Origin of the sequence: Corallococcus sicarius (assembly GCF_003611735.1) — a bacterium.
In the GTDB taxonomy this organism is placed as follows: domain Bacteria; phylum Myxococcota; class Myxococcia; order Myxococcales; family Myxococcaceae; genus Corallococcus; species Corallococcus sicarius.
Map to the genome: position 1 here is coordinate 57,532 of NZ_RAWG01000002.1, position 40,416 is coordinate 97,947.

Consider the following 40,416-nt stretch of genomic DNA (forward strand, 5'->3'; position numbering starts at 1 on the left):
GCGAGGTGGGCACCGGCTACTTCGACCAGGTCGCCGAGGTCATCTCCGGCGGCAGCGCCAGCACCCTGGCCCTGCACGAGTCCACCGAGGCCCACCAGTTCTAGGCCGGGCCGCGGGTTCCTACCGCTGAGTTGAAGGAGGCCGCGCCAGTCCCTGGGGGAACATTCCCCAGGGATTGCGCGGCCTTCGCCGTTCCTGGCGCCGGAATCAGCAACTTTCCGGGGGGTCGGGCGATAATGGGGAGAACTTGAAGCCCCACAGGCGCGCCCCCGGGCGTGACTGCGACCGGGGCCTTTGACGGGAGCCGCCATGAACCGCATCACGTCCCTCTCCGGTCCTCGGGTGCAGCCGGCCACGACGAACACGGCCACGTCGGTGTCGGCCAGCCGCTTCGGCTCGCTGATGCAGGGTGTGTCCGCGCAGACGCCCAAGGCAGGCCCGCAGGTGTCGGGCGGCTCCGTGGTGGCGTCAGCGCTGGCGCAGGCCGGGGCCACGCCGCACGGCTCCTTCGTGGGCACCTATACGGGCGCCTCGGCCCAGGGCGCCACGGGCCAGCAGGCCGGCACCCAGACGGGCGCCGCCCAGCCCCAGAGCGAAGAGGCCCGCGCCCTGGAGGAGCTGGCAATCGGCTCCGCCGTCACCCTGTCCCAGTCCATCCTCCACATGGGCGGGATGAAGCTGGACATGGAGAAGACGTAGGCCCGAAACCCTGGCGGGGCTCCGGAGCCCGTCCCCGCCGGCTCAGGGCTTCTTCTTGTCGCTGTCGGCGTTGTACTTGTCGCGGATGCCGTCATGCCGGTTCCGCGTGTCCTTCCACGGCGTGTCGGCGTCGGTGCGCTGGCCGCCGTTCTGGCCGGTGACGTCGTTGAGCTCCTCGGCGCGCCCTTCGGCGGGCACCCGGTCGCCGTCCTCCTCGGGGTCCTTCTGCTTGGAGGGATCCAGCGGGATGCCGGCGCCGCGCTTCATGTATTCGTCCTTGGGGTCCATTCCGTCGCTCCTCCCTTGAATCCCCAAGGTGGTGACGGTGTCCCGCGCCGGGAGCGGCCGGGCGGACGAGCCCCGCCTCCCTCAGTTGAGGTACTTCGGCTTGGACGGCGCGGCGGGCGCCTGGGCCTTCATCAGCTCCAGCCCCTGGCGCGTGAGCATGAAGCGCACCGTGCCGGAGCCGCGCTCGGTTTCGATCTCCGCCTCGAAGGCGGGCCCGGCGATGCCGCCCAGGGACATGTCCTTGCGCAGGTTGGTGACGCGGCCGGAGAGCAGATCGCCGGCGACCTCGCGGGAGCCCTCGCCCCGCGAGTACAGCTCATAGGCGGCCTCGTGCAGCGTCATCGCCAGCGCGGGCGTGAGGGGCTGGGAGCTGAAGAGCACGGAGATGAGGAGCCAGTAGGGCGGCGTCTGTTCAGCCATCGTCCGCCATCCTAACGGTGCGGACCGGCCGTGTCTGCCGCACTTCAGGGCTCGCGCTCGGTGCAGCAGGTCCATGGCGCCAGTTCGAAGCGCTCGACGAGCACGTCCACCATGGCGCGCATCGCGGGGGAGACGTTGCGCGCGCTCGGATAGAGGGCGAACGCCTGACGCGTCACTGCGTACGGACGCAAGAGCTCGCGCAGCCCCCGCCGGGCGGCCGAGCGCAACACATGCATCTCCGGCAGCCTCGCGACGCCGACGCCGGCCACGGTGAGCTCGCAGAGCACCTCGAAGCTGTTGACGGCCATGTGCGGCTCGAGCGTCACCCCTTCCGTCTTGCGCCCGGCCTGGAAGGTCCACGTCGTGGGCGTCCGCGAGCCCGTCATCACCAGGCAGCGGTGGCCGGTGAGGTCGCGCGGCCGCTTCGGCGCCCCGGCGCTTCGCACGTAGGCGTCGCTCGCGTAGACGCGCAGGTGCTGCGGCGGGCCCAGGCGGCGGGCGACGAGCCGCGAGTCGGTGAGCGGCCCCACGCGCACCGCCAGGTCATAGCCCTCCTCCACCAGGGCCACCTGCCGGTCCGTCAGGTCGACCTCCACCTTCACCTCGGGGAAGCGCGCGGCGTAGTGGGCGAGCACGTCCCCGAGCACGGCCTGGCCCAGTTCCACGGGCGCGGTCATGCGCAGGCGTCCGGTGGGATGCGCTTGCAGTTCTCCGACGAGCGCCTCGGCGGCGTTGAGCGCGGCGATCGCGGGCGCGACCTCGCGGTGGTAGCTCGCGCCGATGTCGGTCAGCGTCACCGAGCGCGTGGTGCGCGACAGGAGCCGCGCGCCGAGGTGCTCCTCCAGCAGCGCGACGCGTTGGCTGAGGGTCGACTTGGGAATGCCGAGCGCCCGCGCCGCGCCGCGGAAGCTCGAGTGCTCCACCACCGCGACGAAGGCGACGACGGCGCCGGGGTCCACCTGGGGCATTGTCCGCATGGACGGACAGGATGTCCGCTGGAAGCCCCATTGTCCAAGGCCTGGGAAGGGCGGAGATTGGTGCCTCCCCTGCTCCAGGAGCACGTCGATGGACCTCTTCTCTTCCTATCGTCTGGGCAAGCTCGCCCTCCCCAACCGCGTCGTCATGGCGCCGATGACGCGAAGCCGGGCGCTGGGCGGCGTGCCCAACGACTTGATGCGCGCGTACTACACGCAGCGGGCCTCGGCGGGCCTCATCGTCACCGAGGGCATCGCGCCGTCCGCGAACGGGCTCGGCTACGCGCGCATCCCCGGCCTCTTCTCCGACGAGCAGACCCAGGCCTGGCGCTCCATCACCGACAGCGTCCACGCCGCGGGGGGGCGCATCGTCGCCCAGCTCATGCACGTGGGCCGCATCGCGCACGTGAACAACCTGCCCGCCGGGGGCCGCGTGGTGGGGCCGAGCGCGGTGGCCGCGAACAGCCAGATGTGGACCGACCAGGGGGGCATGCAGCCGATGTCCGCGCCCGAGGAGATGAGCGCGGCGGACATCGACGAGGCCCGCGAGGAGTTCGTGCGCGCCTCGCGCAACGCCATCGCGGCGGGCTTCGACGGCGTGGAGCTGCACGGGGCCAACGGCTACCTGCTCGAGCAGTTCCTGCACCCGCACGCCAACCGGCGCACGGATGGATACGGCGGCAGCGTGGAGAAGCGCGCCCGCTTCGTCCTGGAGGTCGTGAAGGCGACGGCCGACGCCATTGGCCCGGAGCGCCTGGGCATCCGGCTGTCGCCGCACAACACGTTCAACGACCTGCCGGCGCACGACGAGGTCCAGGCGCAGTACGCGACGCTCGCGCGGGGGTTGCGAGGGCTCCTGTACGTGCACGTGGTCGCCAATCCGCACGCAGGCTTCGCGGCGACGCTGCAGGCCGTGCGCGCGAACTTCGAGGGGCCGCTCATGTTGAACGGGGGTTTTGACCGCACCCGCGCCCAGGCCGCGCTGGAGGCAGGGCAGGCCGACCTCATCTCCTTCGGCCGGCCCTACATCGCCAATCCGGACCTCGTGCAGCGCATGCAGCGCGACGCGGCCCTCGCGGTGGCAGCCCAGGACAAGTTCTACACGCCCGGGCCCGAGGGCTACGTGGACTACCCCGCGCTGGCGGGGTGAGCGTCAGAGGAAGCGGCGCTCCCAGCGGCGGACTTCCTCCTTCGAGAAGCCGCCCCAGTCGTAGGGGTGCGCGTAGAGCCAGGGCTCCAGCACGCGGGCCAGCTCGCGGTAGTGCGGCAGCGTGTCGCCGGCTTCCAGGTCGCCGGCTTCAGGCACGGGCCCCAGGGACACCACCACGCGGTCCTCGGAGAGCGCCTGGACCGTCGTCGTCGGTGACGTCAGCCGGGAGCGCAGTCCTTCCGCGCCGCCCAGCTCCGCCAACACGGGCGGGCCCAGGAAGGTGAGCCACGCAGGGGGCCGCACCTGTGAGCCCAGGTACAGGGCCAGCTTCTTCATTCGCGGCAGGTCGAAACCCGGGTGACGCAGGGTCTTCTCTCGCAGGAGCGGAGTGAGGGATTGAATCCAGGCGCCGACTTCGAGCGACAGTCCGGCATGACCTGACGACCAGGGCAGCTCGCGTCCCAGATCGAGTGCCAGAGCGCGGATCCATTCCGCGCCCGGGTCCTTCAGGCACTCGATGGGCAACCAGAACTCCACGGCGCAGATGGTGTGGGGAAAGTCCTTGCGGAAATCAAGGAGCGCACTGCCCTGCCCGCGATAGTGGAAAGCGATTCCCGTGACGGAGTCGGGCCGCGCCCTCACCTCCAAGAAGGCAGAGGAACCCAACAAGCGGGTGCGAAGAAACGCTTCGCCCTCCGCATCCAGCGGCTGCCAGTCTCCCGAGTAATTCACGTACCAACCCAGCTGTCTCGGTTGGATGGCTTGACGGTAGCGCTCCAGGGCACGCCACAAGGCAGGAGCAATCTCTTCGTGAGGAGCCCGGATGTAGAAGGCAATGCTCACGCCCTCTCGCAGGAGGACCACCGACTCGCCCTCGATATCGATGGTTTCACGAACCTCGGGCACTCGCGGGGTCATCATTGGACTCCAAGGTTGGGAGATACCAGTTGGGGAGCCCGGTTCGTGTCCAGGAGCAGTTGGTAGACCTCTTCCTGGCTCTTGTCGGAGAAGGGATGTCCGGGAGCATAGCTGTCCCAGCTTGGCGGGTTGGACACCGGGCACGGGAACTTGAAGTCGTAGACCCGCTGGACCTTGAGCGGGTTCCCGAGCGCATGCAGCACCACGTCCGGGACGATGCTCGCTGTCAGCAGGTAGAACTGCCCGTCCCGCAGCCACTGGGCCACCTCCTCCGGGTCCAGCCACCGTGTCCGCCCCGTCGTCGCGTCCTTCAAGTAGCGCGGCTCCACGCTGAACCGCCCCGCGTCCGTGGCCCCCAGCACCCGCTGCACGCACTCCAGCGCCGCCGCGTGCTTCGCCTCTCCCAACTGCATCGCCCGCGTCACCTCGCGCCCCTTCGCGTCCAGCACCTTCTCCTCGCACAGCTCACGGCTGGTCCGCCGTCCCGGGCCCAGGAGCCGGTCGTTCACGTCGGAGTTCGCCTGCTTCGCGCACTCCACCAGCACCCGCTCCACGTGGGCCACCTCCGCGGCTTCCCACACGCGCAGCATCGCGGCGGCCTGGCCCGCCCGCGCGGCCGCCCTGGTCAGCCAGGGCAGGACCGCGTCCTCGCCCACCTGCGTCGCGCACGCCGGGTTGCGCAGACAGGCGTTCGTCGCCGAGTCCACCGTCTGCCCATAGTGCTGGGGCGCACTGCCTCGCGGACCCGCGCACGCGCTCAGCAGGAGGCCACACAGGGGAAGCAACCACCACGGTCGAGGAGGAGTTCTCACCCGCGCCTCCTCGCATGGAAGCGCTGACCCCTACAACCCGCCCCGTAAAACACCTCCCGCCCCGGCATGCCGGAGCAGGAGGGCCCTTCCACATCTCAGCTCCGGCGGCGACGCGACAGCATCAGCCCCATCAGCCCCAGCAGCGAGAACGCCGCCAGCGAACCACCGCTCGCCGAGCACCCACCCTGGTAGCGCTCGTCGCCCTCGTCCAGCGGCAACGGCTTCACCGCGGAGTCCGGCTTCGTCCCGCCCTGCGTCGGGTCCGGGTCCACCGGGCTGCCCGGGTCCAACGGCTCCGGGTCCACGGGGCTGCCCGCATCCACCACCGGCACCGGGTCCACCGGGGTGCCCGCGTCCACCACCGGCACCGGATCCACCGGAGTGCCCGCGTCCACCGGCGCCGGGTCCGGATCAGGCTGCACCACCGGCGGGAACACGTCCTCGCGGCTCGTCGCCTGGATGAACCCGTCGTGGTAGACGACGCCCACCGGCTTGATGGAGTCGTCCCGGTACAGGCCCATCTTCAGGTAGCTGCTCTGGCCGGCGTACATCGTCATGGCCTTCTTCTTGGCCAGCGCCTGCTTGCCGTTGTGCCACAGCTCCACGAAGCCCACCGCCGGGTCCGGCGACCACTTCACGTGGAAGATGAACTCGTGCCACACGCCGCGCTTCAGCGGCGTGCTCCACACCGTGCCGCTGTCGTTCACCGTCATGCGGATGACCTCGCCCTTGACGAAGAACTCCACCGGAGGCGACCCGCAGCACCCGTCGTGGTGCCACTGCGTGAAGAGCTGCCACGCGTCCACGCTGGGGAAGTCGTTCGGGAACATCACCTTCCAGCGGTACCAGTACTCCGAACCCACCTTCTCGCGGCTCAGATAGACGAGCTCGTTGCGGTTGCCGCTGGAGTTGATGGGATCATCGCCCTGCTTCACCGTGGCCTTCAGCGCGTACTTGCCTTCTGCCACCGGGCTCGTCACGAGCTGGAGCCGGTCCGAACTCACCATCTGGGTCGTGCTGAATTGCGAGCGGTCTCCCGTTTCAAAGTCACCCCGCCAGACGATTTCCGCCGCGGCGAGGCTCGGGAGCAAACACATCGCAAGCCAGAGGCTCAGTGCTTTCAATGATGAATCCTTGAGTAGGGGGCCTGGGGGGGGGGGAGCTGCGAAGCTTTGACGGCAAAGCTTCTACAGACAGTACCTCAAGTCATTCCCCCACTTCATTCCCTCTCAAGTTCATTCCAACATGCCTGACAACAGGGCATGCGGGCAGCCGAGCCCCGGCCTGTTCAATACATGTTTCACGTCGGGCGTCGCTCGCCCGTACCCACCGAGCGGGGGAGAGAGCGGTGTCCTGAACGCAACGCGTCATTGACAAGGGAGCATGCAGGAGGCTGACGGCCCGGGGGCGTGGTGTATGGTCGCGGGCCCTTCCGGCGCTCCCTTTCCAGGGCGCCCTCCGCGTGCCCCATGCTCGTGCTGCGAGACGTCCAGAAAACCGATTTGCCCGGCCTGAAGCGTCTTGCCGCGGTGCTGAACACGGTCAACCTGCCGAACAACGAGGAGACGCTCGAGGCCATCATCGACAAGTCGGTGAAGAGCTTCGCCGGCAAGGTGAAGGACCCGTTCGAGCGCGAGTACCTCTTCGTGCTGGAGGACGTGCGCAACAGCCTCATCATCGGCACGTCGATGATCATCGCCCAGCACGGCACGTACGAGGCGCCGCACATCTACTACGAGGTGAGCGAGCGGGAGCACTACTCGGCCTCGCTGGAGCGGCACCTGCGGCACAAGGTGCTGTCCATCGCGTACAACTACGAGGGCCCCACGGAGATTGGGGGGCTCGTGGTGGACCCGCCCTACCGGGCGACGCCGGACAAGCCCGGCAAGCAGCTGTCCTTCGTGCGCTTCCTCTTCATCTCCATGCACCGCCGCCTGTTCCGGCCGCGCGTGCTGGCGGAGCTCCTGCCGCCGCTGCTCCCGGACGGGCGCAGCCTCCTGTGGGAGGCGTGCGGGAAGAAGTTCACCGGCCTGACCTACCTGGAGGCCGACCGGCTGAGCCGCCAGAACAAGGAGTTCATCAAGGAGCTGTTCCCCTCCTCGGACATCTACGCGTCGCTGTTCCCGGACCGCGTGCAGAAGGTGCTGGGGGAGGTGGGCCCGGCCACGCGCGGCGTGCAGCGGATGCTGGAGCGGGTGGGCTTCCGGTACGTGGAGCGCATCGACCCGTTCGACGGCGGCCCCCACTTCGAGGCGGACACGGCGGACATCTCCCTGGTGCGCCGCTACCGCACGGTGAAGCTGTCGGACGAGGACTTCGAGCTGCAGGGAGATGACGTGCTCGTCGCCGTCGAGCGCGAGTCCGGCCGCAACCGCTTCCGCTCCGTGCGCTGCCAGGCCCGGCTGGACAACCAGGTCATCTACCTGCCGGCCCGCGCCAAGGAGATATTGGAAGTGAAGGCCGGCGCGAAGCTGTCCATCATTCCCTTCGAGTAGCGCGCACCACCCGCCACTCCCCGCGCAGCAGTGACAGCCAGCGCTCCCCGGCCTCCAGGCCGGGACCGTCCGGGGGGACCAGCGCCAGCGGCAGGTGCGTGTCCGGGCGCACTGCATCCAACGAGGTCGGATCCAGGTCCAGCGTCCCGCCCCCGCGCAGCGCCACCCGCACCCAGGCGTGCGGCCGGGCAGGGCCGCCGTCCACCACGAGCAGGCCGTGCACCAGCCCCACCCGCTGGCCCTGGGAGCGGGCCCGGGACGCGAAGCGCAGCGCGTGGGCCAGACACCCGCCGGCCTCGCCCTCCCCTCCCGCCCGCCAGTCCGCGGCCGTGGGGCCCTTGTCCGGGAAGGCCTGGTGCACCGACTCGGACAGCGCCCGGGCCGCGCGCGGCGTCCACTCCGTCATGCCCGGCAGCCGGGACGGAACGGGGGGGAACGCCCCGACCTCGCCGGGCTGTGGGACCGGCGCCGGCCGTGACTGCCCGCCCGGCACGAGCCTCAGCGCCCCTTCGGTGCCGCCCTCCACGGGCACGCCGTCCGCGAAGAGCTCCGGCGGCGCGCGCAGCCTGGTTCCCGGTGCCGCCGCCGTGAAGCGGGACTCGCCCACCTCCAGCGCCTGGAGCCTTCCCTGGCCGTCGTAGGTCGCGTGGAAGCGGGCGCCCAGCATCGTGCCGTCGGCGCTCGCGGGGCTCCGGGCCGTGACGCAGTGGGGGCCCTCCTCACCGGACAGCTCCTCGCGGCCCTTCACGCAGCCTTCGGGCGGCGGGCCCCGCCACAGCCACAGCGCCTGCGGCACCGCTTCGCGGCCCTCCACGCGCCCCGCGCCGTCGACCCGCAGCGTCACCTCGCGCACGCGCTCCCCGGCCCGACCTTCGCGCACATGGAGGTGCCGGCTGGTGTACGTGAAGCGCCCCGCGTCCAGGTCCAGCGCCAGGGTGACCGTCCCCACCGGCACGCCCCGCCACGCGAAGACGAAGCGGGCAGCCGTCCCCGCCGTGGAGCCCGTGCTCACGGGGTTTACCGGGAGCGCCAGCAGTGCGAGGGCAAACAGGGCCTTCATGGACGTCCCAGCATGCGTCGAATTGAGGACCGGCGCGAGAAGGCGGGATAGCGTGCCTGCCGTCCATGGGCGCCAAACGGTATCTGTTCTCGTTCGGGTTGGCGGCGGCGCTGGTCTCCGCACTCATCCTGGGCCTGCTGCTGCGGTGGGTGACGGGTGCGCCCGACGACGCGGCCGGGTGGGCGGTGCTGCTGCTCGGCATGCCCCTGCTGTGGCTGACGGGCAGCTACCTGTCGTGGTTCCGCTGGGCCGCGATGCGAAGGCGCGAGCGCCGCGACCTGATGGCCCGGCTGGCCGAGGGCGACCTCACCACGCCCATCCACCAGGGCTTCGAGGGGCAGGAGGACCTGCGCCGGCTGGTGCTCTCCCTGCGCCGCGCCATGTCCCAGGTGCAGCGCGTGACGAGCAACCTGCACCGCACCGGCAACGGCGTGAGTGACCAGGCCCGCGTGCTGCTGGAGGCCGCGCGCCGGCAGGGCGGCGCGGTGGAGCGCACGCTCAGCGCCGTCGCGGGCAACGGCACCAGCCTCCAGACGGCCGTCAAGCGCGTGCAGCACATCGAGACCTTCGCGCACGAGACGACGGGCGCGCTCCTGGAGATGACGGAGCGGCTGCACCAGGTGGTGGACGGCCTCACCACCGTCAACGACTTCAGCCAGCGCACCAGCGGCCTCATCCAGGCGATGACGGAGCGGCTGGGACAGATCGCCACGTCGGGTGACGAGCTGGGTCACTTCGCCAGCGAGGCGACGGACTTCGTCGCGCTGGTGGAGGGCGGCATCGACGCCGTGCGCCGCCGCGCCACGGACACCAACAGCATGGCGCTCGCGGTGACGGCCACCGCCCAGCGCGGTGAGGCGCTGGTGGGCGACAGCGTGCAGGGCATGTACCGGGTGGAGGAGACGGTGCGCAAGGCGGCCGAGCTGATGGAGATGCTCGGCACGCGGTCGATGGAGATTGGCCGCATCGTGGACGTCATCCAGGAGATCGCCGACCAGACAAACCTCCTGGCCCTCAACGCCGCCATCATCGCCGCGCAGGCGGGTGAGCACGGCCGCCCCTTCGGCGTGGTGGCCAACGAAATCCGCAGCCTCGCCGAGCGCACCACGCGCTCCACGCGCGAGATTGGCACCATGGTGACGGGCATCCGCGACGCGGTGGAGACCGCCGTGGCGCTGGTGCAGGAGGGCCGCGAGCAGGCCACCGCGGGCGTGGCCCTGGGCGACCGCGCCGCCGAGGCCCTGGGGGAGATCCGCACCATCACCCAGCGCACCTTCGCCGCCGTGGAGGCCACCGTCGCGGAGACGCAGCGGCTGGAGGCGCAGGGCGCCACCGTGGTGGAGGCGAGCCAGCGCGTGGCCCGCCGCGTGGAAGACATCACGCGCATGGCCATCGAACAGTCCGCCAACGCTCGCGACCTCGTGCGCCAGATGCAGGAGATGGGGCGCGTGGGTCAGGGCGCCGCGCAGAAGGCGGAGGCCCAGGCGCGCACCGGCCGCGACCTGTCCGAGGCCGTGATGCGCCTGAGCGCCGCGCTGGAAGAGCTGCGGCAGGCCCACCTGGTGCTCACCCGGGGCGACGCGTCCATCCGCGAGGAGGTGGCGCAGGTGCGCGAGGACGCGCGCCGGGTCATCCGCATTGGCGACGGGTTGGACCGCACGGTGGATCAGCTCAGCCACGAGACGGCGAGCCTGGAGGCGGAGGTGTTCCGCTTCCAGTTGCCGCAGGCCCGGCCGGGCGGCGCGCTGCGCGTGGGGCTCCACCAGGCGGCGTCGCTGCGCAACCGGCAGGCGGTGGATCCGCTGTTCAGCGTGGAGAACCAGCTGGCGGAGCTGTCCGCCTGCATCTTCTCCGGCCTCGTGCGGCTGGAGGACGGCGTGCTGGTGCCCGACATGGCCGAGCGCTGGGACGCGGATCCGTCCGCGCGCCGCTACCGCTTCTACCTGCGCCGGGGCGTCACCTTCCACGACGGCACGATGCTCACCGCCGTGGACGTGAAGCACCACCTGGAGCGGTTGATGGACCCCGCGGTGCGCTCGCCGGACCGCAGCCTGCTGGAGGACGTGGAGGGCGCGCCCGAGTACTCCAGCGGCCTCGCGCGCGAGGTGACGGGCATCGAGGTGCTGGACGAGAGCACGCTGGAGATCCGCCTGCGCGAGCCCAAGGCGTTCTTCCTCCAGCTGATGGCGCTCACGGCCACCGCGGTGGCGAAGGTGGACGGCGCGGGGAAGCTGGTGGGCACGGGCCCCTTCCGCCTTGTCGGGCTGGAGCCGGACCGCGTGGTGATGGAGCGCAACCCGGCCTACTGGCGCGGCGGGATTCCGCTCCTGGACCGGCTGGAGTTCCACCTGCTGGAGTCGCGCGACCAGGCGGTGCGCCGGCTGTTGGACGGACAGCTGGACCTGGTGTCCTTCCTGCCCACCGTGCAGACGGAGGCCAAGGGCCTGGAGGTGCACCAGCTGGTGGCCAGCACCACGCCCTCCACGGCCTTCGTGGGCCTCAACCTGAACGAGGCGCCGTACAACGACGTGCGCGTGCGCCGGGCCCTGCGCGCGGGCATGGACATCACCGGCATGGTGAAGCAGTTCCATCCAGGCGCCCGGGTGGCGCGCACCTTCACGCCGCCGGAGCTGCTGGACGGCGCGGCGGAGCTGGGCCCGCTTCCCGCGACGGACCTCGCCCTGGCGGAGCGCCTGCTGCGCGAGGCGGGCGTGCGTCGGTTGCAGCTCACGCTGCACCACTCGGTGGGCCGCGACACGTCCGCCGAGGACGCGGTGCTCTTCCGGCCGTTGATCCAGGCGGGGTTGCTGGAGCTGCGGCACGTGCAGATGACGGCGGAGGAGTACCTGCCGCGGCTGCGCGAGGGGAAGATTCCAGCGTTCCGCACGCAGTGGCTGGCGGACTTCCCGGATCCGGACGTGTTCCTGCACTTCCTGCTCAACTCCAACGCGCAGACGGTGTACCCGCTGGGCTACCGCAACCCGGAGCTGGACCGGCTCACCGCCGAGGCGCGCGTGTCCATTGATCCGGAGCTGCGCTCGCAGCTGTACCGGCGCGCGGAGATGCTGGCGCGCGAGGACTGCCCGCTCATCCCGCTGTACCACGACCGCACGCACGCGGCGGCGGTGGCGGCGGTGCAGAACCTGCGGCTGCACCAGACGCCGCCCCAGGTGCGCTTCGAGGACCTCTGGGTGGATCCGTCCGCGAGCGGCTGAAAGCCGCCGCTACCGCACCGTCCGGCGCGCGCCCGACGGACTGGCGTGGCGCTGGGGCCAGCCCCGGCCCTCCACGGTCTGGCCCACGGCGTAGGACTCCAGGAGCCACACCCCGTTGCGGCGCAGCACGACGTGCATCACCTCGCCGGAGAACACCGCGCCCGCGACCTGGACGCTGCCCTCCAGCGAGCACATGCCGACCTTCTGGCCGGAGATGAACCACTCCAGCCAGGCCTGCCGGTCACCGTTGGGAAGCTGCGCGTCGGCCAGCACGCCCACGGCGCCCCGCTCCAGCAGCGCGGCGTCGTGGAAGGTGCCGGGCAGCGTGGGCGACGGCAGCACGTCCACTTCGTAGAGGACGTGGCCGTCGTCGGAGCTGAACGAGCGGAGCACGGTGCGCAGCTCTTCGACGGGACAAGCGGTGCCGTCCGTGCGGTCGCACACGAGCGCGAAGGCGTGACCGACGGAGCCGCCCGGTGTCACCAGCACGGGCTCGGCGAGGGGCGACAGGGTGCGCGCGCCGCCATCCCAGTCCAGCGCAACGGGTACGCCCCCATCCGTGTCCACGAAGGCCCGTGCGCCCGCGAGCAACCGCCCCGAAGCGAGCGCCAGTGACGGCGCGCCTCCCGGCACAGCAGCCCCGAGCGGTTCGAGGACCAGCGAGGCGACACCACCATCCGCGAGCGCGGTGGGACCGAACGCGGGTCCGGATGCGAAGCCGGAGTGCGAGGTGAACGCATTGCCCTCCATCTCGTAGCCAGAGCGCGAGACGCGCCCAACATCCGGAGTCGTGCCCACGCGCTCCATCGCGACGCCGAAGCGCGCCGTGAGCGCATCGCGCTGCATCGCTGTTCCAGCGTCGGCAGGCGCTGCCGTCCAGGACGTGAAGGCCAGCCGTCCATCCCACGGCGTGTAGAGGTACGCGCCGCGTGCGTCGTCCACCGCGAGCCTCGCCACACCGCCACCGTCCTCCTCCGCGCTCACAGCCAGCAGCGCCCCCTCGTCCGCGCTCAGCAACACGAGCCTGGAGCGCAGGGGCTGCCTCGCCGTGCCCGCGTCCGGATCCGCTTCGCTCCACCACGTGACGTGCGTGAGCACGTCCCCTTCTGTCGTCAGCGCCACGCGCCCTACTCCCGTACCGGGCACGCCCTCCGTAATCCCCCCATCCACCGTCGCATCACCGAGCGCCAGCGACGTGCGCCACCGCAGCTCGCCCGTGCCTCGGGGCGCGTACGCCTCCAGGGCCTCCGGCGCGAGCACCACCACCCCCGCATCCGAAGCCGTGAGCAGCGTCCGCACGCCCCCGTCCTCGTAGGGCGACTCGTAGCGCAGCAGCCCGCTCTCCGTGTACGCGGCGAGCCGGCAGCCCGCATCCCCTCCGCACACCGACGCGTAGACCGTGCCGTCGTCCGCCAGCACCACCGGCCCCACCTCCTCCGCCACGGGCTCGCCTCCCAGCTCCGCCCTGAAGAGGGGCACCAGGTCACCCGCGTCCGGCCGCATGCACTCCCCCGCGCTGCACGTGCCCTCGCCCTGGCACGGCGTCGCGGGTGCGCAGACGAAGCCTTCCGGCGGTGTCACCGTCCGGCACGTGCCGCTGAGGCAGACCTTCGCCTCCTTGCAGTCCACCGCGCCGCACGAGGTGAAGTTGGCCGCGTCCACCACCTTGCACCCCTCGTTGCGGTCGCACACGCCCACCTTGCACGGGTCGCGCGACTCGGGGCACACGACGTCCGCCTTCACGCAGCCCTGCGTCGGTGAGCAGCTGTCCACCGTGCACGGGTTGTCGTCATCGCACGTGCGCGGCTGCCCCACGCAGGCGCCCGCCTGGCAGCGGCCGTCCTGCTGACACCGGCTGCTCGGGATGCACGCGGCGCCGTCACCCTGTGGCGACTCGATGCACTGGCCCGACTCCAGGTCGAAGCGCGACTCGCGGCACTCGCCTTGCGGCACGCACGCCAGGGGGCGCACGCCCACGCCGGTGAGCTTCACGGTGGCGGTGGTGCGGCCCGCGGTGAGCACCAGCTCGCCCGTCACCGGCTCGTTGCCCGCGCTGAACAGGATGTCCACCGTGCCCGTGCCGCTGCCCGGAACCACGATCTGCGACACCACCACGAAGAAGGGGCTCTGCGTCACCGCCTCCACCTGGACGCCCGCGCGGCCCGTGGCCACCAGCGTCAGCGAGCGGCGCACCTGGGTGCCCTCCAGCACCCGGCCGAACTCCACCACCGTCTCCTGCGGCCGGAAGCTGGCGGTCGCGTTGCCCACGTTGGGGTCGCCACACTGGCACCCACTGAAGACGAGCAGCACCAGGAGCCACCAGGGAGTACGCGCACGGAGCATCCCCCGACTCAACCGCGCCCCCCGGGCCCGCGCAACGTGCGCCGCGCCCCACCCGGCCGACCCCTTACACTTCCCCAGGGACCGCTACGGCTCTATGGCCCTACTGGGGACTCACGCCGGCGCGTCAGCGCCCGCACGCCCAGCCCCAGCGCCGCCACCACCAGCAACCCGATGACCCCGTACTGGTAGCGCGACACCAGCAGCGTCAGCCGCTCCAGGTTGCCGCCCACCGCCATGCCCAGCCCCAGCACCAGCCCGCTGTGCGCCAGCGCGGACACCGCCCCCAGCGCCAGCGCGTTGACGCGGGGCACGTGCGCCGCCCCCGCCGCGATGAAGATGACGCCCCGGATGCCGGGCAGGAACCGGTTCACCAACAGCAGCCACGGCCCCGCGCGCCGCATCCGCGCCTGCACCGCCTCCAGCTTCGCGTGCGTGAGCCCGAAGAACGAGCGCCCCGGGTTCGCCTCGAAGCGCCGCGCCAGCCACCGGCCCACCGCGTAGTTGATGGCCGCGCCCAGCACGCTGCCCACCGTCACCACGCCCAGCACCAGCCACCAGGGCTTCTCCCCCCGCACGGCATAGATGCCGCCCATCAACACCACCGTGTCCCCGGGAAACGGCGGCACCACGTACTCCAGCAGCGCCGCCACGCCGAGCACCAGGAACCCGAACGGCCCCAGCGCTCCAATCAGCTTGTCGACGTGCTCGATGAACACCATCCGCGGGACACCCTTGCCTGGAGGACTCCGCGCGAGACTTAAGTCGCATCCCCGCCCGGGGAAACCCTGGAGGCCCACCCCGCACGCGGCGGTGAACACGCCGGGCCTGAAGCGGAACTACCGGGCCGCTGGCCCGGGCGACGGCAGCACCGTGCCGCCGTACTGGCTGGCCGCCAGCGTGCCGCACGCGGCGCCAATCTCCTTGCCGCCCGAATAGCGCCGCGCGATGGGCGCCTTCAGAATCTGGAGGTGGTCGCGAAACGCGCTCAACTCCTCCGCCGTGGGCGGCAGGTACTTGCCCGTCGGGTCCGTCACGTCGATGAGGTCCACCTTGATGGGGATGCCCTCGAACGCGACCTTCAGCGCCTCCGCGTCCTCGCGCCCCAGGTTGAAGCCCTGGATGGCCACGTAGGCGATCATCGCCCGCTCGCGCCGGACCTCGCTGTACTCGCGGATGGCCTCGATGAGCTCCGGCAACGGGTGCGTCTTCTCGATGGGGAGCACCTTCGCGCGCTTCTCCGGGATGGCGCTCGTCACGGAGAACGCCAGCCGGAACGGATGCCCCTCGCGCGTGTAGCGCCGGATGGCCGGCACGTGCCCCGCCGTGGAGAAGGTGATGGCCGTGCCGGAGATGGAGAAGCCCGCCGGGTGCGAGAGGATCTGCGCCGCGCGCAGCGTCTCCTTGTAGTTGAGCAGCGGCTCGCCCATCCCCATGAAGACCACGCCGCCCACCCGGCGGTCCGCCTCCGCCCGCACCTGCATCACCTGGTCCAGAATCTCCCAGGTCTGGAGGTTGCGCTGGAAGCCCAGCTTTCCCGTCATGCAGAAGTCGCACGCCAGCGCACAGCCCACCTGGCTGGACACGCAGACGACGTACTTCTCTTCGAAGATGGGGATGCGCACCGCTTCGATGCGGCCGCCCAGCGGGGACTCGAAGAGGTACTTCACGAAGCCGTCTTCAGCCTGCCGCCGCTCCACCACCGTCAGGGACGGCATCTGGGCCTGGGCCCGGAGCAGGTCGCCCACCCGGCGCGGCACCTGGGGCGCCTGCGCGACAGCTTCCACGGTGGGACGGGCGTGGGCGAAGACGCCCGCGAACACCTTGCGCACCGCGACAGGAGAGGGTTGCGCCGGCGCGAGCGCCGCTTCCAGCTCCGGCAGCGAAAGGGATTTCAGGTTCACGAGCAGGACTTGATCTTCGAGCGGAGGAACTCGGTCAGCTTCGCCGAGACCTCCTTGGGCATCTGCCGCGCCATGGCGCGCTTGCACAGCCCGGGGGTGGCCCGATAGGTGCTCATGAACTCCTCGCAGGGCTTGCAGCCCGACAGGTGCTCCTGGAGATGACGTGCCTCGTCAGCAGGCATCTCACCCTCGAGGAATTCCAGCAGGAGGTTGATGGAATCTTTGCACGTATACATCCGAACCTCGGCTGGCTGCGGCTCCCCTCGCTACTGTTCGAAGATGCCGAGGCGCCCTGGGGGTTTCACGCCCCGCGATTGTCCCGGTTGTAGAACAGGTCGATGGCTTCTCGCAGCGCGAGCCGCGCCCGATGCAGGCGGCTCTTGATGGCGGGGATGGAATCCCCCGTCACTTCTGCGATCTGTTCGTAGCTGAGCCCGTCCACGTCTTTCAAGAGGAAGACCTCCCGGTAGCCTTCGGGCAGCCGGTCGGCCGCCTGCTGGATGGCCTGCCCCAGCTCCGCGTCCAACGCCTTCTCCTCCGCGTCCCGGCTCCAGTCCGTGACGGGGTAGTCCGCCAGGGTGCCCCGCTCGGTGAACTCAGGGGCCTGGAGCTCCGCCTCCGCCGCCTGGGCCACCCGCCGGTGCCGCAGGCGCATGAGCGCGTGGTTCGCCGCGATGCGGTGCACCCAGGAGCCGAAGGCCGCCTCGCCCCGGAAGTCCTTGAGGTGCTGGTAGGCGGACAGGAAGGTGTCCTGGGTGATTTCGGCCGCGTCCGCTTCCGAGCGCGTCATCCGCAGCGCCAGTCCGTACACCCGGTCCTGGTGCAACCCCACCAGGGCCTCGAACGCGGACACGTCCCCTTCCTGGGCCCGCCCCAGCAGGAGCCGGTCTTCTTCCTGCCGGTCTTCTTCCTGGGAAGCCTCTTGGGACATGACGCCTTCCACCCAACCAGCCGGAACGTTCCGCGTCAAGGCCGACGGCGAGGCCGCCGGGAGACGAAGCGGCTGACGTGTCCACTGCCCCGGACCCACAACCTGAAGGGTTCAGCGGCCCACGCCCCCGCGTACTCCACGCCAATTCGTGGCCCCCGCTCCACAAGCGCCTCCGGCACCGGCGCCCCGGACAACAGGTGCAACCCATCTGAGTCCAGCCGCTGCCGGTTGTGATTCAGGTTCAGCCCCAGCACCCGGCACAGCCGGCCCGGCCCGTCCGTGCGCTCGCCCGGGGACAGCCCCTCCACCGGCTCCAGCGCGCGCACCAGCACCGCGGCCCCCACCCCTTCGGCGTCCGTCACCACGTTGAAGCAATGGTGCATGCCGTAGATGAGGTAGACGTACGCGCGCCCGGCCGGTCCGAACATCACCTCCGTGCGCGCGGTGAGCCCCTTGGACGAGTGGCTCGCCAGGTCCTGCTCGCCCAGGTAGGCCTCCACCTCCACGATGCGGCCCACGCGCCGACCGTTCACGCCCTCCACCACCAGCAGCGTGCCCAGCAGGTCGCGCGCCACCTCCAGCGCGGGGCGGGCGTAGAAGGCCAGGGGGAGCGGACTCATGGGGCGGGAGCGTGGCTGAACCGGGCCCGGTCGACCAGCGCTTGGGGGAGCTTGCCCTGGGTCGGGGGATGATGGCAGAGGGGCACATGCACCACACCCGCCACGTCCCGCTCGCCCTGATGCTGTTGCTCGCCGCCCCGGGGCTCGGGTGCGGAGATGAGCCCGCCGTCGTCGGCAGCATGCGGGTGCGGTACGGCGAGACCTGGAAGGACGCCAACGTCTTTCACTACGCCATGTTCCGGTCCAATGCGGACACGCACCCTGACTTCGACTTCTTCCCGGTCTTCACCATCTGCAATGCGGACACGCATGTCGATGAGCCGTGGGTGGGCGTGACGGGCCTCTGCGTCAACGTGGACTTCGAGTCCTTCGACCGGGGCAACGGGCCCGCGACCTTCTCCATCGACGGCACGGTCCAGGTGCCACCGCTGGGGGCCAGGGGCGACATCAACAACAACGTCGACTTCGAAGCCGGCCCTGGCCATTCGCCGGGGCTGAAGGAGGCCTGGGTGCGGACGAACTGTTCGGCGGATCTCGAGCCGGAGGACCTCCCGCGGAAGATGGCGACCCAGCAGGTTTCCGGCCAGTTCGTGCTGAAGGAGAACTCCAAGAACAAGCTCAAGGGACATCTGGCGCTGACGGTCAACGGCGAGACGGGCGGCAACTGCCCTGGGGACGCCGCCGAGGTCGACCTCCATTTCGACCTCTCCCGCTGACGACGTCACGCCCCGCCGAACGTCCATCCACGAACACCCGTGGGACGGCTCCACCCGTCCCTGGCACGCAGGGTGGGCCCACGGGCGCTCAGGCCCCGGGTGCGGTCATTCCTGCCTCCCGGGGTCGTTCGTCAACCGGTGAGCGCTTCCCATGTCCCCAGGTCCAATATTGGAGGGTCTCCGCGCCCGGCAGGCAGGCGCTCGCGTCACTCCCTGCGACAGCAGTTCACACCGGCTCCGGGCTGGGGCAGATTGCGCCGCATGTCCACTCCCGGCCGGCTCTCCGGTCTCCTGCTGCCCCTCTTCTCCCTGCGCTCCAAGACGGACTTCGGCATTGGCGACTTCGGCGCGATGGAAGGCCTCTTCGGTTGGATGAAGGCCGCGCGCCAGCGGCTGCTGATGCTACTGCCCCTGCTGCCCACCGCGCCGGGCGACCCCAGCCCCTACGCCACGCGCTCCGCGTTCGGTCTGAACCCGCTCTTCATCGACCTGAACCAGGTGCCGGAGTTCCAGGCCACCGGCGGCGAGGCCGCGCTCGACGAAGGTCAGCGCCAGAAGCTGGGCGAGGCCCGCGCCGCGCCGCGCGTGAGATACGACCTGGTGTTCCCGCTGAAGGACGCCGCGTTCGCGCGCGCCTTCGACCACTTCGAGAAGCACGAGTGGACCCCGCGCACGAAGCGCGCCCAGGAGTTCCAGAAGTGGCGCGAGGCGCAAGGTGAATGGCTGGAGAGCTACGCCCTCTTCACCACCCTGAGCGAGCGGGAGGACCGCCGCCCCTGGTGGCTGTGGCCCGAAGGCCTGAGCACGCGCAAGCCGGAGGCGCTCAAGGCCGCGCAGACGCCCGAGGTGGAGCGCCGCGTGCGCTACCACGCGTGGCTCCAGTGGCTGGCCGAGGTGCAGTGGAACCAGGTGCGAGCGCAGGCGAAGGCGAAGGACGTGCTGCTGTGCGGCGACGAGCCCTTCATCATCGGGCAGGACAGCTCCGACTGCTGGGCCCACCCGGACATCCTGCGCCGAGACGCGCGCCTGGGCGTGCCGCCGGACGACTTCTCCGCCACGGGCCAGGACTGGGGCCTGCCCTACTTCGACTTCGCGGCGATGGAGAAGGACGACTACGCGTGGCTGAAGAAGCGCGCGGCCAAGGCGGCCAGCTACTACGACCTGCGCCGGGTGGACCACGCGGTGGGCTACTTCCGCCAGTGGATCCGCGACGACAAGAACCCCACCGGCTACTTCGTCCCGCCGGACGAGGCCACGTGGCGCCGCCAGGGTGAGAAGCACTTCCGCCTCCTGTCGGAGGGCGCGGGCATCGTCGCGGAGGACCTGGGCGTCATCCCGCCCTTCGTGCGCCAGATCCTCGCGGAGCTGAAGCTGCCCGGCTACCGCGTGCTGCGCTGGGAGCGCGACGACAACACCTACCGCGACCCGCACGGCTTCCCCGCCGTGTCGCTGGTCACCACGGGCACCCACGACACGGAGCCCCAGGCGGAGTGGTGGGAGCAGGCGCGCGAGGACGAGCGCCAGAACGCCGCCCGCGTGTGGCCGGAGTTCCAGGGCGTGGCGGTGACGCGCGAGTTCACCCCGGAGATCCACCGCGCCACGCTGGCCGCCACGCTCAACGCGGGCTCGGACGTGTGCGTGCTGCCGTGGCAGGACGTGCTGGGCACCCGCGACCGCATCAACCTGCCGGGCACCATGGGCGACGCCAACTGGGCCTACCGCATCGCCCAGAACACGGACGCGCTGATGACGGAGCCCCAGACGAAGGACGCCGCGGAGCGCGTGGCGTGGCTCACCGCGTCCGCGCGCCGCTGAGCTGAAGGCCGCTGCCCGGAGCCGCTGGAGCTCCAGCCGCTCCGGCAGCCGCCGCCCTCAGTCGATGCACTTCACCTGGCCGGGGAAGCCCTCGAACACCGCGCAGCGGCGGTTGGTGTTCGCGCACTCCAGCCGGTCGCAGATGTTCTCCACGACGCACAGCGGAGGCGAGCGTCCGAAGTCCAGGAACAGCTCCGCGCAGTAGCGGTAGGGATCCAGGCACCCGGCCCCGCCGCAGTACGGCGTGTCAGAGAGATTCTCCCCCTCCTTGAGCTTGACCACCTCGTCCTTGTCCACGCCGCAGCCGGTGACGAGCACCAGCGTGGCCGACAACAACACCGCGATTCGCCGGACCATAGACCCCCGAATCTGGCGCACCCCGGGCCCGGTTGCACGCGCCGCGACCACGGCCGGGGCCTAAAGGACATTGCCCCCGGACTGGAGGTCGCGGAATGCGACACTCCTGCCACAAAGAAACATTGGGAAACGCGTCCACCACGGGTGTTCCGCTAAGAAACAGGGCGTGGCCGACGTCCGACTCCTCCGACTCCTCCGACTCCGTTCCGCCGTGCCCCTCGCGCTGGTCGTGCTGCTGACGGCCTGTGCCACCACGTCTTCCGGCCCGCCTTCGGGGCCGAAGGTGAAGTCCCTGGACATCGAGGGGACGGAGCAGGTGGACGACGGGGACATCAAGGACCGCATCCTCACCTCCGCCACGCCCTGGTACGCGTTCTGGCCGTTCGGCAAGGCGCACTACTTCGACACCAACGCGTGGCAGGCGGACCTGCGCCGCATCGAGCGGTTCTACCAGGCGCAGGGCTTCTACCAGGCGCAGGTGGAGTCCAACGAGGTGGTGCCCGACGGCGACAAGGCCGTGCGGCTGAAGGTGGTCGTCAACGAGGGCGCCCCCACCGTCATCGAACGCATCGAACCGCACGGCCTGGAGCCGCTGGGCCAGGGGCCGGACGCGCCGTCGCAGCGGCAGCGCGAGCGCATCCTGGAGGACCTGCCCATGAGCGTGGGCGACGTGTTCCGCGAGGACACGTGGCTCGTCACCAAGGACCTGGTGCAGCAGCGGCTCAAGGACCTGGGGTACGCGGAGGCGGAGGTCGGCGGCGAGGTGCGGGTGGACGTGGCCACGCAGAAGGCCGTCGTGGACCTGCGGATCAACCCGGGCCTGCGCTACCGCTTCGGCAACATCTTCATCGCCACGGACGCCAACCCACAGGTGCCGCCCCGCCGCATCATCGAACAGACGCAGGGCGCCGTGCACAAGGGCGACTACTTCAGCGAGACGGCGCTCGCGGAGGCGCAGGCGCGCGTCTTCCGCATGGGCGTCTTCGGCGCGGTGAAGGTGAACCGGGGCGCGCCGGACCGGCAGAACGCCACGGTGCCGGTGGTGGTGGACGTGCGCGAGTCGCCCTTCCACTCCATCCGGCTGGGCGGCGGTATCGGCGTGGACGCCGCGCGCCAGGAAGGCCGCATCCTGGGCGAGTGGAGCAACCGCAACTTCCGCGGAGGCCTGCGGCGCCTCACGCTGCGCGGACGCCTGGGCTACGCGTTCATCCCCAACGTGCTGTCCAGCCTGCGCAACGACGAGGGCTCCCAGGACGGCCCGGTGTTCGAGTTCACCACCGAGTTCGAACAGCCGCGCTTCCTCTTCCGCGACGTGCGCCTGCAGGCCTCCGTCACCGCGGAGAAGGGCCTCGAGCAGGCGTACTCGTTCTACGGCGGCTATCTCAAGACGGGCGTCATCTGGCAGCCCCACGAGTCCTTCTCCGTCTTCCCCTCGTACAACCTCCAGCTCTACCGGCTGAAGGGACAGGTGACGGCGGATGAGAGCGTCCCGCCCATCATCCTGGGCTGCAACAACCCGGAGGGAAAGTGCGACGTGGCGCTGAGCTTCCTGGAGGTGGCGTTCGCCTGGGACCGGCGCGACGACCGCACCGAGCCGCGCGACGGCTACTACGTGGGGCTGTCCCTGCAGAAGGGCGGCGGGCCGTTCTTCGGCAACTACGACTACGTCCGGGTGCTGCCGGACCTGCGCTACTACCACTCCATCGGGGAGAACAAGGACCTGACGCTGGCGGTGAAGCTGCGCATGGGCACGCTGGATCCGGCGGGCGGCGGCCAGAGCTCCATCGTCACCCGCTTCTTCTCCGGCGGCGCCACCTCCATGCGCGGCTTCAACGGCCAGCGCCTGTCGCCCATGACGCCCCTGGCGCCCACCTACAAGGAGGACGACGACGGCAACCGGCTGCTGGACGCGAACGGCAACCCCATCCTGGAGGACTGGGACACCGTGCCCGTGGGCGGCAACAGCCTGTTCGAGAGCGCCGTGGAGCTGCGCTACATGCTGACGAAGAGCCTGATGCTCGCCGTCTTCTACGATTCCGGCCTCGTGGGCGTGCAGAACTTCCTGGGCAAGAACTCGCCCAAGCTGTTTGGTCCCGAGCACTACCACGCCCTGGGCGCCGGCCTGCGCTACCTCACCGTGGTGGGCCCCCTCCGACTGGACATCGCCCGGCGGTTGAACATCGGGCGGGGATTGCCCGTCAGCGATCCCGGATACATCTATCCGTCCTCCGGTGGATGTCTGGGCTTCGGACGCAAGTTCGACAAGGCCTCGACTTCTCCGGAAGCCGCGTTCGCGGGTGCCCCTGAAGGGCTGTGCGCGGTCCATATCTCCATTGGAGAGGCGTTTTGACCAGGCGCGCGCGTTGGGGTCGGAGGGTGCTGTGGGGCCTGCTGGGCCTCATCGGCCTCGTCGTCCTGCTCGTGGTGGGCGCGCTCGTCTACGCCACCAGCGGGGCGGGTTCGGCGCGCATCGCGCGCTTCGGCGTCGACCTGGCGAACAAGCAGCTGGCCGGCCGGCTGGAGCTGGGCGGGTTCAACCTGGACCTCGACGGCGCGGTCCTCACCGGCATCAAGATCTACACGCCCGAAGGTGACCTCGCGGCGGAGATCGCCCGCGTGGAGGCGCGGCTGCGCCTGTCCCCGCTGCTGGGCCAGGAGGTGGACCTGACGAAGGTGCGCATCGAGACGCCGCGCCTGTACCTCGTGCAGGACGAGCGCGGCCTCAACCTGATGCGCGCGCTGGCGCCCCGGGAGCCCAAGCCGGAGGAGCCTCCGACAGAGGGCCAGAGCCAGCTGCGCATCAACCTGAAGGACTTCGTGCTGAGCCACGGCTACGTGGACTTCCAGCAGGAGCTGCCCGACGGCGGCGAGCGCCAGGTGCGCCTGGAGGAGCTCGGCGCCCAGGGTGAAGGCCACTACGTGCTGGCGACGCAGGACTTCGCGGCGAACCTGGAGGCCACGGGCGGCCTCACCCGTCCGCTCACGGGCCCGGTGCGGATTGCGCTGAAGGGCTCCGGGCAGGAGCTGGCGCGCACCGTGGATGTCCAGTTGGGCCTCGCGGGCGTGGAGGCGGACCTGGGCGCGAAGCAGACGGGCGAGACCGCGGCGTCGGTGGAGCTGCGGCGGCTGTTCGTGCCGCCGGACCCCGTGAAGGCGTTCGTGCCCGCGTACCCGCTGGTGGTGCCCCTTGAAGCGAAGGGCACCGCGTCCCTGGACGGAGACCTCGCGCGGGCGAAGCTGGGCGCGTCCGCGGGCAAGGCGACGCTGGACGTGGAGGGCGACGCGAACCTCAAGACGCTCCGCACGAAGGAGACCACCGTGAAGGCGCGCGGGGTGAACCTGGCGGAGCTGATGGAGGACGGCATCCCCACGAACATCGCCGCGGACCTCGTCGCGCACGGCGGTGGCGACAGCGTGGAGACGCTGGACGGCGACGTGTTCCTCACCGTGTCCCCGTCCGAGTACCGGGGCCAGTCGGTGGGCCCCATCGAGCTGAAGGCCAGCGCGAAGGACGGCCGCTACCAGGTGGGCAACCTGCGCGTGATGATGCCGGGCGCGGCGTTCATCGCGTCCGGTGAAGGCACCGCGAAGACGCTGGACGCGCGCGGCAGCCTGTCCGCGGGCGACCTCCAGCTCCTGTCGCAGGCGCTGGACAAGCTGCTGCCCGGAGGCACGGTGCCGCCCCTGTCCGGCAGCGGTTCGCTGGAGCTTCAAGTCCAGGGTCCGCCGAGCACGCCGGGCGTGAAGGTGGACGGCAACTTCGTCACGCTGGGCTATGGCGACATCGCCATCAAGGACCTCTCCCTCAAGGCGAGCGTCCCGGACGTCACCCGCCCGCTCACCACCGACGCCACCGTGCTCGTGAGCGAGCTGAAGACAGGGGGCCGCACCTTCCGCGACCTGTCCGTCGCGCTCACCACCGCCGCGAACCGGGAGCTGACGGCGAGCGTGCGCGTGGAGGGCGACGCGCAGCTCGCGCTGGGCGTGGAGGGCACGGTGGACGCGGACAACGAGGGGCTCGCCATGCGCGGCTTCACGCTGTCGTGGCCGGAGGCCACCTGGACGCTCCAGCAGCCCACGCACCTGACCTTCGGCGGGGGGCGCATCGCGCTGTCTCCGCCGCTGCAATTGGCGTCCGGGCCGCAGACGCTGAAGGTGGCGGCGGTGAAGGACGGCGAGCGCGTGGACGCGCGCATCGACCTGGGCGCGTTCGACCTGTCGAAGCTGCCGCGCATCGCGGTGCCGGAGTCGCTGGGCCTGGGCGGCACGCTGTCCGGCCACGTCGCGGCGAAGGGGCGCATGGCCCGGCCGGACGCGGACGTGGACCTCACCTGGGCGGACGGTCGCGCGCGGGGCTACGAGGGGCTGGGGCTCGCGCTGAAGGCGACGTACGTGAGGGACCGCGTCAACGGCACGCTGTCCGCGGGCCTCAACGCGGCCCGGGTGAACTCCGAGTTCGACGTGCCAGTGCAGGGCGTGCTGCGCCGCCGCAACGAGCCGCTGTCGCTCACGGTGAACCTGGAGAAGTTCGACGTCGCGGAGGTGCTGAAGCTCGCCGGGCAGGCCCCGGGCCCCACCGGCCAGATGACGGGCACGCTGGTGGTGAAGGGCTCCGGGAAGGACCCTCGGCTGGACCTGAAGCTGAACGGCAGCGACCTGCGCTACCCGGGCCGCCCGGAGGCCCTCTTCGCGCAGGCGTTCGGCTTCGACTTCCGCGCGAACTCCCAGGAGGACGACGCCACGCTGGAAGCGCGGCTGGACGTGAAGAAGGGGCTGGGCCCGCAGGCGTACGTCTCGCTGAAGACGCCCTTCACGCTGGCCAGCGTCATCGCGAAGCCGCCCACGCCCGCGCAGGTGATGCAGGCGCCGCTGCACCTGGAGGCGCTGGTGGCGGAGCTGCCACTGACGCTGCTGCAGGGCATGGAGGGCGTGGACAAGCCGAATGGCACGGTGACGCTGAAGGCGGACGTGACGGGCAACGCGCTGGAGCCGCTGGGACGGGTGGAGCTGCTGGCGCGCGCGGTCACCGTCAACGGCGTGCCGCCGCTCAATGGCTCCGCGCTGGCGCTGGCGGGCGACAAGGACGTGAAGGTGACGCTGGACGTGCAGCGCCCCAACGGACCGCTGGCGACGCTGGAGGCGCGCATCCTGGCGCCGCTGGCCGCGCTCCAGGACCGCGAGGTGGTGAGCCGGGTGCCCTTCCGCCTGAAGGGCCGCGTGGGGCCGGTGCCCCTGAGCGAAATCCCCGGCATGGTGCAGCCGGGCCAGGGCAACCGCGGGCCGCAGGGCGTGCTGTCCATGGAGCTGGCCGCGCGCGGCACGCCGGAGGCGCCGGAGATTGAAATGAGCGCGGGCATGCAGCACCTGGGCGTGGCGCAGACGGCGCTGGGCCAGGCGCGCCTGGACTACGCGTACTCCAATGCGAAGTCCCTCTTCGACGCGATGCTCACCGCGCCCGGGGGCGGCTCGCTGGTGCTGGGCGGCACGCTGGGGCTGGACCTGTCCCTGCCCGCGTTCCAGGCCGCGCAGGGCCCGGCGAAGAAGGTGGACCGGGCGCCGGTGGAGCTGATGCTCCGGGCGCGCGCCTTCGACCCGTCGTTCCTGTCCGGCATCTCCCCGTACGTGCGCACGCTGGGCGGCATCATGCAGGCGGACGCGAGCCTGGGCGGCACCGTGGGCGCGCCCACCTTCAAGGGCGACCTGGCGTGGAAGGACGGCAAGCTGGGGCTGATGGGGTACGGCGAGTACTTCGACATCCAGCTCGCGCTGAACGCGTCGCAGGAGCGGATCGACCTCAAGCAGCTCACCGCGAAGTCGGGCGGCGGGTCGCTGGAGCTGACGGCCTCCGCGAACCGCCAGGGCACGAGCGGCGAGTTCATCCTGGAGGGCAAGGGCCGCACGAAGAACCTGCCCATCGTCGTGGAGGACCAGCTCATGGCCCTCCTGTCGATGAACCTGACCATGAAGGGCAGCCTCACGGACCGGCTCGTCAACATCAACGACCTGAGCATCCCGGAGGCCCACGTCGAACTGCCGGAGGCCAAGCGCAAGGACCTGCAGCCGCTGGAGCGCCCCGTGGACGTGGTGATGGTGCGCAACGGCGTGCCGGTGGACAAGCGCAAGAAGCCCAAGCAGCAGGCGCCCACGCAGGTGGCCACCGGCGGCGACCCTCGCAAGGAGCCGGACGCGGCCCCGGGCACGCGCGGCAATCCACCTCCTGAGCCGGGCGAGCCGGGCACCGCCGTGGGCGGCGCGGGCGGCCCCACGTCCCAGGCCGAGGCGGAGGCGCAGGAGGAGGACGGGGAGGACGAAGGCCCGCCGCAGCGCCAGTTCTGGGTGAACATCAACGCGCCCCGCAACCTGTGGGTGCGCGGCTCCGACCTCAACATGCAGCTGGGCCTGTCCGAGGGCTTCCGCGTCGAGTACGCCAACGAGGCGCGCATGTTCGGCGAGGTGATGGTGCTGCTCGGCCGCGTGGACGTGCTGGGCCGCCGCTTCGACGTGCAGCGCGACAGCCAGGTGCGCTTCACCGGCCCGGTCCTCACCCCGTACATCAACGTCACCGCCGAGCACCGCAACGACAACGCGGCCGTCACCGTCTTCGTCACCGTGCGCGGCCAGGGCAAGGAGGTCACCCTCAAGACGAGCAGCGAGCCGTCCCTGCCGGAGTCCGAAATCTACACGCTGCTCGCCACCGGCCGGCGCACGCTGGAGCGCGGCTCCGGCGCGTCCATGAACGCGGGAGCACAGGCGGCGTCGGTGGTGGGCTCGTTCGTCGCCAACGAGGCGCGCAAGGCCATTGCCGCGAAGCTGCCGCTGGACGTGCTCTCCATCGAAGCGGGCGACAGCGGCATCGCCGGCACCAAGCTGGAGGTGGGCACCTACGTGACGGATAAAATCTACGTGGGCTACACCGGCCGCGTGGGCGCGAACCTCCAGAAGGGGGAGAACGCCAACGCCGTGCGCTTCCAGTACCTGTTCAGCCCGCGCTGGAGCCTGGAAGGCCAGTACGGCGACGCGCGCTCCGGCGGCCTGGACCTCATCTGGTCCAAGGAATACTGACCGCGCACCCGGGCGAAGGACTCCCGCCCGGGCGGCGTCAGGCCCACGCTGCTACAGCGCGTACACCTGGTAGCACGCGCCCAGGGGCCCCACGCCGGTGGTGCCCGCGCCGGGCGCGTCCCGCCACACGCCCTCCGCGCCGCACTGCTGCCAGAGCGTGCTGGAGGCCTGCACGCAGGTGCGCGTGGGCACGCCCCGGCCCAGGCGCGTGGACTGGCAGTAGGGGAAGGACACGTTGCAGTTGGACGGCTTCACCGTGCTGCCCGCGGTGAAGGTGCCCGACAGGCACTGGCGCCACAGCGCGTCCGACGAGCTCTGCACGCACGACGCCTCCGGCACCGTGGCCTCCACCGTGCCCGAGTAGCAGCCTTCGGCGGTGCTCGTCGTCCACGGGTAGGCCGTGGCGTAGCGGTTGTAGATGGAGGCCATCAGCGACGAGCCGCCCACCGTGGTGCGGCCACACTGGATGGCGTACGCGCCCACCCAGGGCGTGTACGTGTAGAGCGCCGCGGTGGCCTTGTTGACGGGCTTCACCGAGCACGGATCCGACGTGGCCTTCGTCACCCCCACCCTCCAACCGGAGATGGTGGAGCCCGTCGTCTCCAGGGAGGTGAAGTAGCCGCGCATCTTCTTCGCGGCGCACTCCACCTGCTTGCCGAAGCCCACGTATTGCGCGTCACAGCCGCTGGTGTCCGGACAGCCACAGCCCGTGGCCTTGCTCAGGTTGGTGGAGGTGCCGCTCTGGATGAGGCTGGACTCGCCCTGGATGCGCGCCAGCATGTACAGCGGGCTGATGTTGGACGCGCGCGAGCGCTCCACGATGAGCGTCGCCGCCGTCTTGCCGTAGGCGGGGTCCGTGTAGCCCGCCAGGTACGAGCCCTGCTGCTGCAGGAACTGCTGCACCTGCGCCGGCGTGATGGCCTGTCCGCCCGTGACGTCCGAGTCCTCCAGCAGCCGGTGCATGTCGTACTTCGTCGTCGCCTCCTGCAGCACCTGCCCCGTCAGCTCGTCCACGACGGGCGCCGGCTCCTCCTCCAGGGGACCACAGCCGGCCGCCAGCAGCGCGGGCACCAACAGCACGCACAATCGGAGCTTCATCTCTCTCACACCTCGGGAATGGGCCTCGGGAGGAAGGCGCCCCCGGCTGTAGCCGGTGGGGCGAGGCCGACTCAAGGATATTCCTGGGATTTGAGAATATCCCTTGTGCCCGGGGTAGGGACGTCCTGGGGGGCAGGGCACGGGCCCGTGGGAGCGGGGTAAAGTTTCGGACATGTGGACCTCTCCCCTGAGTCGTCGGAAGTGTTGGTCGTTCCTCGCCGCGGGCGTGCTCGCGCTGGCGGGCTGTTCGGACTCGAGCAAGCCGGGGGATGAGCCCGGCCCGGGCACGGATGGGCCCGGGGTGGTGCCGGGCAACGGCTCCGAGTGCCTGGGCGCGAAGTTCCTGAGCTCGCTCGGCAAGGACAAGCTGCTGGTGGGCGCGCAGATGGAGGACGCCACCGCGAAGAGCGCGCCCTTCGACGTGCGCTACCTGTACATCGCCGCGGGCCTGTTCGATTCGAACGACGCCTGCACGTCGTGCGCTTCCGGGTGCACGTCCGGCGGCGTGTCGTGTTCCAACAGCGGCGCGGGCTGCGGGTGGTGGGGCTGCTGGCAGTACGACCAGGAGCCGCCCGGCGCCTACGTGCGCGACTTCATCCTGGCGGCGAAGGAGCAGGGGCAGATTCCGTTCATCACCTACTACGAGGAGTTCCAGGCGAGCGGCTACTCCGAAGGCGAGCAGCAGCTGGCGGCGCTCAACGACGCGAGCTTCCTGCGGCGCTACCTCGCGGACTGGCGCTTCCTCCTGAAGCAGGTGGGCCAGGAGAAGGTGCTGCTCCAGATTGAGCCGGACCTGTGGGCCTACCTCCAATTCTTCCCGGCGGACGGCAAGCCGCAGTCCACGCCGGTGGCGGTGAAGACCGCGAACCCGACCGACTGCGCCACGCAGGAGAACAACGCGGCGGGCCTGGGCAAGTGCATGATCGCCATGGCGCGCAAGTACGCGCCCAACGCGAAGGTGGGCCTGCACGCGAGCGCGTGGGCGACGAAGACGGACGTGTCGGGGAACACGGATCCGTCGTTCAACGTGGCGGCGGAGGCGAACAAGGTGGCGGACTTCCTCCTGCAGGTGGGCGCCGCGGACACCGACTTCGTCACCGTGGAGGCGTCCGACCGCGACGCGGGCTGGTACGAGCAGACGCAGGGCAAGGCCACGTGGTGGGACCCGGAGAACAAGCGGCTGCCGCACTTCCAGCAGGCCTTCAGCTGGGCGAAGGCCATCTCCGCGCGGCTGAACAAGCCGCACCTGTGGTGGCAGCTCCCGCTGGGCAACATGAGCCTGTCCAACAAGGACAAGCAGTGGCGCGACAACCGCGTGGACTACTACCTCACCCACCCCGCGGAGGTGGCCGCGGCGGGCGGCGTGGGCTTCCTCTTCGGCGCCGGCAACTACGAGCAGACGACGCCGGAGACGGACGGGGGCAACCTCGTCAAGCGCGTGAAGGCGTACAAGGACGCGGGCGGGCAGGCCGCGTGCGTGCCCTGAGCCGGTGACACGCGGCTAGGCGCGGGGCCGCGTGCGCGAGGGGGCCGGGCGTTTCGTCCCGGGCTTCCTGGCCGCGGCCTTCGTCCCGGGCTTCCTGGCCGCGGCCTTCGTCGCGGCCTTCCGGGCCTGGATCTTTTTGATGTACTGGGTGGCATCTGGCGTTTCGCACGCCGTGTCGCCGTGATCCACCTCCACCCGGCCCAGGTGCTTCGCCGTCTGGAGCGCCGCCTTCTGGAGCGCTCCGCCCGTGGAGCCCAGCGCGATGAGCGCGCTGTTCATCGCCTCGCGGACGCGGTTCTTCGCGGTCGGCAGCTCCTGCTCGATGCGCGCAAGCCACGGCGACAGGTCCTCTCCCGCGAGCACCGTCGTCTTCACGAGCAGGGAGGCGAGCAACTGCCAGCCCGCGCGCCCCACCCATTCGGAGGACGAGCGCGTCCATTCCAAGGCGCGCCGCGCGTGCGGTGAGCGCAGCACCACGTTCGTCACGAAGACGTCCGTCAGCGTGTGCCAGTCCAGCGACTTCGCCCATGCCTCCAGCTGCGCCCAGGAGAGCGCGGGGGCGTCCGCGACCATCGTCGCCAGCAGCCGCGCCTCGGCGTGCCCTGAGGCCCACAGCGCACGGGCGAGCGCCGGCTCCGCGCCGATGCGCTTCTTCAGCGTCGTCAGCGCGCCGAAGTTCACGCCGGAAAGGGGTTCAGGAGCGCCGTGCCGGAGGTAGGTCTTCCGTGTCTGCTCCGTGCCCAGCCGCTCCAGCTCCCGCATCGTCTCTTCAAGGGTCATGGCGGGCACAGTCTGGCATGCGCGGCGGGCCTCAGTAGCTCAAACGAGTGACTGCCACCCGCCCTCCCCCCTCTCCAACTTGGCGCTCTGGAAGGTCTGTGGCCCAAGCGCCATGCGAGGGGGAAATCGATGATCAGCGCCGACTTCATGGAAGAAGAGTCCCTCGAGGGCATGGACCTCATGGAGGGAGCGGATGCCCTCCAGGAGCTGGAGGAGCTCGCGGACGCGTTCGGCGAGTTCGACGGCTTCGAGGACGCCTTCGAGGGCGAGGGCTTCGAGGAGGGCTTCGAGGGCGAGGGCTTCGAGGAGATGTTCGCCGGGGAGGACGACGCCTTCGAGGAGGACGACGGCTTCGAGGGCTTCGAGCAGGACCTGGCCAGCGGGCTGTACCTGCCGTCCCCGGGTCCACGCCTCATGTCCGGCCCCGCCGCCGTCGCGCTCGCCCGGACGCTCAACCCCATGGTCCTGGAGTCGATGGACGCGGATGACGCCGAGGCGTTCCTGCGCCGCGTCGCCCGGCGTGCCCGGGCCGCCGCGCGGGGCATCGCGCGGGGCGCGCGGCAGGTGGGCCGGGTGGGTGGCGCCGTGCTGCGCCGCGCGGGTCCGCTGCTCAACCGCGCGCTGCCGGTGCTCCAGCGCGTGGCGTCCGTCGCGGGTCCGTGGGGCCGCGTCGTCTCCGCCGGCATTGGCGCCGCGCGGGGCCTGGCGCAGGGCCGGGGACTGAGAGGCGCGCTGGCGGGGGCCGTGGGTGGCCTCATCCCGGGCGTGGGCGGGCGCATCGCGTCCTCCATCCTGCGCGGGGACGGCGCGGACGACGACGCCTCGCTGGACGCGCTCGCGGACATGGCGGACGCGCGGCAAGTGCCCGCCGCCGTGGCGCTCCCGCTGGGCGCGGGGCTCGCGGCTCGCGTGGTGACCCGGCAGGCCGTGCCTCCCAACACGGGGCTGGGGGCCGCGGCCCAGGGCGTCATGCGCTCCCGCGCGCGGACCCTGGAGCAGTACCTCATGCGCATGGTCCAGCAGGTGCCGGGCAGCCCGGGGAGGCGACTGCGGCTGATGCGCGCCATCGCCCAGCTGTCCGCGAGGAACCTGCGGCGCCGGGGGCCTGGCGGTGCCATCACCGCCCTGCCCCCGGTGGTGCGGGCCGCGAGCCAGCGCGTGCTGACGCGCGCGGCGCAGGTGCCCCGGCTGGCCGTCGTCGCGCCTCGCGTGGCTGCGCGGCGGGTGCAGGCGCGGCAGCAGGTGATGCGCCGCATCCCCGTCTCCGCCGTCAGCGCCGCGAGCGTCCGCCAGCCTCCGGCTTGAGGCCGCCCCACCCCACCCGTTCATGACGTCTTCAGGACAAGGAGGAGTACCCATGCAGCAGCCTTTCGAGGAGGAGTTTTCCGGCCAGGCCGATGAGCTGTCCGACCTGATGGCCGAGGGCGAGGAGGGCTTCGAGGGCGAAGGCTTCGAGGCCGAGGGCATGGAGGCCGAGGGCTTCGAGGGCGAAGGCTTCGAGGCCGAGGGCATGGAGGGCGACGGCTTCGAGGCCGAGAGCATGGAGGCCGAGGGCTTCGAGGGCGAGGGCATGGAGGGCGAGGGCATGGAGGGCGAGGGCTTCGAGGCCGAGGGCATGGAGGCCGAGGGCTTCGAGGGCGAGGGCTTCGAGGGCGAGGGAGCCGACGCGCTCGACGACGCCTTCGCGGAGGCCATGGACGCCCAGGACGAGGACGAGTTCCTCCGGCGCCTGCGGGCCGGCGCGCGCAGGCTGGCGCAGGTGGCCGGGCCCACGATGCGGCGCATTGGCCGGCGCACGCTGCCCATCGCCATGCGGCTGATCCGGCAGGCGGCGCCGCAGGTCGGGGGCATCGCGGGGCAGGAGATTGGCCGCACCGTGGCGGGGCTGCTCCGCGCGGACGCCATGGACGCCTTCGCGGACGCCGCGGCGGACTACGCCGAGGAGGACCTGGACTCCTTCACGCGGGTGCTCGGTGGGCTCGCTGGGCGCCACGTGGTGCGCTCGACGATGCCTCCCGCGCGCCGCAGGCAGCAGCCCCAGCAGGCGCGCGCGCTGGGCCGGGCCGTGGGCCAGATGACGACGCAGGTCGCCCAGCGCATCGCGCAGCGCTACGGCGCGGGGGCGATGCCGGCGGTGACGCGCATCGTCCGCGAGGTGACGCGCCAGGTGCGCCAGCAGGGCGCCAGCCCCCAGGCGGTGCCGCGGATGATCCGCCGCATCGGCACCCGGGTGATTGGCAGCCCTCGCGCGGTGCGCCGGCTGGCCCGGCCGAACCCCGCCGCCCGGCAGCTCCGGGTGAGGGCAGGGGTCCGCCGTCCCGGTCCCCGGCAGCGGATGGTCGGAGCGTTGGGCGGGCCCGGCACGCGGCGGATGCGGACCGTCGTGCTGCGAGGCCCGGTGCGAATCGTCGTGCGGTGAGTCTCAGCGGGCGCAGGGAGGGGGGAGGCATATGGCGGACGCGCTTCAGCAATTCCTGCGGGCCAAGGTCCAGAGCATCACGTTCCGCGCGGGGAGGCTGTCACGCCTCACCCCGCAGGACGTGGGGATCCGGCCCCGGGACGTCCCCTACGCCCCCTCCGCCGCGCACTTCGCCGCGGCCAACGCGCGGCTGGGAGAGATTGACCAGGGCGTGCGCAGGGCCGTCGCGCGCCTGAACGGCCGGCTCCACGGCCCCCCTCCCCGTCCCCACGAGGTGCTGGAGCGCAACGCGCTGGTGGAGCGGGAGATCGACCGCGCGCGCCGCGCCTACGGCCTCTTCTTCGACGTCTTCAGCCAACGGGGCACGCGGTTCGCCCCGGCGCTGGCGGCGTGCGACGTCATCGCGGTGGACTGCTTCCAGGCCATCCGGCGGGCCTCGCCGGGGCTGATGACTACCCCGATGCTCAAGCCGCTCACCTACCTGGAGCACGGCTTCTCCCCGGCCACCTTCCGGCGGGGCGTGCTGCTGCGCCGGCTGCTGGGGGAGCGCAACCCGTTCCCGCTCATCCGCGTGCCGTACGAGCGCGTGGAGGCGCCCTGGGGCATGGGCGTCATCCTCCACGAAATCGGTCACAACCTGCAGGCGGACCTGGGCATCTGGCAGGAGACGGAGCAGGCGCTCCAGCGGCGCGTCCAGGGCGTCACGCGCAACCCGTGGCTCACGCGGCTGTGGGGGCGCTGGCACAAGGAGATCTTCGCGGACCTCATCGCGTGCCTGCTGGGCGGGCCTGCGTCGGTGCACTCGATGAAGGACTTCCTCGCGTACCCGCCCTCGCGCGTGCTGACGTTCCAGCCTCTCAGCGCCCACCCCACGCCGTACCTGCGGGTGCTCATCCAGGCGGAGATGCTCCGGCGCATGGGCTTCGAGCGCCGGGCGCGGGACGTGCGCGACAACTGGTACCGGCTGTACCGCGCGCACCTCCCGGGCGCGCGCATTCCGGGCGTGCTGCTGCGCACCGCGTCCCGGCTCATCCCGCACGTGGTGGACGAGCTCGCCTTCCAGCCGCGCCGGGGGCTCGCGCAGCGCGCGCTGGTGGACGTGGTGCCCTTCTGGCCGTCGGATCAGGAGCGGATTGTCCGCGCCGCCGAGTCCCTGGCGCGGGGGCACCTGCCCCCGGGGCTGCCTCCCCGTTACGCGGTGAGCGCCAGCCGCGAGGCGCTTGAACGAAGGCTGGCCCCGCCCGGGCAGATCTCGAAGACGGTGCTCAATCATCTGGTGAGGCTTGGCGCGCGGGATGCGCGGACGCCAGGCGCGAGCGTCACGCTGGCCGCATGACAGGACCTCAAGGGAGGGACGATGTACGAGAACACGAAGGGGCGGAGCAGCGCGGCTTCCATGGAGCTGACGTCGACCGCGAAGACGAAGTTCGACGAGTTCCTGCGCCGGCAGCTGGGGGTCTCGGATGCGCGCGACCCCAAGTCGGTGGTGAACGCGCTGCGCAAGCTCTATCCGACGACGGCCGCGAGGCTGGACGACGAGAGCAAGGGTCAGCCCATCCGCGTCCTGGCCACGCCCGAGCCCTCCATGGGGATGATGTCCGCGGCCATGGAGTCGCCGGGCCTGCGGCGCTACCGGGAGCAGCGCGAGGCGCTCGCGGAGGACCTGGAATACGCGGTGGAGCTGGCCGCGAACCGCGACTTCAAGGTGCCGGTGGACGGGTGGCGCGACTCCATCCTCGCGGAGGTGGATGAAGGAGAGGCCGCGGCGAACCAGGCCGTGGACCCCGTGGCGCGTGACCGGACGTTCTACTCGGTGCGCAAGCTGGGGGACTGCGCGCGCGTGGGGCGCATGGTGGGGATGATCAACCCCACGGTGAGCCCCGAGTTCGGCCGGCTGGCCTCCACGCTGGACGAAGCCTCCATGCTCCTGCGGGTGCTGGCGGGAGAGGCGCTCTTCCGCGCGGGCTTCGACCGGGGCGGCAACGTGTTCCAGGTCGCGCTCCAGGACCTGCGCCAGCGCCGCGAGGCGCTCATCTACGCGCTGGAGCAGCTCACCTCCAGCGGCCAGTCCCCCCACCAGGACGGGGCCGAGGACTGGGGGGATGGACCGTCGTCGTACGGCAAGCTGCTGGAGCAGCTGCGCCTGAAGGGCCACGCGGATCTTCGCTCCATCGTCCGGCCGGATACGATGTCGCGGCTGCTGGACGTGCTGCTGAACCATGCCCCGCGGATGCAGTCGCAGGACCTGCGGGGCATGGCCTCCGCGGTGCCCATGGAGCTGCTCCAGCTGCGGCGGCTGCGTGACGTGGCGGCGAGTCTGCTGGACACGACCGTCGCCTACTCCAGCTCCGGCTCCGGCTCTGGCTCCATCACCACCTCGACCGTCCGCGGACAGGGCGTCACCGCGCCCCTGGCGAACTTCACGGAGTCGCTCACGCTCTTCATCAGCGCCTTCGACCGGCCCAACGCGGGGGCGCGGCTGCTCAACCTGGTGCTCCCCTCGCCGCTGGCCTTCCGCGAGCAGGCTGGCAAGGAGCAGGAGATCACCGACCTCATCCGCCTGCGGGCGGCGGTCCAGGAAGACCTGGACGAGCTGCAGATGGATCCGACGACCAGCGACGAGTTCTGGGAGAACATGGCCCGGCTCGACCGCAAGCTGTACCACATCGACCGGATCCTCGACCTGTACCTGCTGGACTACGACGAGGCAGCGCCGCCGGATACCAACCGCGTGAAGCTGCACACGAAGATCATCGAGCAGTTGGACCAGGGCAGGCCCGTCTTCGAGCTGCCGCTGCCGTTCCTCCGGGAGCAGTGCGGGCTGGAGGAGGATGCGCTGGAGCTGGCGAAGAGCCTCACCCAGGGCTCGGTGGAGCGGGTCGAGGACATCGAGGAGGACCGGCGCAAGAGGTTCGGCTTCGGTGAGGGCGCGCACTGCAACACCGGCGAGGCGTACCAGGTGCCTCCGCCGGAGCGCGTCTCGCTGGACCGGCTGGAGCAGCACTTCCCGATCCTGGGGAGTGATTTGCAGCCGTCGCCGCCCAACCCCGACCCCAGGCCCCCCAAGCCTCCAACGCCTCCGGCGCCTCCAGTGCCCAGGGCCGCGGGGAACGATGAGACCGCGCCGAGCCTGGAGGCGGTGTCGGAGCTCATCGAGCAGAACCGGGCCCAGATCATGACGGAGCTGGAGAAGCGACTGGAGGCCCAGGGGCCGGAGCTGGCCCGGCAGTTGGAGCAGGCGTTCTCCGACCAGCTCAAGGCCGTGGAGCGGCTGCTGGCCGGCAGGGGTGGGCCCACCACGGACGACACGCCTCCGGGCATGAACGGGTTCACCAAGGCGGGCCATTCGCGCCGCCACGTCCGTCATCCGCGGAAGACCTGAGCGCGTGTCCCAGGACCGCAAACCCATCCTCTCACCTTGATTGAACCAGGTGGCATGCCATGAGCATCGGTACGGCAGAAGCCCTGCAGCGTCTCTTCTCGCAGTGGAAGCGAGAGGTCCTCGCCAACGTCAGCTCGGATGTGGAGCGCGCGGAGCTGCAGAAGCAGCTCGCGCTCCGGGAGGGAGAGCTGCTGGCCAGCGCCTCCGATGGCTCCACGGCGTCGCTCTTCTCGGACCTGATGGGGTTGGGCAAGGAAGGAGCGCCGTCCTTCGACTCCATCAGCCGGCCGATGCTCGTCCAGGACTTCGACGAGTCCGTCATCGAGACGCAGCTCCACGCGACCGCGGAGCTCTATTACATCTACCAGCACGACCGGATGAAGGTGTTCCAGGTGGCGGGCGCGCTGCTGCGGCTCTTCCATGACGGGCGCATGCGCATCCAGCGCGGGCCCGGCGCGCGGGCGCTGTACCTCTTGGAGAAGCACCAGCCGCTTCGCTACAAGCCGCGCGACCGGCAGCTGGCCTACCGGCGCGCGTTCAACTACGGGGCGCTGGCGCCGCCGCCGGGCGCGGTGATGTTCCGCAACTTCCACCGCGAGTTCGTCGCCTTCGTGTCGGCCATCGCGCAGTACTTCCGCGACCTGCTGATTGGCGAGGTCATCCGCGGCTCGCAGCACCTGAACGAGCGGCCCTTCGCGAGCCAGGCCACCATCCAGCGCCTGGGCACGGACATCCGCTGGCAGATCGACCGCGCCACCTACGGCAACATCCTGGCGCTCACGGTGGAGGTGGGCGAGTACCTCAAGACCATCCTCGACGCGCTGGAGACGCCGGACATCAAGAAGGCCTTCGACGCGAACACGAAGTGGGACGTCATCGAGGTGGTGTCGCAGCGCTACCTGGGCGGCACGGGGGACATCTCCCAGCGCTCGAAGATGGCGGACGCCGGGCGCCTGCTCTTGAACTTCGTGGCGGACAACCCGTTCAAGACGCGCGACTTCAAGGACTTCCAGACGGAGGTGATGCCGCTGGGCCCGGTGGCCGAGGAGTGGATCGCCGCGTACCGGATGACGCCCGAGGGCCGCACCTTCTCCGGTGTGACGCCCACCCTGCGCCGGACGCTCGGCATTCCCAGCGTCGCGTCGATGCGCTGAAGGGGCGGGGCCCGGCATGGACCTGGACCTGTTCGTCACGCGGGGCTTCGTGATGGAGCGCGGCACGCGTGCCGCCACGGCGCCGCGCACCAACGAGGCACAGCTCGTCGAAGCGGCCGTGGCGGGGCAGGTGTCCCATCCCATCGTGCGCGGGTCGCCCTACCGCATCGGCCGGGACGGGACGCTGCGGCTGGTGCCCGGCAGCGGCGGCATCGTCCTCAACCGCCGCGTGGGGGACCCCGCGGTGGGGCTCGCGGCGGACCACATGGAGGCCGGGGTGTCGTTGCACAACAACGGCCGTGAGGTGGTGGGCCCGCGCAATGGCCCCAACCAGGCGCTGATGTTCTACGCGTGCGTGGGCAACCGGGCGCGCGTGACGTCGGGCCCCGTGGTGGGCGCCGAGGGCACGGTGGTGGGCAAGCACGGCGGCATCAACCACGTCATCGTGGACTTCACGCCCGACGTGAAGCGGCGGCTGCTCATCGGGGACCGGGTGCAGCTGGACGCGTATGGCCAGGGGCTGGCGCTGCCGGACTTCCCGGAGGTGCGGCTGCTCAACCTGTCGCCCCGGCTGCTGCGGCGCTGGGGCGTGCGGACGGTGCGGGGGCGGCTGCTCATCCCCGTCACGCACACGGTGCCCGCGGAGCTGATGGGCTCCGGCATGGGGCGCCCCGAGGGCGTGCTCGGGGACCTGGACATCCAGCTGTCGGATCCAGGGCTGGTGCGGCGCTTCCGGCTGGGCTCGCTGCGGCTGGGAGACCTGGTGGCGGTGTGCCCGCTGGACTACCGCTTCGGCCCCAGCCGGCGGCCGGGCAGCGTCACCGTGGGGGTGGTGGTGCACTCGGACAGCAAGGTGTCGGGACATGGCCCCGGGGTGACGCCGCTCTTGATGGCGCCGGGCTCGCGCGTGCAGCTCGTGCGGCAGCCCCAGGCCAACCTGGCGTTCGTGCTGGGCTTGCGCCGCGGCGTGCCCCGGCTGACGCGCCACTGACGGCCGCGGCGCTTCAGGGGAGCGGCGCGCCGTAGCAGCGCGAGACCATGGCCGCGCGGGTGTCCACCCCGAGCTTCACGAAGATGCGCCGCAGGTGGGCCGCCACGGTCCACGTGCTGATGTTCAACTTCGCGGCGATCTGCTTGTTGCCCAGGCCCGCGCAGACGCACGAGACAACCTGCCGCTCCCGCGCAGTGAGCAGCCGCAGGTCGGACGTGGCGGGCGCGGGCGCCGGCCCCTGCTCCGGAGGCTCCGCAGGCTCCGGAGGCTCCGGAGATGACGCCGGCACCAGGTGGTAGCGCTGCCCGTCGATGATGAACTCCCCGGCCAGGAGGGGGTTTCGCGCCTCCGGCACGGCGGCGTCCCCCGGTTCGGGGATGACGAGCAGGACGTGGCTCCCGGGTTGAAGGTGTGTCCGCATGGCGGTCCTCGCGGTGCGGGTCAGGAGGGGTCGGCGAGTTCGGGAGAGGCCAGGATGCGCCAGACCTCGGCGGCCTCGCGCGCGCGTCCGGCGGCACGCAGGGCTTCGGCGAAGAGCTCGCCCGCGTGTTCACCCGATGCGGGCTGTCCGGCGCGTTCGCGAGCGTGCGCCATGAGCCGCGTGACGCCCCGGCGACCGAGCCGCAGCTCCGCGTGGAACAGCAGGGCCAGCGCGCGAGGCGTCGTGAAGGGCCCGCCCGGCGCATCCACCGGGGCAGCACCGGAGGTCAGCACGGGGCGCAGCACCTGCGCGATGAGGGACTCGAGCTGCGCGAGCTGCGCCCCACGCTCCCGTCCGGCCTGGGCCAGCGCCGCCACGAGTCGCGGATCCTCCCCGAGCACGGTGAGCGCCTCGCGCCCCTCGGTGGGAGGCGCGCTCCGCACGCCCTGGACGCGCAGCGACGCGGGCTCGGGTGGGTGCTCCGGGATGACGTCGATTCCCAGCCGTCCCAGCCGTGCTTCGAACGCCGCGGGCTCGCTCCGCTTCCACTCGGCCAGCGCGGCGATGAGCGTGGGCCCCGACAGCGGCCACGCGCCCCAGCGCAGCTCGCCTCCGGATTGTGAATCCCAGGAGACGGAGTCGAACGGACTGCCGAACCACGCGAGGACGAACTCCAATGCGCGAGCGTGGGCTTCCGTCAGACCGAGTCCGAGCAGCTCTTCACGGGACGGTGCGCAGGGGCCACGCACCGCGACGGTGCCACGGTGGACGAGCCTGCCGCCCTCATTGCCCAGGACGACCCTCGCATCTGCGGGAGGCAGGGTGGCCACCTGACCCTGGAGTCGGATCTCCTCCCGCGCCGCGCGGAGGGGGCTGGGCGGAGCCTCCTGTGGGGCCGGGGCTGGGGCC

34 protein-coding genes (1 of these 34 only partly in view) are annotated in these 40,416 nt (G+C 71.2%); 16 read left to right on the forward strand and 18 right to left on the reverse strand.

Annotation, left to right across the window (positions count from 1 at the left end; translation table 11 throughout):
• Positions 1-104: the 3' end of an isocitrate lyase gene (gene aceA, locus D7X12_RS00545; protein ID WP_120623299.1), read on the forward strand. Its footprint begins 1,183 nt before the window's first position; 104 of the gene's 1,287 nt are visible here — the last part of the coding sequence; the start codon falls outside the window, past its left edge; it ends in the stop codon at positions 102-104.
• Positions 105-309: 205 nt separating this feature from the next.
• Positions 310-699 carry a hypothetical protein gene (locus tag D7X12_RS00550; protein ID WP_120623300.1) on the forward strand — a complete coding sequence of 130 codons (390 nt, stop codon included), beginning with the start codon at positions 310-312 and terminating at the stop codon, positions 697-699.
• 42 nt (positions 700-741) lie between these two features.
• Here D7X12_RS00550 and D7X12_RS00555 read toward each other — a convergent pair whose 3' ends face one another.
• The 3 genes from D7X12_RS00555 to D7X12_RS00565 all read right to left on the reverse strand — a co-directional run bounded on the left by D7X12_RS00555 (position 742) and on the right by D7X12_RS00565 (position 2,384).
• The gene (locus tag D7X12_RS00555) at positions 742-987 is read right to left on the reverse strand and encodes a hypothetical protein (protein WP_120623301.1); all 246 of its coding nucleotides are present in this window, start codon (positions 985-987) and stop codon (positions 742-744) included.
• An 81-nt stretch (positions 988-1,068) separates the two neighbouring features.
• Positions 1,069-1,407, reverse strand: a complete 339-nt coding sequence (locus tag D7X12_RS00560) for a hypothetical protein (protein WP_120623302.1) — start codon at positions 1,405-1,407, stop codon at positions 1,069-1,071.
• A gap of 44 nt (positions 1,408-1,451) precedes the next feature.
• On the reverse strand, positions 1,452-2,384 hold the full coding sequence (locus D7X12_RS00565; protein ID WP_120623303.1) for a LysR family transcriptional regulator: 933 nt from the start codon (positions 2,382-2,384) through the stop codon (positions 1,452-1,454).
• A gap of 88 nt (positions 2,385-2,472) precedes the next feature.
• Here D7X12_RS00565 and D7X12_RS00570 point away from each other — a divergent pair, with 88 nt between their 5' ends.
• Positions 2,473-3,531, forward strand: a complete 1,059-nt coding sequence (locus D7X12_RS00570; RefSeq protein ID WP_120623304.1) for an alkene reductase — start codon at positions 2,473-2,475, stop codon at positions 3,529-3,531.
• 3 nt (positions 3,532-3,534) lie between these two features.
• Here D7X12_RS00570 and D7X12_RS00575 read toward each other — a convergent pair whose 3' ends face one another.
• The 3 genes from D7X12_RS00575 to D7X12_RS00585 all read right to left on the reverse strand — a co-directional run bounded on the left by D7X12_RS00575 (position 3,535) and on the right by D7X12_RS00585 (position 6,385).
• The gene (locus D7X12_RS00575) at positions 3,535-4,452 is read right to left on the reverse strand and encodes a type VI immunity family protein (protein WP_244224265.1); all 918 of its coding nucleotides are present in this window, start codon (positions 4,450-4,452) and stop codon (positions 3,535-3,537) included.
• Entirely contained in the window at positions 4,449-5,261 is an 813-nt protein-coding gene (locus D7X12_RS00580; protein ID WP_120623306.1) for a hypothetical protein, read from the reverse strand. Before D7X12_RS00580 ends, D7X12_RS00575 begins: the two co-directional genes overlap by 4 nt.
• 95 nt (positions 5,262-5,356) lie before the next feature.
• Positions 5,357-6,385 carry a polysaccharide lyase family 20 protein gene (locus D7X12_RS00585; protein WP_439329337.1) on the reverse strand — a complete coding sequence of 343 codons (1,029 nt, stop codon included), beginning with the start codon at positions 6,383-6,385 and terminating at the stop codon, positions 5,357-5,359.
• Between the two features lie 345 nt (positions 6,386-6,730).
• Here D7X12_RS00585 and D7X12_RS00590 point away from each other — a divergent pair, with 345 nt between their 5' ends.
• Positions 6,731-7,756 (forward strand): arginine N-succinyltransferase, encoded by a 1,026-nt coding sequence (locus D7X12_RS00590; RefSeq protein ID WP_120623334.1) that lies wholly within the window; start codon positions 6,731-6,733, stop codon positions 7,754-7,756.
• On the opposite strand, the gene D7X12_RS00595 is transcribed toward D7X12_RS00590, so the two are convergent.
• A complete protein-coding gene (locus D7X12_RS00595; protein WP_120623308.1) occupies positions 7,740-8,816 on the reverse strand; it encodes a lasso peptide biosynthesis protein in 1,077 nt (358 codons plus the stop codon). The genes D7X12_RS00590 and D7X12_RS00595 overlap by 17 nt on opposite strands.
• Before the next feature lie 65 nt (positions 8,817-8,881).
• Here D7X12_RS00595 and D7X12_RS00600 point away from each other — a divergent pair, with 65 nt between their 5' ends.
• Positions 8,882-12,031 (forward strand): ABC transporter substrate-binding protein, encoded by a 3,150-nt coding sequence (locus D7X12_RS00600; protein WP_120623309.1) that lies wholly within the window; start codon positions 8,882-8,884, stop codon positions 12,029-12,031.
• 9 nt (positions 12,032-12,040) lie between these two features.
• Here the strand turns inward: D7X12_RS00600 and D7X12_RS43630 are convergent, their stop codons facing one another.
• The 6 genes from D7X12_RS43630 to D7X12_RS00630 all read right to left on the reverse strand — a co-directional run bounded on the left by D7X12_RS43630 (position 12,041) and on the right by D7X12_RS00630 (position 17,826).
• Complete coding sequence (locus D7X12_RS43630) at positions 12,041-14,374, reverse strand: hypothetical protein (protein ID WP_208718745.1); 2,334 nt, start codon at positions 14,372-14,374, stop codon at positions 12,041-12,043.
• A gap of 92 nt (positions 14,375-14,466) precedes the next feature.
• Positions 14,467-15,093, reverse strand: coding sequence for a DedA family protein (locus D7X12_RS00610; protein WP_120623310.1), 627 nt, complete (start codon positions 15,091-15,093; stop codon positions 14,467-14,469).
• A gap of 117 nt (positions 15,094-15,210) precedes the next feature.
• Entirely contained in the window at positions 15,211-16,275 is a 1,065-nt protein-coding gene (locus D7X12_RS00615) for a radical SAM protein (protein ID WP_120623311.1), read from the reverse strand.
• Positions 16,272-16,511 carry an anti-sigma factor family protein gene (locus D7X12_RS00620; protein WP_120613781.1) on the reverse strand — a complete coding sequence of 80 codons (240 nt, stop codon included), beginning with the start codon at positions 16,509-16,511 and terminating at the stop codon, positions 16,272-16,274. The genes D7X12_RS00615 and D7X12_RS00620 overlap by 4 nt, the downstream gene beginning before the upstream one ends.
• 65 nt (positions 16,512-16,576) lie before the next feature.
• On the reverse strand, positions 16,577-17,206 hold the full coding sequence (locus D7X12_RS00625) for an RNA polymerase sigma factor (RefSeq protein WP_120623312.1): 630 nt from the start codon (positions 17,204-17,206) through the stop codon (positions 16,577-16,579).
• A gap of 35 nt (positions 17,207-17,241) precedes the next feature.
• On the reverse strand, positions 17,242-17,826 hold the full coding sequence (locus D7X12_RS00630; RefSeq protein ID WP_120623313.1) for a DNA-3-methyladenine glycosylase: 585 nt from the start codon (positions 17,824-17,826) through the stop codon (positions 17,242-17,244).
• A gap of 86 nt (positions 17,827-17,912) precedes the next feature.
• Here D7X12_RS00630 and D7X12_RS00635 point away from each other — a divergent pair, with 86 nt between their 5' ends.
• A complete protein-coding gene (locus D7X12_RS00635) occupies positions 17,913-18,542 on the forward strand; it encodes a hypothetical protein (protein ID WP_120623314.1) in 630 nt (209 codons plus the stop codon).
• Between the two features lie 261 nt (positions 18,543-18,803).
• The gene (locus D7X12_RS00640) at positions 18,804-20,357 is read left to right on the forward strand and encodes a 4-alpha-glucanotransferase (RefSeq protein ID WP_120623315.1); all 1,554 of its coding nucleotides are present in this window, start codon (positions 18,804-18,806) and stop codon (positions 20,355-20,357) included.
• Positions 20,358-20,414: 57 nt separating this feature from the next.
• Here the strand turns inward: D7X12_RS00640 and D7X12_RS00645 are convergent, their stop codons facing one another.
• Entirely contained in the window at positions 20,415-20,714 is a 300-nt protein-coding gene (locus D7X12_RS00645) for a hypothetical protein (protein ID WP_120623316.1), read from the reverse strand.
• A 166-nt stretch (positions 20,715-20,880) separates the two neighbouring features.
• Between D7X12_RS00645 and D7X12_RS00650 the strand changes: the two genes are divergently transcribed.
• Positions 20,881-23,064: a BamA/OMP85 family outer membrane protein gene (locus D7X12_RS00650; RefSeq protein ID WP_167508962.1), complete on the forward strand. Its 2,184-nt coding sequence runs from the start codon at positions 20,881-20,883 to the stop codon at positions 23,062-23,064.
• A gap of 26 nt (positions 23,065-23,090) precedes the next feature.
• Positions 23,091-27,776: a translocation/assembly module TamB domain-containing protein gene (locus tag D7X12_RS00655; protein WP_208718747.1), complete on the forward strand. Its 4,686-nt coding sequence runs from the start codon at positions 23,091-23,093 to the stop codon at positions 27,774-27,776.
• 51 nt (positions 27,777-27,827) lie between these two features.
• Here D7X12_RS00655 and D7X12_RS00660 read toward each other — a convergent pair whose 3' ends face one another.
• Positions 27,828-28,874, reverse strand: a complete 1,047-nt coding sequence (locus D7X12_RS00660) for a hypothetical protein (RefSeq protein WP_120623318.1) — start codon at positions 28,872-28,874, stop codon at positions 27,828-27,830.
• 172 nt (positions 28,875-29,046) lie between these two features.
• Here D7X12_RS00660 and D7X12_RS00665 point away from each other — a divergent pair, with 172 nt between their 5' ends.
• Positions 29,047-30,360: a hypothetical protein gene (locus tag D7X12_RS00665; protein WP_120623319.1), complete on the forward strand. Its 1,314-nt coding sequence runs from the start codon at positions 29,047-29,049 to the stop codon at positions 30,358-30,360.
• A gap of 15 nt (positions 30,361-30,375) precedes the next feature.
• On the opposite strand, the gene D7X12_RS00670 is transcribed toward D7X12_RS00665, so the two are convergent.
• The gene (locus tag D7X12_RS00670; RefSeq protein WP_120623320.1) at positions 30,376-31,140 is read right to left on the reverse strand and encodes a DNA alkylation repair protein; all 765 of its coding nucleotides are present in this window, start codon (positions 31,138-31,140) and stop codon (positions 30,376-30,378) included.
• 129 nt (positions 31,141-31,269) lie between these two features.
• On the opposite strand from D7X12_RS00670, the gene D7X12_RS00675 reads away from it, so the two are divergent.
• The 6 genes from D7X12_RS00675 to D7X12_RS00700 are packed head-to-tail and all read left to right on the forward strand — an operon-like array spanning position 31,270 to position 39,086.
• Complete coding sequence (locus tag D7X12_RS00675; RefSeq protein WP_120623321.1) at positions 31,270-32,445, forward strand: hypothetical protein; 1,176 nt, start codon at positions 31,270-31,272, stop codon at positions 32,443-32,445.
• Between the two features lie 52 nt (positions 32,446-32,497).
• On the forward strand, positions 32,498-33,559 hold the full coding sequence (locus D7X12_RS00680; RefSeq protein WP_120623322.1) for a hypothetical protein: 1,062 nt from the start codon (positions 32,498-32,500) through the stop codon (positions 33,557-33,559).
• 31 nt (positions 33,560-33,590) lie between these two features.
• Complete coding sequence (locus tag D7X12_RS00685; RefSeq protein WP_120623323.1) at positions 33,591-34,895, forward strand: hypothetical protein; 1,305 nt, start codon at positions 33,591-33,593, stop codon at positions 34,893-34,895.
• Between the two features lie 21 nt (positions 34,896-34,916).
• Positions 34,917-36,941 (forward strand): hypothetical protein, encoded by a 2,025-nt coding sequence (locus tag D7X12_RS00690; RefSeq protein WP_120623324.1) that lies wholly within the window; start codon positions 34,917-34,919, stop codon positions 36,939-36,941.
• 59 nt (positions 36,942-37,000) lie between these two features.
• Positions 37,001-38,095, forward strand: coding sequence for a hypothetical protein (locus D7X12_RS00695; RefSeq protein ID WP_120623325.1), 1,095 nt, complete (start codon positions 37,001-37,003; stop codon positions 38,093-38,095).
• A gap of 16 nt (positions 38,096-38,111) precedes the next feature.
• Complete coding sequence (locus D7X12_RS00700) at positions 38,112-39,086, forward strand: DUF4438 domain-containing protein (protein WP_120623326.1); 975 nt, start codon at positions 38,112-38,114, stop codon at positions 39,084-39,086.
• 13 nt (positions 39,087-39,099) lie between these two features.
• Here D7X12_RS00700 and D7X12_RS00705 read toward each other — a convergent pair whose 3' ends face one another.
• Both D7X12_RS00705 and D7X12_RS00710 read right to left on the reverse strand, forming a co-directional pair.
• Positions 39,100-39,507 carry a helix-turn-helix transcriptional regulator gene (locus D7X12_RS00705; protein ID WP_120623327.1) on the reverse strand — a complete coding sequence of 136 codons (408 nt, stop codon included), beginning with the start codon at positions 39,505-39,507 and terminating at the stop codon, positions 39,100-39,102.
• A 20-nt stretch (positions 39,508-39,527) separates the two neighbouring features.
• A partial coding sequence (locus tag D7X12_RS00710) for a hypothetical protein (protein WP_341868195.1) occupies positions 39,528-40,416 on the reverse strand: 889 nt, incomplete at its 5' end.

Coding starts and splice junctions, on each gene's coding strand:
- D7X12_RS00665 (WP_120623319.1), top strand. CDS start 29,047: ATGTGGACCTCTCCCCTGAGTCGTCGGAAGTGTTGGTCGTTCCTCGCC.
- D7X12_RS00610 (WP_120623310.1), bottom strand. CDS start 15,093: ATGGTGTTCATCGAGCACGTCGACAAGCTGATTGGAGCGCTGGGGCCG.
- D7X12_RS00575 (WP_244224265.1), bottom strand. CDS start 4,452: ATGATGACCCCGCGAGTGCCCGAGGTTCGTGAAACCATCGATATCGAG.
- D7X12_RS00600 (WP_120623309.1), top strand. CDS start 8,882: ATGGGCGCCAAACGGTATCTGTTCTCGTTCGGGTTGGCGGCGGCGCTG.
- D7X12_RS00670 (WP_120623320.1), bottom strand. CDS start 31,140: ATGACCCTTGAAGAGACGATGCGGGAGCTGGAGCGGCTGGGCACGGAG.
- D7X12_RS00635 (WP_120623314.1), top strand. CDS start 17,913: ATGCACCACACCCGCCACGTCCCGCTCGCCCTGATGCTGTTGCTCGCC.
- D7X12_RS00625 (WP_120623312.1), bottom strand. CDS start 17,206: ATGTCCCAAGAGGCTTCCCAGGAAGAAGACCGGCAGGAAGAAGACCGG.
- D7X12_RS00660 (WP_120623318.1), bottom strand. CDS start 28,874: ATGAAGCTCCGATTGTGCGTGCTGTTGGTGCCCGCGCTGCTGGCGGCC.
- D7X12_RS00620 (WP_120613781.1), bottom strand. CDS start 16,511: ATGTATACGTGCAAAGATTCCATCAACCTCCTGCTGGAATTCCTCGAG.
- D7X12_RS00675 (WP_120623321.1), top strand. CDS start 31,270: ATGATCAGCGCCGACTTCATGGAAGAAGAGTCCCTCGAGGGCATGGAC.
- D7X12_RS00685 (WP_120623323.1), top strand. CDS start 33,591: ATGGCGGACGCGCTTCAGCAATTCCTGCGGGCCAAGGTCCAGAGCATC.
- D7X12_RS00690 (WP_120623324.1), top strand. CDS start 34,917: ATGTACGAGAACACGAAGGGGCGGAGCAGCGCGGCTTCCATGGAGCTG.
- D7X12_RS00645 (WP_120623316.1), bottom strand. CDS start 20,714: ATGGTCCGGCGAATCGCGGTGTTGTTGTCGGCCACGCTGGTGCTCGTC.
- D7X12_RS00590 (WP_120623334.1), top strand. CDS start 6,731: ATGCTCGTGCTGCGAGACGTCCAGAAAACCGATTTGCCCGGCCTGAAG.
- D7X12_RS00555 (WP_120623301.1), bottom strand. CDS start 987: ATGGACCCCAAGGACGAATACATGAAGCGCGGCGCCGGCATCCCGCTG.
- D7X12_RS00630 (WP_120623313.1), bottom strand. CDS start 17,826: ATGAGTCCGCTCCCCCTGGCCTTCTACGCCCGCCCCGCGCTGGAGGTG.
- D7X12_RS00700 (WP_120623326.1), top strand. CDS start 38,112: ATGGACCTGGACCTGTTCGTCACGCGGGGCTTCGTGATGGAGCGCGGC.
- D7X12_RS00680 (WP_120623322.1), top strand. CDS start 32,498: ATGCAGCAGCCTTTCGAGGAGGAGTTTTCCGGCCAGGCCGATGAGCTG.
- D7X12_RS00570 (WP_120623304.1), top strand. CDS start 2,473: ATGGACCTCTTCTCTTCCTATCGTCTGGGCAAGCTCGCCCTCCCCAAC.
- D7X12_RS00695 (WP_120623325.1), top strand. CDS start 37,001: ATGAGCATCGGTACGGCAGAAGCCCTGCAGCGTCTCTTCTCGCAGTGG.
- D7X12_RS00640 (WP_120623315.1), top strand. CDS start 18,804: ATGTCCACTCCCGGCCGGCTCTCCGGTCTCCTGCTGCCCCTCTTCTCC.
- D7X12_RS00705 (WP_120623327.1), bottom strand. CDS start 39,507: ATGCGGACACACCTTCAACCCGGGAGCCACGTCCTGCTCGTCATCCCC.
- D7X12_RS00560 (WP_120623302.1), bottom strand. CDS start 1,407: ATGGCTGAACAGACGCCGCCCTACTGGCTCCTCATCTCCGTGCTCTTC.
- D7X12_RS00550 (WP_120623300.1), top strand. CDS start 310: ATGAACCGCATCACGTCCCTCTCCGGTCCTCGGGTGCAGCCGGCCACG.
- D7X12_RS00595 (WP_120623308.1), bottom strand. CDS start 8,816: ATGAAGGCCCTGTTTGCCCTCGCACTGCTGGCGCTCCCGGTAAACCCC.
- D7X12_RS43630 (WP_208718745.1), bottom strand. CDS start 14,374: ATGCTCCGTGCGCGTACTCCCTGGTGGCTCCTGGTGCTGCTCGTCTTC.
- D7X12_RS00565 (WP_120623303.1), bottom strand. CDS start 2,384: ATGCGGACAATGCCCCAGGTGGACCCCGGCGCCGTCGTCGCCTTCGTC.